The organism is Rhizobium sp. AN68, assembly GCF_030758035.1.
Classification (GTDB): domain Bacteria; phylum Pseudomonadota; class Alphaproteobacteria; order Rhizobiales; family Rhizobiaceae; genus Agrobacterium; species Agrobacterium tumefaciens.
Map to the genome: position 1 here is coordinate 1,412,501 of NZ_JARWMI010000002.1, position 56,907 is coordinate 1,469,407.

Sequence of the window (56,907 nt, forward strand, 5' to 3'; positions counted from 1 at the left end):
CAGGTGGTCAGGTAGAGTATACCAAGGCGCTTGAGAGAACTATGTTGAAGGAACTCGGCAAATTGCACGCGTAACTTCGGAAGAAGCGTGACCCCATTTTACGCAAGTATGATGGGGTGGCACAGACCAGGGGGTAGCGACTGTTTATCAAAAACACAGGGCTCTGCGAAGTAGCAATACGACGTATAGGGTCTGACGCCTGCCCGGTGCTGGAAGGTTAAAGGGAGGGGTGCAAGCTCTGAACTGAAGCCCCAGTAAACGGCGGCCGTAACTATAACGGTCCTAAGGTAGCGAAATTCCTTGTCGGGTAAGTTCCGACCTGCACGAATGGCGTAACGACTTCCCCGCTGTCTCCAACATAGACTCAGTGAAATTGAATTCCCCGTGAAGATGCGGGGTTCCTGCGGTCAGACGGAAAGACCCCGTGCACCTTTACTATAGCTTTACACTGGCATTCGCCAAGGCATGTGTAGGATAGGTGGTAGGCTTTGAAGCAGGGACGCCAGTTCTTGTGGAGCCATCCTTGAAATACCACCCTTATCTTCGTGGATGTCTAACCGCGGTCCGTTATCCGGATCCGGGACAGTGTATGGTGGGTAGTTTGGCTGGGGCGGTCGCCTCCGAAAGAGTAACGGAGGCGCGCGATGGTGGGCTCAGACCGGTCGGAAATCGGTCGTCGAGTGCAATGGCATAAGCCCGCCTGACTGCGAGACTGACAAGTCGAGCAGAGACGAAAGTCGGTCATAGTGATCCGGTGGTCCCGTGTGGAAGGGCCATCGCTCAACGGATAAAAGGTACGCCGGGGATAACAGGCTGATGACCCCCAAGAGTCCATATCGACGGGGTTGTTTGGCACCTCGATGTCGACTCATCGCATCCTGGGGCTGGAGCAGGTCCCAAGGGTATGGCTGTTCGCCATTTAAAGCGGTACGTGAGTTGGGTTCAGAACGTCGTGAGACAGTTCGGTCCCTATCTGCCGTGGGTGTAGGAATATTGACAGGATCTGTCCCTAGTACGAGAGGACCGGGATGGACGTATCTCTGGTGGATCTGTTGTCCTGCCAAGGGCATAGCAGAGTAGCTATATACGGAATGGATAACCGCTGAAGGCATCTAAGCGGGAAACCAACCTGAAAACGAGTGTTCCCTATCAGAGCCGTGGAAGACGACCACGTTGATAGGACGGGTGTGGAAGCATGGCAACATGTGAAGCTTACCGTTACTAATAGCTCGATCGACTTCTTCGTTCCCATTGAATATGTTCATCAAGCAAAGCTTGATGACATCATCTTTATGTCCTCACGGGCCAATGGCCCTGCGGACGGCGCGCCGGACAACCGGCGACGGACTAGCGTCCTGTATGGCTGCCAAGCTCTATCCCGAGCAAGGCAGGCAAACGGACCAGTCAAAGAAAGACGTGTTAAATTAAATGAAGCGCAAGCTTCCCAGCTTCTCGAAACAACACTCATGTGAAAACATGAACTGTGTTGCGTTTTGCCGACCTGGTGGTTATCGCGGGGCGGCTGCACCCGTTCCCATTCCGAACACGGCCGTGAAACGCCCCAGCGCCAATGGTACTCCGTCTCAAGACGCGGGAGAGTAGGTCGCTGCCAGGTCTGCAAAACGCAACAAATATCTTCTCAAGCAAACTCTTCGGCCCAGCCGATACAAAGGGCCGCTCAAAGCGGCCTTTTTGCATTGCGTAACATGAAAACATAAGGAAAACGCAACGTGCGTCCCTTAAAGGAGACAAATCGCCTTCGGCAATTTGCTCCGGAACTATACATCACAGCGTCCCTGTGATGCAGTCGCGATAAATCCAATAGGGATTTACGCTGGTAACGCGGGGTGGAGCAGCCCGGTAGCTCGTCAGGCTCATAACCTGAAGGCCGCAGGTTCAAATCCTGCCCCCGCAACCAATATCTTCAAGACTATCAACAACAAAGCCCTCCCATCCCGGAGGGCACTTTGCGTTTAGGGCCTTGGATACCGCAAATGAATTGCTGACGGTATAGCCACGTGGGGCTCTGATAGCGTGCACCTAGGCCTTTGTAAAACACGAGCCGGAACAAGCACTTCAAGCGCTCAGAGCGGCATTCACTTTGTGATCAGGGTTTCCGCGTCACCGACGTGGCGTTGTTTCGGCAGATTTGGGCAAGGTCGCAGGCAGGCGTTTTCTATCTAGCGCCTCCGTAGCTGCCTCGAGCCGAGCCACGCGCTCTTCCAAGGAGAGGAGATAGTCCCCCTGCAAATCATCGATACCGAGGAATGCTTCTTCCCATAGACGCCATTTTTCTAAGAAGTGCTTCAGCATGTGCTGTTTTCTCTCGATCGATTTCACTGGAATTTTCTATGTCGCCCTATCTTGGGCCGGGCGGTAGCAGACACGCAGGCACTCTCAAGTCTTCAAGGACATGCTCGCTCGAGGGTGCAAAGGAGCAGGCTCACCCCGTGCGCTCCGCAAGAAAGGTCACCTCTGCCGGTTGCCGCAATCCGCTCGCGACAACGGACACTTTCAGTCGACCCGCAAGCGCATCGTCGAACGTCGCGCCGATCACGACATCGGCGTTAGCGTCGACCTCTTCGCGCACGCGCGTGGCTGCTTCGTCCACATCGAACAGCGTCATGTCCGGTCCACCGGAAATCGAGACGAGGAGCCCTTTGGCACCTTTGACCGATGTGTCGTCAAAAAGCGGATTAGCAATCGCTGCTTCGGCGGCAGCTCTTGCACGGCCTTCGCCTGCCGCTTCTCCCGTGCCCATCACAGCTCGGCCCATACCGCGCATCACTGACCTTAGGTCGGCGAAATCGAGATTGATAAGCCCTTCCCTGACAATCAGATCGACGACGGAGCTGACGCCTGCATAAAGAACCCGATCCGCCATTTCGAAAGCCTCAGCAAACGTCGTTGTGGCATCTGCCACCCGGAAAAGGTTCTGATTTGGGATCACGATCACGGCATCCGCGCTTTCGGCTAGACACTCTACCCCGTGTTGGGCCATTCGCATTCGATGTATGCCCTCAAATGCGAATGGCATGGTTACCACGCCGACCGTCAGTATTCCGGCCTTCCGCGCAGCTCGAGCTATAACAGGCGCGGCGCCCGTTCCAGTGCCGCCCCCCATGCCCGCGGTCACGAAACACATATGCATCCCGGTCAGATGGTCCATGATTTCGTCGATCGTTTCTTCGGCCGCCGCTTGTCCGATCTCGGCGAGTGATCCGGCCCCAAGCCCGCCAGTCGCGATCAGGCCGAGTTGAACAACTCGTGGGGCTTTAGACATGGAGAGAGCTTGCGCATCGGTGTTTGCTGCAATGAATTCTACCCCTTGCAGCTTCTGCGCCATCATGTTGTTGACCGCATTACCACCACCGCCGCCGACGCCTATAACGGCAATCCTCGGTTTGAGGTGCAGTATGTCCGGTGTCGTGCCCAAGGTCTGGTTCATTGACGTTCAAGTCCCAAGCGAAAACAGTTTCAGCGTGTGGTGGCGCGACGCTGATCCTCAGCCAGCGCCGTTTGCCTTCGGCCACCGCCGGAACACTGCGCTCGCATTGACACCGCCAAAACCGAAACCATTGGATATTGCGAATTCAGCGTCTAATTGGCGCGCGTGGTTCGCCACAAAATCGATGCCTTCGGCTTCCGGATCCGGAGCATTCAGGTTGAGAGTTGGCGGCGCAATCTGATGCTGGAGTGCTAGAATGGTGAAGATTGCTTCCAATCCTCCAGCCGCGCCAAGTAGGTGTCCTGTTGCTGACTTCGTCCCGCTGACAGCGACAGTCTTCTCGGAACCAAAGATACTTTTGATGGCCCTGATTTCGCCGAGGTCTCCGACCGGGGTCGAGGTGGCGTGGGCATTCAGATGACCTATTTCGCGGGGGAAATGCCTGCCTGCGCAATGGCGATCTCCATGGCTCTTTTGGCACCGTTCCCGTCTTCTGGTCCTGACGTGATGTGATGAGCGTCGGCTGTCGTGCCGTATCCGACGAGTTCGGCAATTGGTGTAGCGCCGCGAGCAAGCGCATGGCTCAGGGATTCAATGACAAGCATGCCCGCTCCTTCGCCCATGACGAAGCCATCGCGTGATGTGTCGAAGGGGCGCGATGCCTTGTCTGGTGTTTCGTTGAAAGCAGTCGACAGAGATCTGGCGGCTGCAAAACCCCCGAGGCTGACGATGTTCATGCAGGCTTCTGTTCCGCCGCATATCGCAATTTCGGCTTCATTTGATCGAATAAGCCTCGCCGCATCGCCAATTGCCTGAACGCCGGCGGCGCACGCGGTTACCGGTGCACCGAGAGGGCCTTTGAAGCCATGACGGATTGAGACATGCCCGGCTGCGAGATTGACCAGGAACGACGGTATGGTGAAGGGCGAAAGGCGACGGACACCGCGTTGATCGACGGTGCGGACCGCTTCGGTTATCGCAGGAAAGCCGCCTATACCGGACGCGATAATCGTCGCGGTCCTCAGCCGTTCCTCATTCGAGGTCGGCTTCCAGTTTGCTTGTGCAAGCGCTTCTTCCGCGGCTGCCAGTGCAAATATGATAAAACGGTCGACCTTGCGTTGGTCCTTCGGAGCCACAATGGTGTCGGGATCGAAGCCGCCCTCGGGATCTTCCATCAATGAGGGGACAATGCCCCCGATTTTCGATGGAAGGTCCGCCACCACGTCGTCACCCAGCCGTCGAATGCCACTTCGACCCGCGAGCAGGCGCGACCAGGAGATACCGACATTCGCTCCAAGGGGACTGACAGCTCCCATTCCTGTGACAACGATACGACGCATGTTTTACACCTGTTCTTCGTTTAAATTGGCATGCCTTCGGCATCCCGACCGACGGTGCGGTCAGGGCCTGTTCTCCGGATATGCAGTGCCTAAATCGCATCCGCCCGAACCCGACGCGGCGACTGCGTTTGGCTTTTGTTTTCCCTAGCTACCGAGCGCGATCCTCAGGCCGCATGATCAGCGCCTGCGATGCGCCTGATTTCCTCCGCCGCTGCGTCGAGGATTCCTTGAGACGTATTCTCGTCTTCCATGATCCGCGACAGGGTAACGGCGCCGACCATGAGAGACAGGATCGCCATCGCTTTGCCGCTGGGATTGGAGCTTCTGGTGTCATCAAGCAGTTCATTGAGCACCTCGAAGTGAGCGCGTATCCCATCCTCGAATGGACGCCTGACTTCTTCACTCTGCCGAGTAGCGTCCGACCCCAGTGCCACCAGGGGGCAGCCTTCTGCCTTTTCTCCACGGTGGTCCTTGGACAGATAGAACGCCATCACTGCTTCGAGAGGATCGGAACTGTCCGCAGCCGCTTCAGACCATCTGCGTGTAGCGCTTTCCATCGCGCGCCTCGAAGCCTGGGCTGCAAGATCGTCCTTCGATGCAAATTGCTTGTAGAACCCGCCTTGGGTGAGTCCTGCACCCTTCATCAAATCTTTCAGGCCAATGCCATCGAATCCGTGCTCGCGAAACAGACGGCTGGCAACGTTGATCACCGTCTCCCGATTTTCCTCGGCTTGTGCCCGGCTCACTCTCATATCGACCTCCGGTTAGATTTCGTTTGACATTTATAGCGCACATAGATTTAGATCGCAATCTAAATCATTTGCACCGCTGGTCAAGAAGAGAACTTACAATGAAACGCAAACATGTCCTGACTGTCGTGGGTCTTGTCGCAGCGGCTGGGGCCGCCGCCTTTTTCCTCGTTTCTGAAAGCCCAAAACGGGAAGCCGAGGTCGCAGACCCAAGGACGGCTTCACCACTGGTAAGGATTGCGGAGGCGAAAAGGACCGGCAGGGCCGATCGGTCATTCACCGGGACGGTCGCATCGCGCGTTCAAAGCAATCTCGGATTTCGCGTTCCCGGTAAAATCGTGGAGCGGCTGGTCGATGTCGGTCAGCAGGTCAAACAGGGCCAACCGCTGATGCGCATTGATGAGACCGATCTTCAGCTTGCACTGACAGCAAAGCGGAATTCGGTCATATCAGCGCGTGCTATTCTGCTTCAGGCGGAAGCCGATGAGAAGCGCTATGCGGCACTGGTCAAGAATGGCCTGGCGGCCACGCCCCAGCGTTATGAACAGGCAAAGGCGGCTCTCGATACAGCGACGGCACAGCTTGCGGCGGCCGAGGCCGAAGCGGAGGTTGCCGAGAATGCGGCAACCTACACCACTCTTGTTGCTGACTCGGATGGAACGGTCGTCGAAACTCTCGGTGATCCGGGACAAGTGGTCGCCGCCGGCCAGACGGTTGTTCAACTCGCAAAGGCGGGCCCTCGCGAGGCGGTCGTCTGGCTGCCTGAGACACTGCGACCTAAGGTGGGATCGGAAGCACAGGCCAGTGTTTATGGAAGCGACGGGCTTAGTGGAAACGCCAGACTGCGACAAATCTCCGATTCGGCTGATCCTCAAACGAGAACCTATGAAGCGCGTTACATTCTTGAGGGTGATGCGGCCTCAGCACCGCTTGGCGCCACTGTAACAATCAGAACACCGGATGCCGAACGCCAGTCGGAAGTCACCGTGCCCGTCGGCGCCATTCTGGACGACGGTAATCGCACAGGCGTGTGGGTCGTCGACGGCGCCACGTCAAAGGTGAAGTTCACCCCGATTAAAGTTCAGCAGATTGGCGAGGAGACGGCATTTGTCACGGGGATCGGGACCGGGGAGCAGGTCGTTGCCCTCGGCGCGCATCTTCTCGACGATGGTGCGACCGTCAGGATTGCCTCGAGCCAAGAGGTGAAAAACTAATGCGCTTCAACCTGTCAGCCATCGCGGTTCGCGAACGTGCTATCACCTTGTTCTTTATCGTGCTGCTGGCCGCAGCCGGCGTCTACGCTTTCGTCAAGCTGGGGCGCGCCGAGGATCCGTCCTTCACCATCAAGACATTGACGGTCACGTCAGTCTGGCCGGGTGCAACGGCGCGAGAAATGCAGGACCTCGTCGCCGAGCCGCTTGAGAAACGTATTCAGGAACTGACCTGGTACGACCGCGTCGAGACCACAACGAGGCCAGGTTACGCTTTCCTGACCGTCACCCTCAAGGATAACACGCCGGCAAGTGCGGTTGCAGAAGAGTTCTATCAGGCGCGCAAGAAGCTTGGCGACGAAGCCCGCAATCTCCCGCCGGGCGTCATGGGCCCATTCGTCAACGACGAATATTCTGACGTGAGTTTCGGCCTCTATGCACTGAAGGCAAAGGGAATGCCGATGCGCGATCTCGTTCGGCAAGCGGAAGTCATCCGCCAGGACCTCCTGCACGTGCCTGGCGTCAAGAAAATCAACATCGTCGGTGAGCGCCCCGAGCAGATTTTCGTCGAGTTCTCCTATGCGAAGCTCGCGACACTCGGCATATCCGCGCAGGATATCGCTTCTGCGTTGCAGCGACAGAACACGGTCACGCCTGCGGGTTCAATCGACACACGAGGCCCACAGGTCTTTATCCGCTTCGACGGAGCTTACAACAGTGTGCAGGCGATTGCCGACACGCCGATCGTTGCTGCTGGACGAACCCTGAAGCTCTCCGATCTTGCAGAGGTGCGACGCGGTTATCAGGATCCCGCCACGTATATCATCCGCCACGAGGGTGAACCGACAATCATGCTGGGTGCGGTGATGCAGGCGGGATGGAACGGTCTTGATCTCGGCAAGGCGCTTGAGGCTCGCTCTGCCGCCATTGCGCAAACGTTGCCGCTGGGGATGACGCTTACCAAAGTCAGCGACCAGGCCGTCAACATCGATGAAGCCGTCGGCGAGTTCATGCTCAAGTTCGCGATGGCGCTTGGCGTGGTTCTGTTTGTCAGTCTGGTGGCACTTGGCTGGCGCGTTGGTATTGTTGTCGCTCTTGCTGTGCCACTCACCCTTGCGGTGGTCTTTCTCATCATGCTGGAGACCGGGCGCTTCTTCGACCGCATCACGCTTGGCGCTTTGATCCTCGCGCTTGGCCTTCTAGTTGACGATGCCATCATTGCCATCGAAGTGATGGTGGTGAAGATGGAGGAGGGCATGGACCGCATCAAGGCGGCCGCCTATGCCTGGAGCCATACGGCAGCGCCGATGCTGTCCGGCACGCTGGTCACGATCATCGGGCTGATGCCCGTGGGTTTTGCCAAGTCGACCGCAGGCGAATATGCCGGTAACATCTTCTGGGTCGTGGGCTTTGCGCTCATCGTATCCTGGATCGTCGCCGTCACCTTCACGCCCTATCTCGGTGTGAAGATGTTGCCCAACATCAAGCCGGTCGAGGGCGGTCATCACGCCATCTATGACACGCCGAATTATCGCCGTCTGCGCTCCGTCATCGAGTTCGCTGTCCGCCATAAGTTCATGGTCTGCGCCGTGGTCGGCATTTCCATGGCCGTTTCGGTCGTTGGAATGGGCGGCGTGAAACAACAGTTTTTCCCGACATCGGATCGGCCTGAGGTGCTGGTTGAGGTGCGCATGCCCGAGGGCACAAGCATCGAGGCGACGGCATCTGCGGTGAAGAAAGTCGAGGACTGGCTGCAAACTCAGCCTGAGACCAATATCGTCACGTCGTACGTAGGGCAGGGCGCACCCCGGTTCTTCTTTGCCATGGCACCGGAACTACCTGACCCTGCCTTCGCCAAGGTCGTCGTGCTCACACCCGATGCCCACGCACGTGAAGAACTGAAGCATCGCCTTCGTGCAGCTATTTCGGAGGGTCTTGTTCCTGAAGCGTCCGTCCGCGTCACCCAGCTTGTGTTTGGTCCTTACACGCCGTTCCCGGTCGAGTTCCGGATCATGGGTCCCGATCAGGATGAACTCTACAGGATTTCTGAGCAGGCTCTGGCGATCATGAAGACTATCCCCGATGTTCGCCAAGCCAACCGTGACTGGGGCAACCGAACACCCGTTCTGCGATTTGTGCCCGACCAGGAGCGGCTCAATCTGATTGGTCTTTCTCCATCGGAGGCAGCCCAGCAATTGCAGATGCTGCTCTCCGGCATCCCCGTTACGCAGGTGCGCGACAATATCCGCAACGTGCCCGTCGTCGCTCGCAGTGCTGGCGAAAACCGCCTCGATCCGTCACGTCTTGCCGATTTCTCTCTGATGAGCAGGGATGGCCGTCAGGTTCCGCTGGATCAACTCGGGCACTCCGAAATCCGGTTTGAAGAACCTATCCTGAAGCGTCGTGACCGCACGCCTGTCATCACGATCAGGTCTGATATCAACGAGGCGACGCAGCCTCCGGAGGTTTCCCAACAGGTTATGAAAGCTCTGCAGCCACTCATCGCGTCGCTTCCCGTTGGATATCGTATCGAGATGGGCGGCAACATCGAGGAGTCTCTCAAGGCGAATACGGCACTCGCTCAGGTTTTCCCGGTGATGATTGCTGCCATGCTGATCGTCATCATTCTGCAGGTTCGCAGTCTCTCGACAATGACAATGGTGATGCTGACAGCGCCGCTTGGTCTTGCCGGGGTGGTTCCGACCCTGCTCCTGTTCAATCAGCCTTTCGGCTTCAACGCCATTCTCGGCTTGATCGGACTGGCGGGTATCCTGATGCGCAACACGCTTATCCTGACAGAGCAAATCAAGGAGAACCAGGCGGCGGGGCTTGATGACTATCATGCCGTTATCGAAGCGACAGTGCAGCGGACACGACCCGTGATCCTGACGGCTCTCGCGGCGATCCTGGCGTTCATACCTCTGACCCACTCAGTATTTTGGGGGTCGATGGCCTATACCCTGATCGGTGGAACGGCAGCAGGCACGGTGATGATCCTGCTCTTCCTTCCGGCTCTCTATGCTGTCTGGTTCCGGATCAAGCCACCCAAGGCGGGTGCCGAAAAAGAGACGGTCGAGCACGTAGGGCAGCCACTGGCGCTCGCGGCAGAGTAGGGGCGTCCATGCGTGCCGGCTCAAACCTGAAGCGTGATGTGACGGCGGCATTTAAGGGCAGCAGGAGCCGAACAATGCGTGGCCTCACACCATCTGGCCGAGCACCGTTGAAAGGCTGGGATTTTCCATCTTATCCACATCCGGACCGATCTTCCGCCCGGACTAGTAGCACGGATACCAGACCCCGGCAGCCTATGCCGGGATCATCACTGCGCCCGGCTCCAATGCTGCGGGAGATCAAAGCTTCGCTTTCCCACCGATTTTGCCACACCGCGCCAAATGGAATGTTGAAATACGCAGAACCTCCAATCGCATTTGGATGAAGGTTCCGTGGGAGGGTCATGCCGGTACGCTTCGTCGTTTTTTGCGGACTAACTGATGCTGTTATCGATCCATGCGTGCGTCTGTTCCAGAATCTCGTCCGATAGTTCCGGATCGTCGATTGCCCGGGCGAGTATGACCGCCCCAACCATGGCCGCCCAGCTTCCTATCGCTGTGCGCCGGCGATCTGCCGGGTCCAGTTGCGGGAGTGCCCTTTCGATCCGGCTGATCTGCGCACGAAGGCCTTCTGTCATGGCGGAGCGCGCCGGCGGCGTCTGGTGGCGAATTGCTGCAGCGAGACCGGCGGTTGGGCAGCCACCGGCAGCGTTGTCGCGATGGCGAGGCGCAAGATAGGATTTGACGAAATCGCTGAAATTGCCTCCTCCGACGCTATCTGAAGCAAGGGCGTGGGCAAGGGTCTCCGCGACCAGATCGTCTTTTGAACTGAAATGTCCATAAAAGCCGCCGTGAGTAAGACCGGCTGCCTTCATCACCTCCGCAACGCTGACGGCATCGAACCCCTTGTCGCGAAACAGCCGGCTGGCGACATCCAGAATCCGGCGACGGTTTTCCGCCATCTGTTCTCGGCTGACCTTCATTTTCACAATTCTCCCAACATGGTCGTTGACATTTACATGATGGCTATCATATTTAAATCCAATCATGACGATTGTCATGAATATAGGTTCCATCACAGAAAAGAGCAATCCTATGAGCACAAATCCTGCAGTCCTCATCACCGGCGCCTCCACCGGTATTGGTGCAACCTATGCCGATCGGTTTGCGCGGCGCGGCCACGATCTCGTGCTGGTCGCCCGTGACGTGGCGCGAATGGAGGCCGTTGCAAGCCGTCTGCGACAGGAAACCGGCGTGGCCATAGACATCGTCCAGGCGGATCTCACGCAACTCGCCGATCTTGCGAAAGTAGAGACGAGACTGCGCGACGATGACAGCATCGGCATCCTCGTCAATAATGCCGGAACGGCCATCGGTGGAACGTTCATCGAGCAGAGCACCGACGACATGGCCCGGCTTGTTGCACTCAACTCGACTGCACTCGTTCGCCTTGCCAGCGCAATTGCTTCTCGACTCGTCAAGAAAGGTGAGGGTGCAATCGTCAACATCGGCTCCGTGGTTGGTCTGGCGCCGGAGTTCGGCATGACGGTCTACGGCGCAACCAAGGCCTTTGTCCTCTTCCTGTCTCAGGGGCTTAGCCTCGAGCTTGGACCGAAGGGCGTCTACGTTCAGGCTGTTCTTCCCGCCACGACTCGAACCGAAATCTGGGACCATGTCGGCGCCGACGTCAATGCACTGAACAACGTCATGGAGGTGGGCGATCTTGTGGATGCGGCTCTGGTCGGCTTCGACCGTCGCGAGCCGGTGACCATCCCGCCGCTTCCCGATGCCGGTCAGTGGGAAGCCTTTGAAGCTGCGCGCAAGACCATGCTGGCCAACTTCGGCAATGCGCTGCCAGCCGAACGGTACCGCACCGTCGCTTGAGCAGACCGCGCAACCCATACCGCTGCGGCGGCAACACATAGGTAAATCATGACTAAAAAGACGCTTTTCGAACCCTATACGCTCGGCTCCTTGACGCTTTCCAACCGGATCGTCATGGCGCCCCTGACGCGCAATCGCGCCGGTTCGGGCTTTGTCGCAGGTGACCTGACGGCTGAATATTACGGCCAGCGTGCTTCTGCCGGGCTCATCATTTCCGAGGCCACGCAAATATCACAGCAGGGGCAGGGATACCAGGACACGCCCGGTATCTATACCCAGGCGCAGATCGAAGGCTGGCGCAAGGTCACCAGTGCGGTGCACGAGAAGGGTGGCCATATATTCCTCCAGCTCTGGCACGTCGGTCGCATCAGCCATGTTGATCTCCAGCCGAACGGCGCAGCGCCGGTTGCCCCTTCAGCCATCCGCGCCGAGACAAAGACGTTCGTCAACAATGCCTTCGTGGACGTTTCGCAACCCCGTGCCCTTGAACTGGAAGAGCTTCCTGGGATCGTCGACGATTTCCGTCAGGCAGCAGCCAACGCCATCGAGGCTGGTTTCGATGGTGTCGAGATCCACGGGGCCAACGGCTATCTGCTTGATCAGTTCGCCAAGGACGGTGCCAATGTTCGCACAGACGCCTATGGCGGCTCTGTCGAAAACCGTGCGCGCCTCATGCTGGAAGTCACGGCCGCGGTTGTCCAGGAAATCGGCGCTGCACGCACCGGCATCCGCATCTCGCCGGTCTCGCCCGCCAATGGCATTTCGAGTACTGATCCGCAGGCGCAGTTCGATTACATCGTCGATCAGCTCGAAGCCCTTGGCATCGTGTACATTCATGTCGTCGAGGGTGCCACAGGTGGGCGGCGCGATGTCGCGCCATTCGACTTCGGATCATTGCGCCGTCGCTTCAGCAAGACCTATATCGCCAACAACGGCTATGACCTCGAACTGGCGACTTCGCATCTTACCGAGGGCCTGGCGGATCTGATCGCCTTCGGCCGGCCGTTCATTGCCAATCCCGATTTGGTTGAACGATTGAAAAGCGATGCGCCGTTGGCAGAGATAAACCCGGCTACGCTCTACGGTGGCGGTGCTGCGGGTTATATCGATTACCCCTCTTTGGCGGCAGCTGCCGGGCGTTGACTACTTTTGGGGTCGCTCGCTGGTGCGGCCCCATCAAATCAGTGTGCTGTGCCTGATCCGTTGCGGATTGGTGCCGGGTCCCGACACTGAAGGGTTACCCTTTCCCTCGCCGTCTGAAAGTCACGCTTGACTTTAATGATGATATATATCATTAAAAATCATCAATGATGACGGAAATCATCATAAAATTAGTGTCGTAAAACCATATGCCTTGGCGGCAATCCATGGTGATACCGAAAAGAGAGAAAGACGCTATGGCGACGTTTGCTACTAAAAGACAGAAGACTGCCTTTGTGACCGGGGCTTCCAGTGGGATTGGCAAGGCGGCCGCCACGGCTCTGGCCCGGGCAGGCTACCGGGTGATTGGCACGAGTCGTAAGGCCGCACCTGGCGAGATACGTGATGGCATTCGGATGATTGCTTGTGACGTGACTTCCGATTTGTCTGTCTCGGATGCCGTGGCGCTGGCGCATCAGGAACTTGGCCGTATCGACCTTCTGGTCAACAATGCCGGTTACGCCCTGTCCGGGGCGGCCGAAGAAAGCTCGGTGGATCAGGTTCGTTCGCTGTTCGAAACCAATTTTCTGGGTGTCGTTCGGGTGACCAATGCCGTGTTGCCGATGATGCGCCAACAGGGCTATGGCAGGATATTGAACATCGGCTCTGTCCTGGGCTTAATACCCGGTCCTTTTGGAGCCTATTACTCGGCCAGCAAGCACGCCATTGAGGGCTATTCGGAATCGCTGGACCATGAGGTTCGCCAGTTCGGCATCCGTGTCGCCGTGATCGAGCCTTGGGCAACGAAAACTTCGATCGAGGCCAACTCTCCGCAAGGCGACCGTCCGGTTGCAGCCTATGGCCAGACACTGGCCAGATACCGCACGGCGTTTGACTTGGCCATGGCGACCGGCGACACGGCGGATGATGTTGCGGCCACCATCCTGATGGCGGCGCAGGACAAGGCGCCGCGGTTGCGCTACCCCTCCGGCAAGGCGGCCCGGCAGACCTCGTTTGCCCGGCGTTTCCTGCCGCGCGCGCTGTTTGATCGAACCTTGCGCAAGCAATTCAACATCGCGTGAGCGAGAATGACGGCCACGGCAGGGCCTTCCAACAACATGCTCAGTTCGCGCTGAAAGCCTTGGCTTTTTTAGCCATCTGAGCCGATAATATTTTTACACTGGAGAACGTCCGTGAAAGCCTTCGTTGTCGACAAATACAAAAAGAAGGGCGCCTTGCGTCTGGCAGACATGCCCGAGCCCCGGATGGGCGCGAATGATGTTCTGGTTCGCATTCAGGCCACGGCGATCAACCTTCTGGATTCCAAGGTAAGGGACGGCGAGTTCAAGCTGTTCCTGCCCTATCGCCCGCCCTTTATTCTGGGTCACGATCTAGCCGGAACGGTTGTAAGCGTGGGCGCGAATGTGCGGCAATTCAAGGCTGGGGACGAGGTTTACGCCCGTCCGAGGGATCACCGGGCTGGTACCTTTGCAGAGTTCATCGCAATTGACGCCGCCGATGTAGCGCTGAAGCCCGCGAGCCTTTCGATGGAGCAGGCTGCATCCATACCGCTGGTTGGACTGACCGCCTGGCAGGCGCTGGTGGAGGTCGGCAAGGTCAAGCCCGGCCAGAAAGTGTTCATTCAGGCTGGTTCCGGAGGGGTTGGGACCTTTGCCATCCAGCTTGCCAAGCATCTCGGCGCCACGGTGGCCACCACGACCAGTGCCGCGAATATTGACCTGGTCAAAAGCCTCGGCGCCGATGTGGTGATCGACTACAGGACGCAGGATTTCGAACAGGTGCTATCCGGTTATGATCTGGTGCTGAACAGTCAGGATGCCAAGACGCTGGCCAAGTCGCTGAATGTTCTGAAACCGGGTGGTCGGTTGATATCGATCTCGGGGCCGCCGGATGTTCCCTTTGCCAGATCTCTGGGGCTGAACCTGTTCCTGCGCTTGGTGGTACGGATGCTGAGCCGGGGCGTGCTGAAGAAGGCGAAAAGCCGGGGCGTCTTGTATTCCTTCCTGTTTATGCGCGCGGAAGGGCAACAACTTGCCCAGATCGCCAAGCTGATCGACGCCGGCGTGATCCGTCCGGTCGTGGACAAGGTATTTCCCTTTGCTCAGACGGCGGAGGCCTTGGCCCATGTAGAGACCGGGCGCGCCAGGGGCAAGGTCGTTGTGAAGGTCGCAGACTGAGTTCGTATTTTGCAGGAGATGGGGCCGCATGGCTGCGGCCCTATTGCTCCCGCCCGCCATTTTCGACAGAGGCCCGGCAATCGGCGCGGCAAATATCGAGAATTTCATCCGCCAGGGCCGATGCGTCCGGGCAGGCCCGCGATAGCACGATGGCCCCGACAGCTTGCGCCATAATGCTGATGGCTTGCGTGCGGGCATTTGAGCCGGCGGGCTGGTTCGCCGCAAGATTGCTCTCCAGTGCGTCAACAAGGCGCTCGATGCCTTCGCCGAAAACAGCTCTGGTTTCGTTTGGCAGCCGCGCTGCTTCCCCGCTCAGTGCAGCGGCCGTGCAGCCTTGGCCACGCGCATCACGATGCGTGCGCGAGATGTAGGCGTCGATCATCTCGCCCAAATCATACCCGGCATAGCGTGCCAACGTTTCGGAAAACCCTTTGGCGGAGGTTTCTGCTATGAGCGCCTCCTTCGAGACGAAGTGGTTGTAAAATCCACCATGGGTCAGGCCCGCACCCTCCATCAGGTCAGCCACGCCAACGCCATCGAACCCTCTTTCGCGAAACATCCCGGATGCAATCGCAACAATCCGGTCATGATTTTCCTGCTTCTTTTCCTTGGTGATCCGCATGTCAGAACCCTTTCGACGGCGCCGTCTCCATGATGTTGGATATTATCATGGATTGAGAGTATTGCTGACGCTTATCATTAATAATGCGCTCAACACAAGGAACACGTCGTATCGGCTACCTAATTTTCCGTCCTTCGCCGCCGACATCTTGTCGCTGGCTGCAACGAAGCTTCTGTTTCTGGGAAGCTGGCCCGGATTGTTTGGTAAAATAAAGCTCGGTTACGTGGATCGGCGTATCCTCACTGGAACGCCCTTATATGCTGGGGTCCCGGATTTCCTGTCGTAGTCTGCGAGGGCAATGACCTGGTTCATTTCGGGGTAATAACCTGCTACCGAGCCGGGCGGAATATTGTAGGCAACGGCGGTAAATCCGGTAGCGGTTTTGGCGCCACTCCCGCAAATTGCTTCGACATCGATGAGGTCTCCGTCTCTTAGTCCCCGCGTTTCAAGGTCCCGCTGGTTCATGAAGATGACGTCGCGGCGGCCGTAGACACCACGGTAGCGGTCGTCGAGGCTGTATATGGTGGTGTTGTACTGGTCATGACTGCGCAAGGTGGTCAGCACAAGGGCTTCGGGGTCGTGCAAGCGTGTGTCCTCATCAAGGCCCGGTGCGACGAGAAATTCGGCCTTGCCGGACGGCGTATTCCACACACGATCAGAAGCCGCGACAGTGAGCCGGAAGCCTCCGGGCGTTTTCACGCGCGTATTGAAATCATGAAAATCGGGAAATACGATTTCGATCTTGTCGCGGATCTGCTCATAGTCGCCGGCCATGCCGTCCCAGTCGATGTCGTGCCGGTTACCTAGCGTCGCCTTGGCCATGCCGGCAACGATCCAGGGTTCCGAGCGCAACTCATCGCTTGGCGGTTTGAGGAAACCGCGCGACGCGTGCACCATCGACATGGAATCCTCTACCGTGACGGATTGGCGCCCTGTCGCCTGAATATCCAGATCCGTTCGGCCCAGAACCGGCAGGAGGATCGATGTCTTTGCCAGCAGCAGATGCGAGCGATTGAGCTTTGTCGCAAGATGAACGGCCATATCGAGTTTCCGCATGCCCGCGAACGTCGCTTCAGGATCGGACATGGCGACAGCAAGATTGCCACCAAGACACACCAACGCTTTCGACCTGCCCTCAATGATGGCCTCGATTGCCTCCACGGCATTATGGCCCTTTTCACCAGACGGGCGGAAACCGAAGGCTTTCTCCATGCCAGCAAGAAGAGCCTCATTGGGAATTTCAGTGATGCCGACGGTTCGGTCGCCCTGAACGTTGGAATGGCCGCGCAGGGGACAGATACCGGCGCCTGGCCGGCCTATATTGCCGCGCAGCATCAGGAAATTGGCGAGTTGCTGCACATTGGCCGTGCCATGGGCATGCTGTGTGATGCCCATGCCATAACAGAGAATGACGTTTTTCGCCTTGAGGTAGACATCCACGGCGCTATCGAGTGCTTCCAGTGAGAGGCCGGATTTCTCGATAATCTCCGGCCATTGCGTCTGATCTACATCGGCTTGCAGGGCTTCGAGGCCAATCGTATGCGCCGCGATGAAATCGCGGTCGATGACGCCGGGTCCGCCAGCTTCGATATCGGCCGCGTCGCGCTCGAAGATGCGCTTCATCATGCCCTTGAGTGCGGCAAGATCGCCGCCGGTACGAACCTGATGATAGGCAGATGCGATCGGCGTGGATGACATCGTCGCCATTTCGATCGGATCCTGGGGGGCTGCAAACCGCTCCAGCGCCCGCTCCTTGAGTGGATTAAAGACGACGATCGGCACACCCCTGCGGGAGGCCTCATGTAATGTCGTCATCATGCGCGGATGGTTGGTGCCGGGATTGTGCCCGAACGAAAAGATCGCGTCGGCATGATCGAAATCCTCCAGCGTTACAGTGCCCTTGCCGACACCGATCGACAGGGGCAGACCGACGCTGGTGGCTTCGTGGCACATGTTGGAACAGTCGGGGAAATTGTTGGTGCCATAGGCGCGAACGAAGAGCTGAAAGAGAAACGCCGCTTCGTTGGAGGCACGACCGGACGTGTAGAACTCGGCCATATGAGGGCTGGGAAGGGCGTTCAACTCCGAGGCAATACGCGCGAATGCGGCATCCCATTCGATCGGCACGTAGCGGTCACTGGCATGATCATAGATCAGCGGATGCGTCAGGCGCCCCTGATCTTCAAGCTTGTGGTCGGTCCATTGCCAGAGATCAGTCACCGAATGAGCGGCAAAGAAATCGGGGCCAACCCGCTTGGCCGTCGATTCCCAGGTGATCGCTTTTGCTCCGTTCTCGCAGAACTCAAACGAACTTGTGTGCTTCGGATCGGGCCAGGCGCAGCCGGGACAATCGAAGCCTTCGGGCTGGTTTGCCTTTAACAATGTCGCCGCGCCCTCGGCGATGATCTGCTGGTGAGCAAGGGTTTTGGCAACGGCTTTTAGTGCGCCCCAGCCACCTGCTGGCGCTGTATAATGCTCTATCCCATCCGGCCGCTTCTCGCTCATCACAGTCTCCCTTCAGCGTGTTTCAATAAATCTAGCATCGAACGCATCAGTACGAACCTAGACCGATGTATAGGTCCAGGTAGACGTCTATCGAATGTGCGGCCAACGAGATTGAGCATATTTTGCCCAGATCAAGATTGGCGGTGGAACAGTATCATGGAAAAGACAGGACAGATGCAAGCCGGGGCGGCAAGCGCCACCCACAATGATGCGATCGGACAAGTGGCGCTTCTGGCCATGGCCGTCGCGGGCGGTATTGCCGTCGCAAACATCTACTACAATCAGCCGATGCTCGGGCTCATCGAGGCGGATTTCAGTCGGCAGCCAGTTACCGGCATGGTGCCCACCGCAACGCAACTCGGTTACGCACTGGGGTTGTTCCTTTTACTGCCGCTCGGCGACCTCGTTAATCGCCGCCGGATGATCATTGGGCAATTCGTGGTGCTTGCCGCCGCGCTCGCGCTGGCTGCACTGGCGCCGACGGCCTGGATGCTGGTTGCAGCATCGGTCATGGTTGGAGCATGCTCGACAGTCGCCCAGCAGATCGTGCCCTTTGCGGCATCGCTGGCCGCGCCCGAAAAGCGCGGCGCCACAATCGGCACCGTCATGGCAGGCGTATTGTCGGGCATATTGTTCAGCCGCACCCTCTCGGGCTTTGTGGGCGAACACGCCGGCTGGCGGGAAATGTTCTGGATCGGCGTACCGCTTGCCCTGCTCGCCGCGGGCCTCATGTTTGCGGTCCTGCCGCATCATCGGCCAACCTCGACTTTGCGATATCATCAGGCGCTCCGGTCGCTCGGCCAGCTATGGAAACGCCACCCGGCCTTGAGGGCAGCGACCATCATCCAGGCGTTTCTGTTCGCGTCGTTCACGGCCTTCTGGACCATCCTCGCTCTCTATCTGGCGGGGCCAGAATTTCAGCTCGGTGCGGATGTCGCGGGTCTGTTTGGGATCGTCGGTGCGGTCGGCATATTTGCAGCGCCTCTGGCAGGAGTTGTTGCCGACAGACGGGGACCGCATTTCGTGGTCTGGATGGGCGCCGGATTGACGATCGCCGCCTGGCTTATCTTCGGCCTCTGGGCATCGATCGCTTCCTTGGTTGTGGGCGTCATCGTGCTTGATTTCGGCATACAGAGCGCGCTGATTTCTAACCAGCACATCATTTATGCCCTGGATGCCGATGCGCGTAGCCGTCTCAACACGGTCTTCATGACTGGAATGTTTCTGGGGGGTGCCACAGGTTCGGCGATGGCGACACTGGCCTGGGGGCAGGGCGACTGGCTCGTCGTCAGCCTTCTCGGCGCGGCGTTTGGCCTCGCAGCCTTCGCGGTTAAAATATTTCATCATCGCCGGCATTCGCTGACGGTTGTCGGAAACTGAGGGCGGAACGATGGAAAAACTACGCATAGGAATCGTCGGCGGTTCGCTTGCCGGCCTCTTCGCTGGCATCATGTTACAACAGGCTGGCCACGATGTCCGCATCTACGAGCGATCGAAGAGCGGTCTTGCAGGTCGGGGAGCGGGCCTCGTCGGTCAGAGGGACCTGCTGCACATTCTCCGGCTGATTGGCTGCGAGCATGTCGCCCGTATCGGCGTGGTGGCTAAGGAACGCATCTATCTCGATCAGGATGGCGTTATCGCCCAGACCGTTAAGGCGCCCCAGACCCAGATCTCCTGGGACTACCTGTTCGAAACTGTCGCTTCTCGCATCGCTTCAGGAAGCTATGTGCTGGGTCGGGATGTCGTCAAAGTGCTGGATGGCGAGAGTGGCGCGGAGCTGATTTTTGGTGACGGCACGCGGGTGAATGTCGATCTGGTTATCGGTGCCGATGGCCTTGGTTCGGTGGTGCGCGCAGCGGTCAATCTCGGAGACACGCAAAACCGCTATTCCGGCTATGTCGCATGGCGTGGATTGATCCCGGAAACGAGGCTTCCAACGGCAGCTAATCTGCTTCTCGACCGGTTTGCCTTTCATGTCAGGCCCGGCGTACATGCGCTCGGTTATCTTGTCCCGGGCTCGAAGGGCGAAATGGACATCGGCAATCGCCGATATAACTGGGGTCTGGTATCGCAAAGTGCCAGCAAGCGAACTTGCCCACACGTTCACCGATCTAGATGGGCGAACGCATGCATTTTCGCTGCCGCGTGGTGGCTTGTCGAGCGACCATCTGGAGGCGTTGCGCGTCGATGCGCTGCAGATGCTTCCGCCGCAATTCGCCCAGGCGGTCGAGGCGGAGCCAAGCCCCTCTATCCAGGGCATTTTCGACTACGAGTCGCCCCGCATGACGGGCCGTTCGGTCGTCCTCATCGGCGACGCCGCCTTTGTCGCGCGTCCGCACACCGCGATGGGCGTGTCGAAGGCAGCGGGCGATGTCATGGCGTTGAGCGACAGCCTGGAGTCCGAGGTTGACCTTCCCAGTGCCTTGCAGCGGTTCGAGGATGAGCGCATCGCGGTTGGCCGAGAAATCGTTGCTTATGGCCGGCAACTCGGTGCGTCGGCTATCTGAGTATCGACCGGCTGTCTGTCACGGTACTCAAGAACGATATTTTTAACCCGCTGGCTTCTGCCAGCGGGTTTTTGATTTTGAGAAAGGTCGGATGCTTCAGTTTGGGGGCTTTATCAGGCTTAGTGCGGCGTGGATTTGCGAGACGACGGCGGCACCTTCCCCCACTGCTGCCGCGACCCGCTTGGTCGATCCGGCACGGACATCCCCGATGGCAAAGACATTCGGCAGGCTGGTTTCGAGGGGCAATGGCTTGCGGGAAAAACGACAATGCTCATCGAAGGATTGCCCAGTGACGATGAAGCCCTTGTCATCGGTTTGCACCCGGCTGCTGATCCAGCCAGCGTTCGGATCCGCGCCGATAAAAAGGAAGAGATGATGAAGCGGCAAGGTGTTCACGCTTCCATCCAGGCGGTTGCGCAGTCTTGCGGAGGAGATGCCAGTGGCGTTATCGCCATTGATCGCGTCCACTTCGCAATGCATGTGCAGTTGGACGTTCGGCAGGGCCTTGATACGGTCGATCAGATATTGCGACATCGTATCTTCGAGTGCGCGCCGCACGACCAGATGAAGTGTCTTGACCTGAGGCGCAAGAAAAACGATGGCCTGGCCTGCCGAATTGCCGCCGCCAACCAGGACGATCTCTTCGCCGGCGCAAAGTTTTGCCTCGATCGGCGAGGCCCAATAGGAAACGCCGTTGCCCTCGAAACCGTCAATGTTGGTGATGTCCGGTCGCCTGTAGCGAGCGCCGGATGCGATGACGACACTGCGGGCCGTCACCGATTTTCCACCGTCGAGTTCGAGCGCCAGCACACCTGCGTCATCTTTCGGAGGGATCAGATTTTTGACAGCGACGGGAAGAACCATTTCCGCCCCGAACTTGAGAGCCTGATTGTAGGCACGTCCCGCCAACGCCTGTCCGGATATGCCCGTCGGGAAGCCGAGATAGTTTTCGATCCGAGACGAAGCGCCGGCCTGCCCCCCAATCGAGTGTTCATCGATGACAAGGACGTCGAGCCCTTCCGAAGCGGCATAGACGGCGGTGGCAAGGCCCGCCGGTCCAGCGCCGACAACAGCTACGTCATAGAGCTTTCCGGGCTTGAGGTCCGGCGTCATGCCGAGACATGCTGCGGCCTCCGCATCTGTCGGTTTCTTGAGCACGGTGCCGTTGGGGCAGACCATTAGCGGAAGGTCGGAGGCGAGAATACCCAGGCGTTCGATCAGCGCCTTACCTTCACCCTCCATGGCAGCATCAAGTACGATGTGGGGAAAGGCATTGCGGGCTAGAAATCCTTGCAGACGCGAGAGCGCGGCATTGCCAGCGGTTCCAATCAGAACAGAACCTGCGCCTGCATCGATCAGACCGACGCGGCGCAGGATGAAGGCGCGCATGATGATTTCGCCGACATCGGCCGATCCGATCACCAAGGCCCGCAAATGGGCGGCATCAAAGGGAATGGCCGTGCAGCCCTCGGACCCGGCGCGGGCCCCGGCAAGTGTCGGTCGACCCGACAGCTGGTTGACTTCGCCAGACAACTGGCCTGCTCCATGCGTCGTGATCGGCGCCTCGCCGGAAAGACCTTCGTGGCGAAACACGTCCATCGATCCCTTCAGCACCAGCCAGGCGGGCGCTGCGTGGTCTCCTACCTTGTAGACGAAGTCACCACGAGCGAAATATTTTGGCTCGCCGCTGGCAAAACGCTTGGCCGTCTCGACCTGATGGGGGTTGAGCACCGGAAACATCTGGTCCAGGCGCGCGCTGAGATCTGCCATCTGTTACCTCCAGCTGGAAATGTCGTCCGCAGGTCACCGCCGATTTTTCGGCGAAGTTTCAGTAATATCGCGGTATCGGCCCGCGTTGCGGTGTCTGATCAGGCAGGTCCACCATGGTTTCGTCCACATAACACCAGCCCCAGCCTTCCGGCGGGTCATAGCCCTCGATGATGGGGTGGCGGGTGGTGTGGAAATGCGCGGTCGCGTGGCGGCCGGGGGACTGATCGCAGCAGCCGACATGACCACATTCGCGGCAGAGCCTCAAATGAAGCCATATCTGGCCAGTTTCGAGACATTCCTCGCAGCCAAGCGTCATGGGCTTGACCGATCGGATCGTCGGCAGGTGCGAGCATTGATCAGACATGGTTCCACTCCTGAACGTGTTGGAAATTTCAGTGCTTCAGTGCTTCTTCAAGACACAGTATAAGCTGGTTGAAATCGACTGGCTTCCCAAGGAATGCGAATGCACCGCCATCCATTGCCGCTGCTCTCGTTCGCTCGTCGCAATAGGATGTCATGAAGATCATCGGCGGCTTTTGATCACCACGCGAGTTTAACACGTCCTGCATCTGGATGCCGCTTAAGCCTGGCATTTTAACGTCGACCAGCATGCAGTCGATCGCGACGCGATCACCGCGGGCCAGAAAGTCTTCCGCAGACGAAAACAGCCGGCTCTCGTAACCGCAGGACAAAACGAGATCGTCAAGGGCTTCGCGGATCGACCGATCGTCGTCAACAATGGCTATGACAGGTGTTTTGGACAATTTGATTGGGCCTTGCCTCTTAAAATCAACTGGCTTCTATATGCGCCATCGAGACACAACATTGCACCATACAAGGGTCTAGGTTTTGGCCTCAAAGGCCTAGCAGTTCCGCCTTGCGCACCAGTTCGGCTACGGAGCGCGCCTCCATTTTGCGCATGACATTGCCGCGATGCAGCTTGACCGTGATCTCGCTGATCCCGAGGTTGAACGCAATCTGCTTGTTCATCAGGCCTTGCACGACAGCCGTCATGACCTCATGCTCGCGGCGGGTCAATGTCTTGGCCAGTTCCACGACGGCGCCATTTGCAGCAGATTGCTGGCGCATTTCCCGATCTTTCTGAAAAGCGACCGAGACGGCGTCGAGGATGTCCTGGTCCCGAAAAGGTTTGGTCAGGAAGTCGATGGCGCCTGCTTTCATGGCACGGACTGTCATTGGTATATCACCGTGACCCGTCATGAAGATGATCGGCATTCGGTTGCCGAGTTTTTCCAGGTGGAGCTGAAAATCAAGGCCGTTCGCACCGGGCAGGCGAACGTCGAGAAGAATGCAGCCAGGTCGGTCCAGATCGGCATTTTCGAGCAGGTCCTGGGCGCTTTCAAAGGATTTTGCTTCTGTTCGAATTGACAGGAACAGATCGACCAAAGCCTCGCGTATCGCAGTATCGTCATCGACGACGTAGACAACCGGCGTATCGCCGTTCGGCGGTTTGCCGGACTTTCTCGCATCATTCATGGGTTGCCTCCATCGGGACGATCATTTCGAACAATGCGCCACCATTGATGTGATTGCTGGCAGACAGCGTGCCGCCGCGGGCTTCGAGCATGCTGCGGCAGATGGCAAGGCCCATGCCAAGCCCGGTTGGTTTGGTCGTGCAGAATGGTTTGAACAGGTTTTTGAGAACGTCCGGACTGAGCCCGGGACCTGTGTCGAGAACCTTGATGATCACGCTTTGACCATCCCCAGGCTCGATCGTTACCGATATCCGCCGCATCGCTTCCGGGGTTTCGGCCATGGCGTGAAGGGAATTGGTGATCAGGTTGATCAAGACTTGCTGCAGCTCTATCCGCACAGCGTTGACGGTGGGCACATCGCTTGCTTCAGCTATTTCAACAATGACCCCATTTCTGACCAGCTCGCTCTCCATCAGCGCGCGTGTCTCCGTGACGAGATCGGCCAGCGAAACCGACTCGATATCGGGCGGGCGGTTACCAAGCATTGATCTTGCGCTCTGAATGATGTCGCTGGCACGCTGGCTGTCACGAGCGATGCGCTCAGCTGAGCGGGAAACGGCTGCCAGATCCGGCGGGTCGCGATCCAGCCAGCGCTGCAGGGTCTGGGCGTTGACCACCAAGGCGCCGAGCGGCTGATTGAGTTCGTGCGCGAGCGAGGCAGATAACGCACCGACGGTTGCCGCGCGCGACGCCAATGCCAATTCCGCCTGGGCCTCGAACAGTGCTTTCTGGGCGAGTTCCCGTTCCGTAATGTCGAACATACCGACAATGACACGGTTGAAATTGGCAGGATCTTCAGGAAAGCCAACGGTCAGCAGCACAAATTTGCTGGTGCCATCGCTGGTGATGATGCTGCCCTTGCCTTCGAAATGCGTCTCGTTGTTGAAAATTGCCGCGATGAGATCGAGAAAGGTGGCGTCGTCCTGGGCAATATAGCGGCGCATGGCGCCGGGATTGTTGTTGCCCACATGACCCAGCAATTCAAGTGCCGCCGCGTTGGCGGCAACGGTAGGGACGCTGACGATGCATTGCTCCAGAAAATCCGGGTTCTCCCGAGCGTGAGCACTAAGGTCTTTGACACCATCTGCTTTCAACGCCATCAGCATGGCGCGGACCTGCGAATAGTCGCGCTCCCAAAGTGCAACGCGGCTTTGTTCGAAAATCGTCCGGTAGCGCTCTTCGCTGCTCTGCAGGGCGGCATTGAATTTCACAAGATTGAGGCGCGCGCGCTGATTGCGGATGATCAAGGCGCAGGTGATCAACATTGCAGCAACCGCGACCGCCAGGCGTAGGGTTGCGGCGAGGTCGGTTTGCAGCCCATGAGCTGCAAGATACGAGACTGCCGCCAGACTGATACAGATACCGGTCACCAGCATCGTTCCTTTTTCTGTCAGGGTTTCTGCCGACAGAAGCAAGGTGATGACATAGAGCGTGGCAAGCGCGCTGTGAATGTCGGTATAGGTATCGAGATAGAAGATCAGCGCTGCGAGCAAAAATGCGCAGACGAGCACGCAAAGTTCAAAGCGCGCCGGCAGCCGTCTTTCCGGGTTTACCAGGACCAGCGAATGCAAGGAGATTTCCCACGTTGAGATCGACCGCATTATCAAGCCATCCCTGCTGCCAAAACGCAAATGGCAATTCCAATATTCCTATGCAAACTCAATCTCATAACCGCGCAAAAAAGAAAGGCCATTCCAGGACTGGGATGGCCTCAGATGGATCGCGACATCCATGTGAAAGGGCGCGCTTGAAAATTCAGGGTGCATTGGCATCCAGCATCTCTTCAGTGGAGGGCCTGAATTTGTAGCCTCGGTTTGGCAGGCGAGCCACTATACTTAGGTGTCAGTCCGACTAACCAAGCATTGGATACCGCGCGACCAGATCCTCGCCTACAACCATCTCGTCAAACAAACGATGTGGGCAGGAGCTGAAGATGCAGATTTCAAAACATGTTCTTTCTCTCAAGGACCGGCCTGCAGCCTTCGAAAGCCCGGCGGGATCGATCATGCGCCTTGGTCGCGATCAACTGCCAATCCTCAAAGGCCTTTCAATACGCAGGCTGGTGCTCACGGCACACGCGATCAGGGAGCCTCACTGGCATGCGAATGCCAATGAACTAGGCTACTGTGTCCGCGGCCAGGCACTGGTGACTGTCGTCGGCAATCATGGCAGCCGCGATGTCTTTCTTATCGGCATTGGCGAAATGTTCTTCGTTCCGTCAGGCATGGTTCACGCAATTGAAAATACCGGTGAGACGGAGGCGGAGTTCATCCTTGCCTTTTCGAACGAGGATCCGGAAGATTTCAGCCTGTCTGGCGCCTTCGACGTGATGTCCGACGCCGTGCTGCTGAGCACATTCGAGTGGCAACCGCAAAAGCCGCCGAGTTTTGGCAGGCTGAACGCAAACACAGAGATATTCGACCTGCAGGCCCAGCCAGCCATTGAAAAGCAGGCGCTTCATCCAAACAGGCTCAAATTCCGTGTCGAGGAGTCAGCGCCGCACGTATCGTCGCCGGCGGGCTCTGCAAGGACCGCGCAGGCTCCGGCTTGGTCTGCTCTCGATGGTCTTTCGATGTTTTCTGTCCGCATCAGCGAGATTGGCCTGCGCGAACCGCACTGGCACCCCGAGACCGCCGAAATGGGCTATGTGCTCGAAGGGACCGGTCAGATGACAGTCCTTGATCCCGATGGAAGCGCTGACACTTATTCGATCCATCCGGGTGACGCCTATTTCGTGCCGCCGGCTTACCCGCATCACATCGAAAACGCCGGCAGTGGCACACTGCATATCCTGATTTTCTTCAGTCACAGCGCGCCACAAGATATCGGTTACCGAGCAGCGGCGGCCGGTTATTCACGCAATGTGATCGCTAGCCAGTTGGGCCTTTCCGAGCAAGCCCTCCTGCCTCTTCCTGTCGATATCGACGATCCGCTGATCGTTGCACAGCTCTGAAACCCTGAAATCCAAATCCAAACCCAAACCCAATGGAGATTACCATGAACCGCACCCTCGCTGAAAAACATCGCAAGTCGCCTCTTGCAACACCGACTGCCCTTGGCACGGACGCAACCGCCGATATTTCCGGCGCGTTGACGGCGCTGCTGGCCGATGTCTTCGCGCTTTATCTCAAGACGAAGAATTTTCACTGGCATATGAGCGGTCCGCATTTCCGTGATTACCACCTGATGCTGGACGAGCAGGGCGAGCAGATCTTCGCCATGACGGATGACATTGCCGAGCGAGCCCGCAAGATCGGCGGCACCACACTTCGTTCGATCAGCCATATTTCCAGGTTGCAGCGGCTTCTCGACAACGACGCCGATTTCGTGACCCCGGCGGATATGCTGGCCGAGCTTCGCGACGATAACCTCACACTCGTCTCGCTGATGAAGGCGACACACAATCTTTGTGAAGACCATGGCGACATCGCAACCGCCAGCCTGATCGAAAACTGGGTGGATGAGGCAGAGCGCCGTGCCTGGTTCCTGTTCGAAAGCACCCGCGGCGCCGAATGAGCGCGCGAAATTTCGGAGAGGCCCATGATCAACGAACTTTCACTGTCCCGTCGGCAGGTCCTGTTGGCCGGCACCACGGTTTCTCTGGCCTTGGCCATGCCGGCGATGGCTTCCGAAAAGAAAATTTCCCGTAACCCAGAAGGAATTGCATCGATGACCACGAATTTCGTCACCACCAAAGACGGCGTAGAGATCTTCTTCAAGGACTGGGGTCCGAAGGATGCACAGCCGATCGTCTTCCACCATGGCTGGCCGCTGTCGTCAGACGACTGGGATGCCCAGATGCTGTTCTTCCTCAGCAAGGGATATCGTGTTGTGGCCCATGACCGCCGCGGCCATGGACGCTCCAGCCAGGTGAGCAATGGTCACGACATGGATCATTACGCTGCCGATGCCTCCGCCGTCGCCGAATATCTTGACCTGCGCAATGCCGTTCATATCGGTCACTCCACAGGCGGCGGCGAAGTCGCTCGGTACGTCGCACGGCATGGTCAGCCACAGGGACGCGTGGCAAAGGCAATCCTCGTCAGCGCCGTTCCGCCGCTGATGCTGAAAACCGCAGGCAATCCTGATGGCACGCCGATGGAAGTCTTCGATGGGTTCCGTAGCGCCCTGGCAGCCAATCGCGCGCAGTTCTTCCTCGATGTTGCGTCGGGCCCATTTTATGGTTTCAACCGGCCGGATGCGAAAGTTTCGCAGGGTGTGATCGACAATTGGTGGCGCCAGGGGATGATGGGTAGCGCCGTGGCGCACTATGAAGGTATCAAGGCGTTTTCGGAGACAGATCAGACCGAAGACTTGAAGGCGATTACCGTTCCCACGCTGGTGACCCAGGGTGATGACGACCAGGTCGTTCCCTACAAGGCCGCCGTGGAGCTTCAGGCCAAACTGATCAAGAACAGCACGATGAAGATCTACAAGGGCTTCCCGCACGGGATGCTGACCACGCATGCCGACGTGATCAATCCAGACCTGTTGGCCTTCATCAAGGCTTGATTGTTTCCCCATCCCAAGACGTATGTGGCGGCTCCCCAAAGGGCCGCCACTACAAATGCGGGGTCAGCGGGTTAGTCAGCAGCTCGTCGCGAAAGCTCGCGGGCCAGATCAAGAAACGCTTTCACTCCAGCCGACAGATTGCGGCGCCCGGGATAATACAGGCAGAGCCCCGGATACGGTGGTGTCCAGTCCTCCAGCACCCGGACAAGGCGCCCCGCTTTGATGTCGGGGAGCACTTCCTCTTCCATGGTATAGCCCAGGCCGGTACATTCCAGCACCGAAGTCCTCACAAGGCCCGCTTCATCAAGTGTGATCGGGCCTCGCACATCGATTTGCACCGGCTCGTCGTCTTTTTCAAACCGCCATCGAAACAGTGAGCCGTCCGGCAAGCGAACGCGAATGCATCTGTGATTGAGAAGATCCGGAGGAACCACGGGTTTAGGATGTTGTGCGAAATAGTCCGGAGAACCAACAACAGCGTGTCGCTGGGGCCGGCCGAGCGAAACGGCAATCATGTCGCTGGGAACGAGACCTGCCACCCTGACGCCCAGATCAAAACCGTCATTGACGATATCAACCATTTTTCCTTCCGTGACCAGATCGACATTCATCTCGGGATAGCGACGCAGGAACTCAAGCACGAGCGGTGAGATGATGGCGCGTGCTGCAAACGGTGCCGCATTGATGCGTATCGTTCCAGACGGTGTCTCGCGTTGTGAGCGAACCGTTTCCAGAGCGGCATGAAGGTCCTGAAGCGAAGGCGCAACCTGCTGTACAAAGAGCCTGCCGGCATCTGTCAGCGAGACGCTGCGCGTGGTGCGATTAAACAATCGTACGCCGAGCCCCGCCTCAAGCCTGCCGATGGTGTGGCTGAGCGCAGTTGTGGACATACCGAGATCGATAGCCGCTGCGCGAAACGTCCCGCGCCTGGCGATCGCGATGACTGCTTCGAGTTCCCTAAGGTCTAACTGTTCCATTATCCCGATCTGTTCAACATCACGTGCATATTTATCCCACTTATCCATGCAATGGTAGAGCACTAACTTAGGGGCACCTCACAAGGAGAAATAAGATGGATATGCCCCAAGTTGTGAATATGTATTTTGACGCCGACACCCGCAACGATGCCGACGGGCTGTTGCAAACGCTTGATGTCGATGCGGTGGTCGAGGACGAGAATGCCCGCTATCAGGGCACTGCCGCCATCCGTCAATGGTGGGTGGCCGCCAAGAGTTCGGCTCAATACGTTGCCGAACCTGTGGAAACCACGGTTGACGGTGACAAGGTACTCGTGCGGGCGAGGGTGAGTGGCAAGTTTCCCGGTAGTCCGGTGATGCTAATCCATGCCTTCACGATCAAGGACGACAGGATCGTCAGGCTGGAGATCCGGTCATGATCGACTTTCTCAATCTGAAAGGCAAACGCGCACTCATTACGGCTGGAACCAAGGGTGCTGGCGCTGCGACCGTCAGCCTGTTTCGCGAACTAGGCGCAAAGGTGCTGACGACAGCGCGTGCCCGTCCGGAAAACATGCCGGAAGAATTGTTCGTCGATGCGGACCTGAGCACCGAAGAGGGATGTGAAATCGTCGCAGAGGCCACGCGGCGGCGCCTTGGCGGCGTCGATGTCATCGTCCATATGCTGGGTGGCTCCTCAGCATCGGGGGGCGGCTTTTCTGCCCTGTCGGAGGATGACTGGCACAAGGAAATGTCGCTTAACCTTTATCCGGCTGTCCGGCTGGATCGGCAACTGGTCCCGGATATGGTCGCCCGGGGAAGCGGCGTCGTCGTGCATGTGACATCCATCCAGAGAGTCCTGCCACTTCCGGAATCGACAACAGCCTATGCCGCAGCAAAAGCGGCACTTTCGACCTATAGCAAGGCGATGTCGAAGGAAGTGTCGCCCAAAGGTGTGCGTGTCGTTCGGGTTTCGCCGGGCTGGATCGAAACGGAAGCCTCCGTCCACCTTGCAGAGCGCCTGGCGAAGCAGGCTGGAACTGACCTTGAGGGTGGCAAGAAGATCATCATGGATGGACTGGGCGGCATTCCGCTCGGCCGCCCGGCAAAACCGGAAGAGGTCGCAAACCTGATCGCCTTCCTCGCTTCCGACCGTGCGGCTTCGATTACTGGTACCGAATACACAATTGATGGGGGGACGGTGCCGACAGCGTAGGTTCCGAGATGCGCCTGCAGATCAGGCGGGCGCGTCCCACCCGCCGATCTGTGAATAGATCGCGTCGCGGAGATGGCGGACGTCGTGGTTCAGATCGGCCAGCTCCTTTGGAGTTTGCATTGAAGCTGCAAGCAAGGTGTCGCTGAGGCAGCCCGCCCTGTGCTGCAATGCGCGGCCTTCCTCGGTCAAAGCGATGACCACCTGCCGCTCATTGCTGAGGTTTCTGGTCCTGCGCAACAAGCCGGCTGTCTCAAGGCGCTTCAAGAGCGGCGTCAGTGTGCTCGATTCCAATGCGAGGGCGTTTGCAATGGCGCCAACGGTTTGCTCATCTCCGCTCCAAAGCACGTTTAGCACGAGATATTGCGGGTACGTCAGCCCCAGCTCATCCAGAAGGGGCTTGTAAGCGCGCTGGATGGCAATGCCGGCAGTATAAATTGCGTAGCACAGCTGGTCGTGCAAAGGCGGTGGATTGTTGTGACGTATGGTCATTCTAGGCTCCTTCACACATACATATAGCCAATCATATGGCAAAAATAAATGTCGCGATAAGAATTATCTTGACGGAAGGGTCAGCATCTGTCAGCTTATGTGTATCGCGATAACAGTTATCGCAAAACAAAAAGGAAGAAGCCATGACACGCAAGTCCGCAACCGCCCTTTCTGCAATTGCCACCGCCGCATTGTCTGCCGCACTGCCGGCAAACGCTGCCGACACCATTTCCCAGAACCAGTCCGTAAAAAACGTCGTGCTTGTCCATGGCGCTTTTGCTGACGGCTCTGGCTGGAAGGGTGTCTACGACAATCTCACAAAGCGTGGTTACCGCGTGACCATCGTCCAGAATCCCCTGACCTCTCTGGCGGACGACGTTGCCGCCACAAAGCGTGCTCTCGAGCGGCAGGACGGTCCGGTCATTCTGGTCGGACATTCCTGGGGCGGCACGGTCATTACAGAAGCGGGCGTTGATGAAAAGGTTGCTGGCCTCGTCTATGTCTCTGCGCTCTCACCAGATGCCGGCGAAACGACAGCCCAGCAATATCAGGGGTTTGCTCCCGCATCGGAATTCGTCATCGAAACCACGAAGGATGGTTTTGGATATGTCAGCCCGGCAAAGTTCAAGGCTGGTTTTGCTCATGACGTTAGCGATGCCGATGTTGCGTTCATGAGGGACGCTCAGGTCCCGATCAACATGTCGGCGTTCGGCACGAAGCTCGAACATGCTGCCTGGCGTACCAAGCCCAGCTGGGCTGTGATCGCTACCGAGGACAAGGCATTCGACCAGGCAATGCTGATCCATATGGCCGAACGCATCAAAGCCAAGATCACCAAGGTCTCAGCAAGCCACGCCCTGTTCATGACGCAGCCGACGGTCGTCGCTGATACCATCGATGCTGCCGCCAAGGCCGTCTCGGCAAAGCAGAAATGATAGATTCCGCGTTATCGGGACAATCCGCACTGTCCCGATAACGACCGGAACGTATTATTTCGAATTTCACAACAAACTATGAATTATTAGTTCAATTGTTGTGCCCGCGACTTGGTAGCAATATCCACGCATCAGACGAGCAACGGCGTCGCCTGAAACACGAAACCATACACTTGCAGGACGTGAAATGACCCAGAACGACTTTTCCATAACGCGCCGTGGCGCACTGCTTTCAGTTGGTGCAGCCGCAGCGGCGATGGCCATTTCACCCGTATTCACCTTCGCAGCAAACGCTGCCCCCACCAACACATCAATCGAAGGAAACAAGACCATGGGTACTATCACCACCAAGGACGGCGTCGAAATATTCTACAAGGATTGGGGCTCCAAGGATGCTCAGCCCATCGTATTTCATCACGGCTGGCCGTTATCGTCTGACGACTGGGATGCCCAGATGCTGTTCTTCCTCGCCAACGGTTACCGGGTCGTTGCCCATGATCGCCGTGGCCACGGACGCTCTGCCCAGGTTTCCGAAGGGCATGATATGGACCACTATGCCGCCGACGCTTTCGCTGTCGTCGAAGCGCTGGATCTGAAAAATGCCGTGCATATCGGTCATTCCACCGGCGGTGGCGAAGTGGCGCGCTATGTGGCGAAGTTTGGTCAGCCGGCCGGTCGTGTCGCCAAGGCCGTTCTGGTATCGGCAGTCCCACCGCTGATGCTGAAGACCGCAGCCAATCCCGAAGGCCTGCCGATCGAAGTGTTCGACGGCTTCCGTTCGGCGCTGGCGGCCAATCGGGCGCAATTCTTCCGCGATGTCCCGGCCGGCCCGTTCTACGGTTTTAACCGCGATGGCGCCAAGGTTCAGGAAGGCGTAATCCAGAATTGGTGGCGCCAGGGCATGATGGGCGGTGCAAAGGCGCACTATGATGGCATCAAGGCCTTCTCCGAAACCGACCAGACGGAAGATCTGAAGGCAATCACGGTGCCGACGCTCGTTCTCCACGGCGAAGACGACCAGATCGTTCCAATCGCGGATTCTGCACTGAAGTCCGCCAAGCTGCTGAAGAACGGTTCGCTGAAGACCTATCCCGGCTTCTCGCATGGCATGCTGACCGTGAATGCCGATGTCCTGAACGCCGATCTTCTGGCATTCATTCGATCCTGACGATAAGAGGTGGCCGTGGCGGAATCTGCCACGGCCACTGATGCAATCCTTGCCGCACTACCGATCGAGACGACGATGCAGTTGACGCCCGAGCTTGTAGCCCTGACCATCAGAGACGTCCGTGACGACGGCCCGGAGCCGGGCTGGACGCCGTTATCTGAAACAGAACTTGACGCTCTGGTTGCCGCTATCGAGCGTGAAGCCGATAGCGATCCGATCTGGGTGTTTGCATACGGTTCCCTCATCTGGAATCCTGAGTTCAAGCCAGCCGGCAGGCGACGCGCCACCGCCCATGGCTGGCATCGTTCGTTTTCCCTGAAAATCGAGCGCTGGCGGGCAACGAGCGCGCAGCCAGGTCTGATGATGGCGCTTGAGCGTGGTGGACAGTGCGACGGTGTCATCCTGCAACTCTCGTCCGAGCGGCGGCGTGACGACCTTCGAGCTCTCGTCGCCCGCGAAATCAGGTATCGGGAAGTCATCGACATGGTGCGCTGGGTAAAGGTCAAAACGCCTGACGGCATCCAGAAGGCTCTGACATTCTGGGCGAGCACAAAGCGCGCGGGTCTGACGGCGCCGCTACCGGTGGAAACGACCGCAAAACTGATCGCCAGCGCCTGCGGAGAGGGCGGTTCCTGCGCCCAGTATCTGCACAACACGATCGTCGATCTTCAGGCAGAGGGCATTCGCGATCGAAACCTCTGGCAGTTACAGGCGCGGGTCGCGGCCGAGATCTCCGCACAGCAAGGACGCTGTGGCGGGACAGTCCGGGATATCAATCAAGCATGACCATCTGCGCCGCAACCTGCTCCTCGAAGAATTTGGAGAAGGATGCAATGCGGGGAGGCAGAGCCTGATAGGGCGGGTAGTAGAGGGTCAACCACAGATCGGGTGGAGCCCAGCCCTTGAAGACGTGCACGAGGCGCCCACTCTTGAGGTGTTCCGAGACATGAAAGTTCGGCAGCATGGCAACGCCTGCTCCATCTGCGGCCATGTCGGCCAGAACCTCACCATTATTGGCGCTGAAGGCGCGCCCTGCCGATATCGTCATGCTCGAGCCGCCGTCCGAGAGCACCCAGTTCTCTCGCCGGCTTTCGCCGCTATAGGCGAGGCAATCGTCTGGCGTCAGCTCGTTCGGATGCTGCATCTCGACAAACCGGCTTCCCGGTGCCGCAACCAGAATGCGCGGCACGACGCGGATTTTCCTCCATATCGTGAACTTGTCCGATGGCTGAGACGAGATGCGGATCGCCAGATCGTAGTCATCATCAACGATATTCACCAGTCCGTCGGACAGTGATATCTCGAAGCCCATCTTCGGGTACCGCTCTTTGAAGCCGGAGAGGATCGGTGGGAGCACCGCCTTGCCAAACCACGTCGGCGCACTGATCCTGAGACGCCCTTCGTCGGCTTTGTGAGCGTTCATCACGTCGCGGCGCGCTTCTTCAAGCGTCTTCACCGCCGGCTGAATCTGGGCGGCGAAGATCGCACCGTCTGTTGTCAGCGACACTTGCCGGGTCGTACGGACAAACAGCTGAACGCCGAGTTCGGCTTCAAGTGCCGCAATAGCCCTTGTGACTGCAGCCGGCGTCATGTCGAGTTCGCGGGCAACCTGGGCGAAATTTCGCTTTTCGGCCGCAAGGAGGAAGGTTCGCAGAGCTTTGTAATCGTTCATTGGGATTGTTTCAAAAAGAGCAACGCAGTCGAAATTAATATTGCAATTCTCTGGTGTGATCAATCGGTCTAGATATTCGTCAACAGCCAAACACTAACGGCGACATTGAAAGGCAAGGACATGATCAAGGATATCAAGGGACTGCATCACGTAACCTCAATGGCTTCGGATGCGCGTCAGAACAATCGCTTCTTCACCGACACACTGGGCCTGCGTCGCGTCAAGCAGACCGTTAACTTCGACGACCCGAACGTCTACCACCTTTATTATGGTGACGAGAACGGCTCTGCCGGCACTGTCATGACCTACTTCCCTTTCCCGAACATGATGCTGGGTCGTCCCGGTGTTGGTGAGGTCGGGGAAACCCAGTTCTCCGTGCCAAAGGGCGCATTGAAATTCTGGCAGGATCGGTTTACCGCACACGGTGTCGATGGCTTGAAAACTGACACCGTCTTTGGCGCCAACAGACTTCAATTCATGGGTCCGGACGGCGACAGTCTGGCGCTGATTGAATCTGCCGATGACAACCGCGCGCCGTGGCTGGCGGACGGCATTCCGGGCGATGCAGCTATCCGCGGTTTTGCCGGCGCCCGGTTCAGCCTGCACGATACTGCCGCGACAGAAGAGCTTCTGGGTTTCATGGGGTATCAACGCGCCGAGAAGGAAGGTGACGTGACCCGCTTTATCATTCCCAATGGAAACGGCGCCGATACGATTGATGTCGCAGCACTGCCGAAAACGTCGTTTGCCCGTCAGGGCGCCGGCTCGGTTCACCATATCGCCTTTGCCGTCGAAAACCGCGAAAAGCAACTCGAAGTTCGCAAGGCACTGATGGACACCGGTTATCAGGTTACGCCCGTCATTGACCGCGATTATTTCTGGGCAATCTACTTCCGCACACCAGGCGGCGTGTTGTTCGAGATTGCCACGAACGAGCCGGGGTTTGACCGGGACGAGGACACGGCACATCTGGGCGAGGCGCTTAAGTTGCCGAGCCGGTATGAAGCGTTCCGTGACCAGATCCAGGCAAATCTCGAGCCGCTGACTGCCTAACAACCCCCGCTCACTGGTGTCTGTGGCAACTGATCGGGCTTCTATGGAGAAATGCCAATGGATCAATTGGGAGCAATCAGAGCCTTTGTTCGCGTCGTCGAGGCCGGATCCTTTGCAAAGGCTGCCAGCACGATGGGTGCGCCACGGTCCACCGTGAGCAAGCTTGTTCAGGATCTTGAGGCCAGCTTGAGCCTCAAATTGTTGGAACGAACGACACGTTCACTCACGGTGACACCCGAGGGCGTTGCTTATTACGAGCGCGCCCTCCGGCTGATCGCCGATTTCGATGAAATGAACAACGAGGCGACCCGCGGGCGCCTTGCCACCAGGGGAAAACTTCGTGTTGACGTAGGAGGGACCTTCGCCAATACGATTCTGATCCCTCGGTTGCCAGAGTTTTACGCGCTCTATCCAGAGATCGAGTTGCACCTTGGTGTGACAGAACGTCAGGCCGACATCGTTGAAGAGGGAATAGATTGCGTCATTCGTGCCGGAGATCTGCCCAGCGCATCTCTTGTTGCGAAGAAACTATGCAGCGTCGAGATAGTAACCTGCGCCACCCCGGCGTACCTCGAAAAATACGGCGTGCCAGCTTCGCCATCGGATCTGCAGCGTGATCATGTTTTCGTTCAGTACTTTTTCGCGCGCAGCCTGAAGGCCGCACCAGTGCGATTGATGAATGGTGACGAGAAAATAGAAATCTACAGCCCGATCAAGCTCTCCACCAGTGATGCGACTGCGCATTTGCATGGAATATTGGCGGGGCTGGGTATTGGACAGACATTTGAATTCTTGGCACGCGCCCATATCGCTCGCGGCGCACTGGTCCCCATCCTGCAAGATTGGGCGCCACCACGTTATCCTGTTCACATAGTTAGGCCAGCGGGCCGGTTTCCGAGCGTGAAGTATCGGGTATTTGCAGACTGGGTTGCGGGCGTGTTTTCTGCCTACGATGAGGGCATCGCCACGTCCTGATAGCTTTATCCATATCCATGGATAGTTACTCCACAACGGCGGGCTTCTCCACGTTCTCCTTTGACGATATCCCACGGCTGATGTGAGCCCGTGGCTCTATCCCGAATGGGAGTATGCTTTGACAGGCTTGGCTCCTTGGTCGCACGAACCCACCTGCAATTTGGAATAACGGTTGTTCAGATCAAGTATAAGGCGACGTGATCGCGATATGGGGCGTCAATGCCAACGGTGACCCGCCATCTTGTCGCGTCAATACTCAACGGCAGACTGCCAAGGATTACGCGGCTCACACACCGCGCAACCGTTGTTCACTGGCAGTGCCGCGCAGAGCAAATTCAGCCAAATCGCTTTCCACCGAGCAGCGAAACCAAGGACGCTGCAGAGGTCTTCAAGGCCGACTCTGCGCATCAAATTTCCTTCAGAAGTTTTCGGAACGCGTGGCCGCGTATCGCTGCCCCGTGCGAAGTCCGCAGCTCAGCCGAATCGAGAGATTATTATTGCGATAAAAGCAATTCATTCCCAATTAATATTGCAATTCTACGGGGTCGCAAGTCGCGCTACCTTTTCTTTCAGCAGCCGAGGCAGCAAGCGAAAGAAAGCATCGGTTTCAACCTCCCGACGGTCTTGGAAGCTGTGTCCCAGGGCACGGCATCCGTCCGAAAGGTCCTGCTCATTTCATCACCGGCCGCATTCGCGGTCCAAAACAACCGAAGAGGAATTGACATGTCCAAGCTTGAAGTTCTTACCCCCGCCAACAGCCAGCTCATTTTCATCGATCAGCAGCCGCAGATGGCATTCGGCGTTCAGTCTATCGACCGCCAGACCCTGAAGAACAACGTCGTTGGCTTGGCCAAGGCTGCTAAGATTTTCAACGTGCCAACCACGATTACCACGGTTGAGACCGAGAGCTTCTCCGGCAACACCTTCCCCGAACTTTTGGCCGTCTATCCGCAGAATGACATCCTTGAACGCACCTCGATGAACTCCTGGGATGATCAGAACGTACGCGATGCGCTGGCAAAGAATGCTGCAAACGGCCGCAAGAAGATTGTCGTCTCCGGTCTGTGGACCGAAGTCTGCAACACGACCTTTGCACTCTCTGCTTTGCATGACGTTCCGGAGTACGAAATCTACATGGTCGCCGACGCTTCCGGCGGCACCTCTTCCGATGCGCACAAATATGCAATGGACCGCATGGTGCAGGCTGGCGTCATACCTGTCACCTGGCAGCAGGTCTTGCTCGAATGGCAGCGCGACTGGGCTCGCAAGGAAACCTACGATGCGGTCACCACACTGGTGAAGGAGCATTCCGGCGCTTACGGCATGGGCATCGATTACGCGGTCACTCACGTCCACGGCGGTGCCGAACGCGTCAGCCATGGCAAGCGCATCGGCCCGAACCCCGCGAAGTAAGCCAGATCAACCGCTCCGGTGATGCATCGGAGCGGTTGTCCGTTTTAACGAGGATGACTCTCATGAAAATCTATCTTCTGTCTCTTGGCGCGGGTCTGCTGGTCGGCATCGTCTACAGCCTGCTCAACGTGCGTTCGCCTGCTCCGCCGGTTATCGCGCTTGTCGGCCTGCTCGGCATTCTCGTCGGTGAGCAGATCATCCCGCTCGCCAAATCGCTCTGGAGCAAGGAGCCGGCAGCGGTTTCCTGGCTCCAGCAGGTGAAGCCGCACATGTTCGGTCACATGCCGAAGGGCGGAAATTCTCCGGAGATTGCCCATCGTTCGCAAACCAATTTGGAGGAGCGGAGCTGATGACGACGCGCCGAACCTTCCTTGGAGCGGCCTCGAGCCTGGCGTTTTCGAACCTCTTCTCAAAGGCCAATGCCGCCGATCCCAACCAGACCGGAATAGATACCATGCACCCAGACTTGATCCTCCATAACGGTCGTTTCACGACCCTTGACCGCACCAATCCAAACGCGACCGCGGTCGCCATCAAGGATGGACTGTTTCTTGAAGTCGGTTCAGACAGCGAGGTCATGTCCCTTGCTGGTTCCAACACCAGGATCGTCGATCTCAAGGGCAAGCGCGTTCTGCCCGGCCTCATCGATAACCACACCCACGTTGTGCGTGGCGGGTTAAACTACAATATGGAATTGCGCTGGGACGGCGTGCGCTCGCTGGCAGATGCAATGGACATGCTCAAGCGCCAGGTGGCGATAACGCCAGCCCCGCAATGGGTGCGTGTTGTCGGCGGGTTCACCGAACACCAGTTTGCGGAGAAGCGTCTGCCGACGATCGAGGAGATCAACGCGGTCGCGCCAGATACCCCAGTATTTCTGCTGCACCTCTATGACCGCGCGCTCTTGAACGGTGCTGCACTGCGCGCCGTCGGTTACACCCGCGATACGCCCAATCCACCCGGTGGCGAAATCACCCGTGATGCCAACGGCAATCCGACTGGTCTGTTGCTGGCCAAGCCTAATGCCGGCATTCTCTATTCCACCCTTGCCAAGGGACCCAAACTGCCTCTCGACTATCAGGTCAACTCCACCCGCCATTTCATGCGTGAGCTCAATCGTCTTGGCGTAACGGGTGTAATTGATGCAGGCGGTGGCTTCCAGAACTACCCTGATGACTACGAGGTCATTCAAAAACTCTCTGACGAGAACCAGATGACGGTGCGTCTGGCCTATAATCTCTTTACCCAGAAGCCCAAGGAAGAAAAGCAAGACTTTCTCAACTGGACGTCTTCGGTCAAATACAAGCAGGGCAACGACTATTTCCGTCACAACGGTGCCGGCGAAATGCTGGTCTTCTCCGCGGCGGACTTCGAGGACTTTCGCCAGCCACGTCCGGAAATGGCGCCGGAAATGGAAGGCGAACTCGAAGAAGTGGTGCGCGTTCTGGCCGAGAACCGTTGGCCATGGCGCATGCACGCCACGTATGACGAGACAATCTCCCGTTCGCTTGATGTCTTCGAGAAGGTCAACAAGGACATTCCGCTTGAAGGTTTGAACTGGTTCTTCGACCATGCCGAAACCATCTCGGACCGGTCCATCGACCGCATTGCGGCCCTTGGTGGCGGCATCGCAACCCAGCATCGCATGGCCTATCAGGGCGAATATTTTGTCGAGCGATATGGCCAAGGCGTTGCCGAAGCGACCCCACCGATCCGAAAGATGCTCGACAAGGGCGTCAACGTTTCTGCCGGCACGGATGCGACCCGCGTCGCCTCCTACAATCCCTGGGTCTCGCTGTCCTGGATGGTGACCGGCAAGACGGTTGGTGGCATGCAACTCTATCCGCGAGCCAACTGCCTTGATCGCGAGACGGCTCTGCGGATGTGGACTGAAAAAGTCACATGGTTTTCGAATGAAGAAGGAAAGAAAGGCCGTATCGAGAAAGGCCAGTTCGCCGACCTTGTCGTTCCCGACAAGGACTTCTTCTCCTGCGCCGAAGACGAGATCTCGTTCCTGGTATCGGAGCTGACCATGGTTGGCGGCAAAATCGTCTATGGAGCGGGTGACTTCAAAACGCTCGACGAGAACGACGTGCCGCCTGCAATGCCCGACTGGTCTCCAGTCCGCAAGTTCGGCGGATATGCGGCATGGGGCGAGCCGGAAGGTGCTGGCGCGCGGTCTCTAAGGCGCACGGCTATCTCGACCTGTGGCTGCGCCAGCGATTGCGGCGTGCATGGTCACGACCATGCGGGAGCCTGGACCTCGAAACTTCCGATCGCCGACCTCAAGGGTTTCTTCGGCGCTCTTGGCTGCTCTTGCTGGGCAGTCTGATCGTGCCCTCGCTTGGGCGACTTCTGTTCGCCCAAGCGATCCGACCCTATAATTGCAATATTGGCAATTAAATCGAAATTATTGCTGCAATTGTTGGCAGAGCGATCACCGGCCAATATCGCTCCATCAAACGCGGCCGCTCGATCACGTCAGCGACCAAAAAGGAGCAGGATATGACCTACCAATCCCCTATATCGAATTCGGCCTTGAGCGGACTTGCACGCGTCGTCGGCTCTCCCATTACGAGAACTGTATCGCTGCTTGCTCTCTGCGCTGCCTACATCCAGGGTCCACTCACCAAGATTTTCGATTTCAATGGCGCGCTTGCTGAGATGAATCATTTCGGTCTGCGCCCTGCTGCTCTCTTTGCCGTCGTCGTCATCGTGTTCGAGCTTACGGCCTCCGCGATGGTGGTCTCGGGCTTCCTGCGCTGGGCAGGCGCGCTCGCACTTGCAGGCTTTACGCTTCTCGCAACGTTCATTGCTCTTCGCTTCTGGGAAATGGCGCCCGGCATGGACCGCATGATGGCAACGAACGCCTTCTTCGAACACGTCGGTCTGGCCGGTGCATTCATCTTCGTTGCAGCGGCCGACCTTGCAAAGGGAGCGGGTAAATGAGCGCCGCGAAAACATCCGGGGGCACTTTTGCTCCTCTCGCACAGTCCGTCTTCGCGGTCCTGTGGATTGCAACGGTTCTCGGCAATACCGGAAGCTTCATGCGCGATGTCGCAAGCTCATGGCTGATGACGGACCTCTCGGCATCGCCTGCTGCAGTCGCCATGGTTCAGGCGGCCGGAACATTGCCGATCTTCCTGCTTGCCATTCCGGCAGGCGTTCTCACCGACATTCTGGATCGCCGCAAGTTCCTGATTGCGGTCCAGCTCCTGCTGGCCTCCGTAAGTATCTCGCTGATGGTCCTCTCGCAGACAGGCATGCTTTCCGTGAGCGCACTGATCGGCCTGACCTTCCTCGGCGGCGTTGGTGCCGCATTGATGGGCCCGACCTGGCAGGCGATTGTTCCTGAACTGGTGAAACGCGAGGACGTGAAGAGCGCTGTCGCTCTCAACTCCCTCGGCATCAATATCGCTCGTTCCATCGGCCCAGCTGCTGGCGGTTTGCTTCTGGCAGCGTTCGGGGCGGGGATCACCTATGGCGCAGACGTTGCAAGCTACATCTTCGTTATCGCGGCTCTGGTGTGGTGGCCACGTGCCAAAAACGCCAACGACGCTCTACAAGAGAACTTCTTCGGCGCGTTCAGGGCTGGCCTACGTTACACTCGCTCAAGCCGCCCCCTGCATGTCGTCCTTCTTCGTGCCGCCATCTTCTTCGCATTCGCCAGTGCCGTCTGGGCACTTCTTCCGCTGGTTGCCCGTCAACTGCTGGGTGGTGATGCCAGCTTCTACGGTATCCTGCTTGGTGCGGTCGGCGCCGGTGCGATCGGTGGAGCATTGGTCATGCCGAGGCTACGCGAACGCCTGAGCTCGGATGGTCTGCTTCTTGGCGCAGCGGTGATCACCGCAGTTGTCATGGGTGTCCTTTCGCTCGCCCCGCCGAAGATCGTCGCCATTATCGCTCTTCTGTTCCTCGGTGGTGCTTGGATCACCGCCCTTACGACCCTGAACGGCGCAGCCCAGGCTGTTCTGCCCAATTGGGTGCGTGGGCGTGGCCTCGCTGTCTATCTGACCGTATTCAACGGAGCCATGACGGCGGGCAGCCTCGGCTGGGGTGCTGTGGGCGAAGCCGTTGGAATTCAGACGACATTGCTTATCGGTGCAGCTGGCTTGCTCGTTGCAGGGTTCATCATGCACCGCGTAAAGCTCCCGGCTGGTGACGCCGACATGGTGCCGTCCAACCACTGGCCGGAACCGCTGGTCGCCGAGCCTGTTGCTCATGACCGTGGTCCTGTCCTGATCCTCATCGAGTACAAGGTCGAGAAACAGCATCGTTCAGCCTTCCTGCGTGCTCTCGACCACCTGTCTCAAGAACGCCGCCGCGATGGTGCCTATGGGTGGGGTGTGACGGAAGATTCCGCCGATCCGGAAAAGATCGTCGAGTGGTTCATGGTGGAATCCTGGGCTGAGCACCTCCGCCAGCACAAGCGGGTTTCCAACGCCGATGCAGACGTGCAGGGAAAGGTTCTGACCTACCATGTTGGTCCGGACAAACCCGTCGTTCGTCACTTCCTGACGATCAATCGGCCAGGGGCGGCGTAAATATTCCATAAAAAGGGCGGCTCTGGCCGCCCTTTTTTATGCCATTTGACGCAGGAAACTTGGAGCCGACTAAACTTTTCTCATTCATCCGTTGTCGTGATAAGGTACCAGATGGATGTCGGCCATCATGCAAGCGGCATCTCAAAACACGAGCGCTATCGCGCCAATCGATTTGGTTTTCTCGCCCATCCTCCCCGCCAGAAAAGCCTGACCAAACGGCGCATATACGGATCGATTAACCGGCTCCTGCTGCATTCGAAGCGAAAAAGCCGCAATCCAGCTTTACAACTGTCTGAAAGACGTGGAGGAGCGTGGCACCGTGAAACATCCTATCCCAGCGCTGTTTGTATGTATGGCGTCGCTCGTCGCCTCAACCGCCCCCGTTTTCGCAAATTGCTTTTCTCTGGTTGGGCGGCCTGAATGGCCGCTCATTGCAGGGGCAGTTTCCTCAGCACAGGTTTGTGAGCAGCTCCCAGCCGGGCCCAACCAAACTCGCAGTTTCCGCGTGCAATCCGCAGAACTTTGCCGTGGCGTGGATCAAAACTCCACTCTCAGAGCTACGGCCATAGTTACTTGCGAAAGCCCTCCCGACGCGCTTTTCGAGATGCCACCGATGCAGTCGGAGATTGCGGTGATCGTTTCAGTCAACGAAAGAGCATGCAAAATCACCGATGCTCAAATTCAGATCGGCGGTGAGCTGGGAAGCCTGCTGCCCGGCACGGTGGATGCCAGCGAACTCGCGAGGCGCTGGACGGGGTCGCAATTGTCGCAACTCTGCCAGATGCGTTAGTTTTATGAGCGCGTGGTCTACTCCATCTCTCGAAAGACGGCCTGGGTGACAGTGGGCGGCTGACGGTGGCTGCCCCATGGATCGCGTATGCCGATTTATGAGCCTCGCTAATAAGTGTTAGCGAAAAGGCGCATCTAATCATCTTCTTTTGCTTCCCTATGTTGAGATATGGCGTTTCTCCGAGTGCGCCAGGCCATCAACAACGAATGGAGCTGGAGATGAGAGATCACTCACATTTGGAACTTTCGCGGCGGGACTTACTTGTTTCCTCGGCGGCGGCAATTGCTGTCACGGGAGTTGCGGCAAAAGGAGCCGCAGCACAGTCCTCGGGGGAAGAAATGAATTTCAAGACAAGTGTTTCCTTCAAAGTGAACGGCGAGATGCATGATCTCGAACTCGACAATCGCACGAGCTTGCTCGACGCCTTGCGCGAGCACCTTCATCTAACCGGCACAAAGAAAGGCTGCGATCACGGACAGTGCGGCGCTTGTACCGTGATGGTGGATGGACGCCGGATCAATTCGTGCCTGACGTTGGCTGTGATGCACGACGGTGACGAGGTCACCACCATCGAGGGCCTCGGACAGCCTGGAAACCTGCATCCCATGCAAGCCGCGTTCATCAAACACGACGGTTTTCAGTGTGGTTACTGTACTCCCGGACAAATCTGTTCCTCCGTGGCGGTCTTGGAGGAAATTAAGTCGAATATCCCAAGCCACGCCACTGCAGACATTTCCGCAAAGGTGGAAGTCACCGCGGCAGAAGTTCGGGAACGAATGAGCGGAAACATCTGTCGATGCGGCGCCTACTCGAACATTCTCGATGCAATTGCCGAAGTCGGGGGGATCGAAGCATGAGAGCCTTCACATACGAGCGAGCCACAACGGCTCACGCGGCAGCGAAAGCGGCAGCAGCCAATCCGGAAGCCAAATTCATCGCCGGCGGGACAAATATCCTGGACTTGATGAAGCTGGAGATCGAGCACCCGGCGCATCTCATCGACATCAACGGAGTTGGTCTCGACAAGATCGAAACCACCTCTGATGGCGGTCTGCGCATAGGGGCTCTGGTCCGCAATACCGATCTGGCAAGCGACGAGACTGTCCGTCGCGACTATGGTTTGCTTACCCGCGCCCTGGTCGCCGGGGCGTCTGGTCAACTGCGAAACAAGGCCACCACCGCGGGCAATCTCCTACAGCGCACGCGCTGTCCGTATTTCTATGACACCAACCAACCGTGCAACAAGCGGCAGCCGGGAAGCGGATGTTCGGCCCTTGGCGGTTTTTCGCGACAGCATGCAGTCGTTGGAAGCAGCGAATCCTGTATCGCCACTCATCCCAGCGACATGGCTGTTGCGATGAGGGCGCTCGACGCAACCGTCGAAACGGTCAATGGCGACGGCCGTAGCCGCGCAATCCCGATCGCAGACTTTCACAGGCTTCCCGGCGATACCCCACACATCGAGACGGTCCTGGAGCCGGGCGAGTTCATAACTGCGGTCACGCTGCCGAAGCCAATTGGGGGCAAGCATATCTATCGCAAGGTGCGCGATCGGGCCTCCTACGCGTTTGCGCTCGTATCCGTCGCTGCGGTGATCCAGCCGGATGGCACCGGCCGCGTGGCTGTCGGTGGCGTCGCTCACAAACCCTGGCGAACAGGCTCAGGTGACCGGGAGCTGAAGAGCGGTGCAAAAGCCGCAAGCGCGGCACTTCTCGGCGACGCTCGCCCGACGGAGCAAAATCGCTTCAAGATAACCCTCGTGGAACGAACGATCGGTGCGGTGATCGCAGAGGCAAGGGGATAACGACCATGAAATTCGACACACCTGCAATCAACAATCCCATCGACCGGATGAAAGTCGTCGGTCAGCCTATCCCACGCATTGACGGCCAAGAGAAAACGACGGGCCGAGCAATGTATGCCTACGAATGGCACGATCCGAATATTCCTTACGCCTACGGGTATCCGGTCGGTGCCGCGATTGCGAAGGGCCGTATCCGGTCGATATCGACCGACGCCGCAAAGCGGTCCCCCGGCGTTTTGACGGTTGTCACCACCTTGGACGTGGGCAAGCGCGAGAAGGGTAAATTCAACACAGCCAATCTTTTTGGTGGCGATGAAGTCCAGCACTATCACCAGGCGGTGGCAGTGGTCGTCGCAGAAACCTTCGAGCAGGCGCGCGCCGCAGCTTCGCTTGTGACAGTAGAATATGAAACTGCGCCCGGGAGCTTCGATCTCAAGAAGGCCAAGGACAGTGCGGTCAAGCCCGACGAGAAGCAGCAGCCCGACACGGCAGTCGGTGACTTCGAGGGAGCCTTCAAGAGCGCACCGGTCACTCTCGACGAAAGTTATACCACTCCAGATCAGTCACATTCCATGATGGAGCCCCATGCGTCCATCGCTGCGTGGCATGGCGATAAACTGACCGTTTGGACGTCCAGCCAGATGATTGATTGGTGGCGATCCGATCTGGCGACTACACTTGGTATCGACAAGGACAATATCCATTTGATGTCGCCATTCATAGGCGGGGGTTTCGGGGGTAAGCTTTTCTTGCGGGCCGACGCGGTGCTCGCTGCCTTTGCAGCAAAGGCTACTGGACGTCCGGTCAAGGTTGCGCTTCCCCGTCCGTTCATAGCCAACAACACGACGCATCGGCCGGCGACGATCCAGCGTATTCGCATTGGAGCGACACAGGACGGCAAAATCACCGCGATTGCTCACGAAAGCTGGTCGGGTGACCAGCCTGGGGGCCAGCTGGAAACGGCTGTCAATCAGACACGACTGCTCTACGCGGGTGAGAACCGGATGACTGCCATGAGACTGGCCACGCTTCACTTGCCCGAAGGCAATGCGATGCGGGCGCCCGGCGAAGCGCCGGGGTTGATGGCCCTCGAGATCGCCATAGACGAGATAGCCGAAAAGGTGGGCGTCGATCCGGTCGAGTTTCGGATACTCAACGACACTCAGGTCGATCCTGAGAAGCCCGAGCGCGCTTTTACCCAAAGGAACCTGGTCGGCTGTCTCAAGCTCGGGGCGGAACGGTTTGGCTGGAACCAGCGCGGCAAGCCGGGTTCCCGACGAGAAGGAAACTGGCTTATCGGATCGGGTGTTGCAGCCGCTTTGCGAAACAATCTTCTCCTCCCATCCGCAGCAAGGGTTCGGCTCGGCGTGGACGGTATTGCAACGGTTGAAACCGATATGACCGATATCGGGACCGGCAGCTATACCATCATCGCACAAACAGCAGCTGAGATGTTGGGCCTGCCGGTCGATCGAGTAGCCGTTCAGCTGGGCGATTCCCGCTTTCCGGTTTCGGCGGGGTCGGGCGGGCAGTTCGGCGCGAACTGTTCTACCTCCGGCGTCTACGCAGCCTGCGTGAAGCTTCGTGAGGCGGTGGCGCAGAAACTCGGCTTTAACACTGATGACGTCGTGTTCGAGAACGGACAGGTTCGATCTGGAAACCGTTCGGTAGCGCTTACGGAGGCGGCTGCGCCAAACGGCCTTGTTGGCGAGGATGGAATGGAATGGGGCGATCTTTCCGAAGCCCATCAACAGTCAACGTTCGGTGCCCACTTCGTGGAAGTCGGCGTTGACGTGGCCACGGGTGAAACGCGCATTCGACGCATGCTGGCCGTCTGTGCGGCCGGACGGATCCTGAACCCGATAACAGCGCGCAGCCAGGTGATTGGTGCCATGACAATGGGTGTGGGTGGAGCGCTGTCAGAGGAGTTGGCGGTCGATACGAAGCAAGGCTTCTTCGTCAACCACGATCTGGCTGGCTACGAAGTTCCGGTGCATGCCGACATTCCCCATCAGGAAGTGATTTTCATGGACGAAGCAGACCCCATGTCGTCGCCGATGAAGGCCAAGGGCGTTGGCGAGCTTGGTCTCTGCGGGGTTTCTGCAGCTGTCGCCAACGCAATCTACAATGCCACCGGGGTGAGGGTGCGTCACTATCCTGTGACGCTCGACAAGATCATAGGCGGGCTGCCGGATGTTGCATGACGAAATCGCCGCCCTCACGGATATCTGTCCTCAGGAGGATATCCAAGCTGCGACAAAGCCGACGCCGGTCAGGTCGTTGCTCACCGATGATACGGAAGAAATATTTGGCTTTGCGATAAGGGAGCTTGCAAAGGGCAGGGTGGCACTTGCCACCCTTGTCGAAATTCGCGGGGGAGCGGCGCGCGCGCTTGGCTCCCATGTCGCCGTTGCGGCCGATGGTCGTTTTTGTGGTTATGTGTCTGGGGGCTGCATTGAGGCGGCTGTCGCTTCCGAGGCGCTCGACGCAATGGGCGAGAACAGAGATAGGGAGGTGAAGTTCGGATTAGGCTCCCCCTTTTTCGACATTTCCCTGCCGTGCGGTGGTGGGATTACAGTGTCGATCCACGTGCTGCAAAATACCGAGATGTTGAGCGGCGTTCTTGAACAGCTTCATCAGCGCCGGACCACGGGCCTGTGCTACACGAGGCAGACCCAACAGCTCGAGATCGTCGAACCGCCATCGCGGGCCGGTTGCGCCGACGACCGCTTTTTCACGGTCTATCGGCCGCGCACGCGTGTCGTGATTTCCGGTCAAAGTATAGAGGCCGAGAGGGTCGCTGATATAGCCCAATCCTCCGGCTACGAGGTGGTGGCCTGCACAGCGAACGAAAAAGTTGTGCCCGATATCGATCAGTACACCGCTGTTGTTCTTCTCCATCACGACCTTGATGCGGAGCAGGCCGTTCTGCAAGCCGCGTTACGGTCACCCGCATTCTACATCGGCGCCTTGGGGAGCACCCGTACACACCGTAGACGGGTCGATTTCCTTGTCAGCTCCGGTTTCTCCCGGGCAGATTCTGATCGGATAAGGGCACCGATCGGACTTTTCGGGCCAACCCGCGATGCGAACTCCCTTGCCCTGTCCATCCTTGCCGACATCGCGGCGAGCCGCTTGTCCCTTTATGCGTGAGGTTCGGTGTGGAAGCGGCAGGAGATAGACGAGTGTCAGTTGCCGTGGTTGTCCTGGCCGCTGGACGATCGAGCAGGATGGCGGGTGCCGGGCACAAGCTTCTTGCGCGTTTTCGGGAAACCAGCCTCGTTCGTCGGGCCGCATTGGCAGCTATTGGGGCCGGCAGTCGTTCTGTGGTTGTTGTGACCGGATACCGAAGCTCGGACGTCGAGGCCGAAATTGCAGGGCTCGACGTGATCATCGCGAGAAATTCCAACTTCAGTGACGGAATGGCAAGCTCGATCGTGCTCGGCGTCCAGCGCGCCGCGTTGCAAGCTCCCGACGGGATTATGATCATGCTTGCGGATATGCCGTTGCTTGAACCTGCGGATATTGACGCACTCATCGGCGCTTTTGCGGAGAGAAACGGAAAGGCGATTATTCGCGCGGTGTGCGAAGGAAATCCGGGAAACCCGGTTGTCTTTCCTCGCGCCGCATTCCCGCAGCTCATGGCGCTTATAGGCGACAGCGGCGCGCGCAAGATAATCACCCAATCTGGTCTCGACGTCATCGACATAGAGATTGGCGAAAGCGCCAAGGTGGACATAGACAACACAGAGCAGCTCGTTGCTTTAGGTGGCCATCCAGAAATCGACTGATCATCGAAACCTCATGTGTGCAGAGGCGTGGATCGCATTTTTACATCGACACCCCTTTTTATTGTCCATCACCGAACATTTGTCGTGCTTAACGCGTTCCTTCAGTTGCGGCACAATGATGTGCCCATGGAGGTGGTCATGACCAAATTCGCGCTTTACGTTCCGCTCGAGGCAATGCCCGGCAAAGAACAGGAGGTCGCCGAGTTTCTGCGATCAGCCTTACCGCTGGTCAATGCAGAGCCCGGCACGATTTCCTGGTATGCGATACAGGGAGGCCCAACTTCGTTTGCAATCTTCGATACGTTCGACGATGAGGACGGTAGGGATGCGCACTTAAATGGCCAAGTCGCTGCAGCCTTGATGGCGAAGGCAGAGGCAGGGGACCTGTTCGCCAAGCCGCCGCAGATACACATGCTGTCTATCCTCGCCGAAAAGCGTTCATAGCCCAGACTATTCGGACCTCATAATGTCGAACAGATGGGCTCAGATCGGCAACAAAATGAGATAATATCTCGTTCACCAATGGCTGGCGGCTGGGATTGCGGTAGCAATCATAAAAGCATCCATTAGTGGTCGGCAGTTCGAACAAAGTCAGCGCGTGCAGAGTTCTTCCGTCGCTTCGAGCTAATACCTTTGACTTTGACGGACCTTCAGCATTGTGCAACCGTCGCCACATAGACCGGCGTCGGCGCGTAGATCCTCGTCGAGAGCTTTGAGTCCTTTGTGCAGGGAAAGATACTCTCATGCGGATCGTGATCTTCGTTCCAAAGGACGTGCATTCTCTGGAGCTTGCAGGGCTAATGGACGTGTTTGCCGAAGCAAATGCCCGTGTTGAAAAGTTATTCTACGAAGTTGCTGTCTTGGCAGGGCACGAGGGGACGATCCGCTGTGCATCGGGGCTAAAAATCCTGACCGACTGCGCTTTCGATGCGTACCTTGGTAGCCCCGATACATTGCTTGTAGCCGGCAGCGTCGGAGTTCCGCAAAGTCCGGGCGGGCGTGTTGTCGACTGGATTGTTAAAATCGCGGCTCAGGCGCGGCGCTATGGCTCCGTCTGCACAGGGGCATTCGTGCTTGGCGAGGCAGGTCTACTGAAAGACCGGCGTGTTACGACGCACTGGCAGTTCGCGTCACTGTTGGCCGAGCGCTTCCCCGAGACGCGGGTGGAAAGCGACCGGGTTTTTGTCCGTGATGGCGCGATGATCACGTCGGCCGGTTCCAGCGCGGCTATAGATCTCGGCCTTTCCCTCGTCGAGGAGGACTTGGGCCGGGAGATTGCGCTCTACGTTGCTCGCCGACTCGTCGTGTTTCTGAAGCGACCAGGCGATCAGTCGCAGTTCAGCGTGCATCTGGCGGCACAGGCTATCGACCGCAGCCGTCTACACAACGTCCAGCAATATGTTCTGAACCATCCGGCGGCTGACCTCTCTGTCAGCGCCTTGGCGAAGATCGCGGCCATGAGTGTGCGGAACTTTACGCGTGTTTTTTCGCAGGAGGTCGGTATATCGCCATCAGACTATGTCGACCGGACCCGTATCGACGTTGCGCGCTTCCTTTTGGAGGGGAGCCGCCTGCCAATCGCTTTGGTGGCAGCGAGAAGTGGTTTTGGATCGACACGCGCGATGCGCCGTGCCTTTGTTTCGCACGCTGGAGTGACGCCGTCCGACTACCGTGATCGCTTTCGGACGTCCGGCGATGGCGCGAGAATCAGTTTGTCCGAAAACGGCTGACGCTTGTCTTGGAACCGCCTCGGCTGCGGGTTGCCCCGCCCGTGTTCGCCGTCCATGGTTCTTGTCATGGAAGAATTCGAAAAACGCATGCAGTCGCACCTCATGCAGCCCGCGCCGGTCATTTCGGACAATGCGCTTCTCAGCTCCGACGCTATCAGGCCAATTCTTGCGACGCTGGTCGAAGAACTAACCGATGGGATCGCGATCGCACAGCGTTTGGGCGCCAATTCGCCTTTGCTCTATGTCAATCAGGCCTTCGAGCATCTGACTGGCTACGCTCGGAACGAGGTCGTCGGGAAAGATTGCCGCTATTTGCAGGGCAACGAGCGCGACCAACAAGAGGTCGTCCACATTCGCGCTGCGATCGATGCGGCGGAGCCTCTGGACTCAACGCTGCGTAACTATCGAAAGGACGGGTCGGCGTTCTGGAACAGTCTCAGTCTCCGGCCTGCCTGGGTGGGCGAAGAACTATTCTACGTCGGCATACTGCGCGACGTCTCGGCGATTCGCCAGGCGCACACCGCGCTGGATCGTGTCGCGAACCTCGACGCGACCACGGGTTGCCTGAACCGTCAAGCATTTATCCTGGCTACCGAGGAGCGTTTCGCAACCAATGCCAAAGCGACGCCCTTGGTCGTGAAGCTGGATGTGATCGGTTTTCACGATTTCAACACGGGATACGGTTTCGAAGTCGGGGATGCCCTGCTTTATGAAACAGGGCGGCGGCTGCGGGACGTGGGCGCTGCCCAGGTGGGACGCATGGGCGCCAATGAGTTCGCTTTGGCTTTTGAGCTCACGGATGGATCAAGTGCGGATACTATCGTGGCAGCGGTATTCGCTTCGCTTGCCGCTGACTTCGTCGTGCCAGGTGCAAGTGTCTCACTGCGTTTCGCCATCGGCTATGCGGTGGGCCAGCCTCGGGCGAGACCCATTTCGCTGATCCGCAATGCCGGCATCGCCCTGTGGGCCGCCAAGTCCGCCCCTCTGGGTGGTCCGCGACGGTTTCGAGACTCGGATCACGAACAGGCAAGCCGACGCGTGCGAATGACTCGCGAATTGAAGGTCGCGGTCGCGAATGACGAATTTGTGTATCACTTCCAACCCCAGGTAGACCTTGCAACCGGCGAGTGGGTGGGTGCGGAAGCTCTGATACGCTGGAATCATCCTCTGTTTGGCAGCCAGCTCCCCGGAAGTTTCGTCGAGACTGCCGAGCGATCAGGTCTGCTGCTTGATCTGACCGAACGAAGTCTGACGACCGTCGCAGCTTATGCACGGCGCATTAACGCGCATCGCGGCAAGGCTTTGCGCTTTGCGGTGAATGTATCCGCCGGGGAGTTCCTGCAGCATGACATGGCCGAAATGCTGGATCGGGTCCTGTGCCTGACCAAGGCCGACCCGGCATGGTTGACGCTTGAGATCACCGAAAGCATGTTTCTCAGCGATACACCCGGCGTGATGGACGCATTTCAGCGGCTGCGACAGAGCGGCGTCGGCCTTTCCGTCGATGACTTCGGCACGGGCTATTCAAACCTGCGATCGCTCGAAACCTTTCCGGTTACCGAGATCAAGATAGACCGCACCTTTATCAGCGAACTCGCAACGAGGCCGTCCAGAAGGGTGATTGTCCAGGCCGTTATCGATCTTGGACGCGCCCTTGGGTTAACTGTGGTTGCAGAAGGCGTGGAGACCGAGGCCCAGCGCAAAATGCTTCGCGAAATGGGCTGTCCGGTCGGCCAAGGCTACCTTTTCAGCCGTCCCATCGACGCCGAAGTTTTTGCATCCGGCTTGGCACGGATCGGGAGCGACGGGATGGAAACAGCCTAAGGTCAGCGGGAGTCAGGACCGATTTGGCCCCGCGAGTAATCGCGGAGCCAAGAGACGCTGATCAGATGAGGCTGACGTTCTCGGCCTTGGACTTTCCAGTCTTGCGGTCCTGTCCCACATCGTAGCTGACCTTCTGGCCATCCTGAAGAGAACCACCAAACCCTACGGCGGAGATGTGGACGAAGACGTCCGGGCCGCCGTTGTCCGGAGTGATGAAGCCGAAGCCTTTGTCCTGTGCGAAAAATTTGACGGTACCTGTTGCCATGTTATCCTCGTTAATTGAATACGACGCGGTAATACTATTGTTCGATGGCGGTGGCCACAAGGCTTTATGGCCTTCTCGAGCCAAGTCGCCGTGGATGAGTGGTTTTCAAAAACGCCTGTTTTGCGGTCTCAGTCACGATCAGCACGCGATCTGTTGAATTTCAGCACGAATTAATTCGTATTTCCATTCTGCTCCCGCGCACAAAAATTGAAGCAACGAGTTGCTTATGAACAAATTTGTCTCGTTGAGCGGGCCTGATCTTGATCGGCAAAGCAGCGCAGTTTGAAGGCGTAGAGAGTTGCGGCCGCCGAGATCGCTTGCTCTATGTGCATACAGCGCCTCTATAGCGGTCAAAATGCTTAAAGTTTAGTCATTTGCAGGGTTGCGGATATTTTCATCGATCTATCTTGCGGATACGCTATTTGCGTGCTTGTATAGACAACCTAGGCAGTCATCACAGTTGCCGAGCCTGAAGGCGCAGACAGAGCGCAGGAGAGATTTGCATGATCGTCTTCGACAACGTCACCAAGCAATATGCGGGCGCGGCTACTGCCGTAAACGGTTTGTCCCTGACGGCGCCAAACGGCAAGCTGACCGTGTTCGTCGGCCCTTCGGGTTGCGGCAAAACCACATCCTTGCGGATGATCAACAGGTTGATCGTACAATCGTCCGGTTCGATCCTTCTTGACGGCGAACCGACAGATGGCATGGACGTGGCACTGCTGCGTCGTCGTATCGGTTATGTCATCCAGCATGCCGGGCTTTTCCCCCATCGCACCGTTGTTCAGAACATTGCGACCACTGCGCGGCTAAACGGATCGCCGAAGGAAAAAGCACTGCGCACGGCGCATGAGTTGCTTGAGCGTGTAGGGCTAACCGCCGCCTTTGCCGATCGCTATCCGTGGCAGCTTTCGGGTGGCCAGCAGCAACGCGTCGGTGTTGCGCGTGCACTCGCTTCCGATCCCAAATTCATGCTGATGGACGAACCCTTCAGTGCTGTCGATCCCGTCGTTCGCACACAGTTGCAGGACGAATTTCTTCGCTTGCAGCGTGAGATTGGCAAGACCATCATCATGGTGACCCATGATATAGACGAGGCGTTGAAGCTTGGCGATCAGGTTGCTGTTTTGCGTGCCGGCGGAACGCTTGCGCAGATCGCCACTCCAGAGGAATTGCTGGCGCGCCCGGCAGATGCCTTCGTGGCGGACTTTATCGGCCGGGACAGAGGGTATCGCTTCCTGAGTTTTGCAGAATTTGACGGAGCAGTCCCTCTCGGTGCGGAGCCGACAGCCTTGCTCGGCGCAACACCGGACAGCCTTCGTGGCGTTGCAACGGATCGCTGGGTTCTGGTGACTGACGCCGAACATCGTCCCATTGGATGGGCCGATGCGCAAGGTCTCAGGCAGCCACTGCGTGAGGGAGATCTCAATCTCAGTGGCACGCTGGCGCCGGAAGGCAGCAGTTTGCGCCATGTGCTCGATGCAGCGTTGAGTTCGCCCTCCGGCCGCGGGGTCATCGTAGGGTCAACGGGCCAGCTTGTCGGCACCGTCACACTCTCTGATGTCGCCAAAGCCATCGAAGCCGCGCGGGTCGGTCGCTTCGGAGGTCAGCCATGAGGTTTGATTGGCTCTACCGGGAATCCGGGCGGATTTTCGAGCTTTTCATCTGGCATCTAGGCCTTTCGGTCATCCCGGTGGTGATCGGCCTGCTTCTTGCCCTGCCGCTCGGTTGGATTGCGCAGCGGGCCGGTTTATTCCGGTCGACCCTGCTGGGGGTTGCCGGACTTCTTTACACAATTCCGTCGCTTGCGCTGTTCGTCCTGCTGCCGCTGGTGCTCGGCACCCGTATACTCGATCCGCTAAACGTCGTCGTCGCGCTGACGATCTACGCGTTGGCGCTTCTGGTGCGAACAGTGAACGATGGTTTGGAATCGGTTTCGCCAGACGTCCTCCAGGCGGCCAATGCCATGGGCTACAGACAGGTTGCGCGTCTGGTGGTGGTGGAGCTACCGCTCGCGGTCCCTGTGATTGCCGCCGGATTGCGTGTGGCCGTGGTTTCCAATGTCAGCATCGTTTCCGTAGCGGCACTGGTTGGAACGCCGCAACTTGGTCTGCTCTTCACGCAGGGGCTTCAGCTGCGGTTCCTGACGCCGATTATAGCAGGCATCGTACTCTGCGTGCTTCTCGCAGCCTTGCTGGACGGGCTTGTTCTGCTCATTTCACGCCGCCTGACGCCGTGGCAGCCTGGGAGTGCGGCGCGATGATAGAATGGTTTAGCGATCCAGCTCACTGGACAGGGAGTGATGGTGTCATCGTTCTCGTCGGTCAGCATCTGGCTTATAGCTTTGCGGCCCTTTTCCTCGCCTGTATGATTGGCTTGCCGGTTGGGCTTTATGTGGGACACACGGGACGCGGTGTCGTCTTCATCGCGGGTCTTGCAAATGCGCTGCGCTCCCTTCCAAGCCTCGGCCTGATCGCACTTCTTGTGATTGTTTTTGGCCCCGTTTTCGCATCCGATATGGCTTTTATCGTACCCAGCCTTATCGTGCTCGTGCTTCTGGCCGTGCCGCCGATCATGACTGGCAGTTACGCCGGTATCGCGGCGGTGGATCCCGCTGCGGTGGATGCTGCAAGAGGCATGGGGAAACGTCCGCTCGATATTCTGTTCGATGTGGAACTGCCCTGCGCTCTGCCATTGATCTTTTCCGGTCTGCGCAGCGCCACGCTTCAGATCATCTCGACCGCAACTATCGCCGCTTATGTTTCTCTTGGTGGTCTCGGTCGCCTGATCATCGATGGGCGGGCGCAGAACGATTATTATCAGATGGCCGCAGGTGCCGTTCTCGTCGGTGCGTTGGCCCTGACCGTGGATCTGATCATCGGCGTCATATCGAGGGTCACCGTATCACCAGGCCTGACGCGTCGAGCGAAGCGTTAGAGGTTCTAAAATAACCGGGTTTTCTATTCCACGACTGTTTCAACATAAAGGAGAAGCTCGCATGGCATTCAGGATCATCACTGCCGCCAGCGCATTTGCGCTCATGGCACTTTCCGCTGCTTCGGCATTGGCGCAAAGCAATCCGCTGGCCGCGCCAGCCACTCCGCGAACCGATACGACGACAATCATCGTCGGTTCCGCCGACTTCCCCGAAAGCCAGCTTCTGGCGACGATCTACGCCAAGGCCCTTGCCGCCAAGGGTGTTGCCGTCGAAACGAAGTTGAGCATCGGTAGCCGCGAAGTCTATATCCCTGCGTTGCTGGACGGATCAATCGATCTGTTGCCGGAGTATGCTGGTGCGACGCTGAGCTATCTCGACAAGAACGCCACGGCCCATTCGCCAAGCGATGTGGCCGCAGCGCTCAAGGCGGCTCTGCCGAAAGGCGTCTCGATGCTGACACCCTCCGCAGCACAGGATTCCGATAGCGTGGCTGTGACGCGCGCGACCGCTGACAAATACAAGCTGAAGACGATTGCCGATCTCGCACCCGTAGCCTCGCAGCTCGTACTTGGCGGTCCACCGGAATGGAAAACGCGCAAGGAAGGCATTATCGGTCTGAAGGAACTTTATGGCCTCGAGTTCCAGTCGTTCAAATCGCTTGACGTCGGTGGCCCGCTGACCCTTTCGGCACTCATCAACGGTCAGGTCCATGCTGCAAACCTGTTCTCGACCGATCCGGCCATCGCTGCAAACGATCTCATCGTGCTTGAAGACGTCAAGAACCTCTTTCCCGCCCAGAACATCGTACCAGTGATTGCCACACCGAAAGTTAGCGACGTTGTGACAAGCACTCTCGATGCTGTTTCTGCCGCCCTGACGACGAAAGATCTCGTCGTTATGAACGGTCGTCTG

Annotated in this window: 51 protein-coding genes, 1 tRNA gene, 2 rRNA genes and 3 pseudogenes (2 of these 57 only partly in view); 41 read left to right on the forward strand and 16 right to left on the reverse strand. The window is 57.9% G+C overall.

The genetic code is table 11. From position 1 onward, the window contains the following. The 3 genes from RBH71_RS09905 to RBH71_RS09915 all read left to right on the forward strand — a co-directional run. Positions 1 to 1,246 (forward strand): 23S ribosomal RNA (locus RBH71_RS09905); it begins 1,561 nt to the left of the window's first position. Positions 1,247 to 1,500: 254 nt separating this feature from the next. Then, positions 1,501 to 1,615, forward strand: a 5S ribosomal RNA gene (gene rrf, locus RBH71_RS09910). A gap of 226 nt (positions 1,616 to 1,841) precedes the next feature. Continuing rightward, positions 1,842 to 1,918: transfer RNA gene (locus RBH71_RS09915), tRNA-Met, on the forward strand. Positions 1,919 to 2,121: 203 nt separating this feature from the next. On the opposite strand, the gene RBH71_RS09920 is transcribed toward RBH71_RS09915, so the two are convergent. The 4 genes and pseudogenes from RBH71_RS09920 to RBH71_RS09935 form a co-directional block, all read right to left on the reverse strand. After that, the gene (locus RBH71_RS09920) at positions 2,122 to 2,340 is read right to left on the reverse strand and encodes a hypothetical protein (RefSeq protein ID WP_236735685.1); all 219 of its coding nucleotides are present in this window, start codon (positions 2,338 to 2,340) and stop codon (positions 2,122 to 2,124) included. 103 nt (positions 2,341 to 2,443) lie between these two features. After that, positions 2,444 to 3,448: a cell division protein FtsZ gene (ftsZ, locus tag RBH71_RS09925; protein ID WP_013762144.1), complete on the reverse strand. Its 1,005-nt coding sequence runs from the start codon at positions 3,446 to 3,448 to the stop codon at positions 2,444 to 2,446. Between the two features lie 57 nt (positions 3,449 to 3,505). Beyond that, positions 3,506 to 4,788: pseudogene (fabF, locus tag RBH71_RS09930) on the reverse strand (beta-ketoacyl-ACP synthase II). Positions 4,789 to 4,952: 164 nt separating this feature from the next. Beyond that, positions 4,953 to 5,540 carry a TetR/AcrR family transcriptional regulator gene (locus RBH71_RS09935; RefSeq protein WP_003519277.1) on the reverse strand — a complete coding sequence of 196 codons (588 nt, stop codon included), beginning with the start codon at positions 5,538 to 5,540 and terminating at the stop codon, positions 4,953 to 4,955. 98 nt (positions 5,541 to 5,638) lie between these two features. Between RBH71_RS09935 and RBH71_RS09940 the strand changes: the two genes are divergently transcribed. The 3 genes and pseudogenes from RBH71_RS09940 to RBH71_RS09950 form a co-directional block, all read left to right on the forward strand. Next, positions 5,639 to 6,751 (forward strand): efflux RND transporter periplasmic adaptor subunit, encoded by a 1,113-nt coding sequence (locus RBH71_RS09940; RefSeq protein WP_111801725.1) that lies wholly within the window; start codon positions 5,639 to 5,641, stop codon positions 6,749 to 6,751. Further along, the gene (locus RBH71_RS09945) at positions 6,751 to 9,861 is read left to right on the forward strand and encodes an efflux RND transporter permease subunit (protein WP_111801726.1); all 3,111 of its coding nucleotides are present in this window, start codon (positions 6,751 to 6,753) and stop codon (positions 9,859 to 9,861) included. Before RBH71_RS09940 ends, RBH71_RS09945 begins: the two co-directional genes overlap by 1 nt. A gap of 172 nt (positions 9,862 to 10,033) precedes the next feature. After that, a pseudogene (locus RBH71_RS09950) lies at positions 10,034 to 10,184 on the forward strand (IS3 family transposase); the annotation flags it as partial. 48 nt (positions 10,185 to 10,232) lie between these two features. Here the strand turns inward: RBH71_RS09950 and RBH71_RS09955 are convergent. Further along, entirely contained in the window at positions 10,233 to 10,781 is a 549-nt protein-coding gene (locus RBH71_RS09955) for a TetR/AcrR family transcriptional regulator (protein WP_003519274.1), read from the reverse strand. 112 nt (positions 10,782 to 10,893) lie between these two features. Between RBH71_RS09955 and RBH71_RS09960 the strand changes: the two genes are divergently transcribed. The 4 genes from RBH71_RS09960 to RBH71_RS09975 all read left to right on the forward strand — a co-directional run bounded on the left by RBH71_RS09960 (position 10,894) and on the right by RBH71_RS09975 (position 15,020). Next, complete coding sequence (locus RBH71_RS09960) at positions 10,894 to 11,682, forward strand: SDR family NAD(P)-dependent oxidoreductase (protein WP_111801731.1); 789 nt, start codon at positions 10,894 to 10,896, stop codon at positions 11,680 to 11,682. Between the two features lie 48 nt (positions 11,683 to 11,730). Continuing rightward, on the forward strand, positions 11,731 to 12,825 hold the full coding sequence (locus RBH71_RS09965) for an alkene reductase (protein ID WP_003519272.1): 1,095 nt from the start codon (positions 11,731 to 11,733) through the stop codon (positions 12,823 to 12,825). Positions 12,826 to 13,079: 254 nt separating this feature from the next. Then, positions 13,080 to 13,904 carry an oxidoreductase gene (locus RBH71_RS09970; protein WP_003519271.1) on the forward strand — a complete coding sequence of 275 codons (825 nt, stop codon included), beginning with the start codon at positions 13,080 to 13,082 and terminating at the stop codon, positions 13,902 to 13,904. Positions 13,905 to 14,015: 111 nt separating this feature from the next. Then, on the forward strand, positions 14,016 to 15,020 hold the full coding sequence (locus RBH71_RS09975) for an NADP-dependent oxidoreductase (protein WP_003519270.1): 1,005 nt from the start codon (positions 14,016 to 14,018) through the stop codon (positions 15,018 to 15,020). A gap of 40 nt (positions 15,021 to 15,060) precedes the next feature. Here the strand turns inward: RBH71_RS09975 and RBH71_RS09980 are convergent, their stop codons facing one another. Both RBH71_RS09980 and RBH71_RS09985 read right to left on the reverse strand, forming a co-directional pair. Then, a complete protein-coding gene (locus RBH71_RS09980; RefSeq protein ID WP_003519268.1) occupies positions 15,061 to 15,642 on the reverse strand; it encodes a TetR/AcrR family transcriptional regulator in 582 nt (193 codons plus the stop codon). Between the two features lie 219 nt (positions 15,643 to 15,861). After that, a complete protein-coding gene (locus tag RBH71_RS09985; protein WP_019566810.1) occupies positions 15,862 to 18,147 on the reverse strand; it encodes an FdhF/YdeP family oxidoreductase in 2,286 nt (761 codons plus the stop codon). 156 nt (positions 18,148 to 18,303) lie between these two features. On the opposite strand from RBH71_RS09985, the gene RBH71_RS09990 reads away from it, so the two are divergent. Beyond that, complete coding sequence (locus tag RBH71_RS09990) at positions 18,304 to 19,527, forward strand: MFS transporter (RefSeq protein WP_038494749.1); 1,224 nt, start codon at positions 18,304 to 18,306, stop codon at positions 19,525 to 19,527. Positions 19,528 to 19,537: 10 nt separating this feature from the next. Beyond that, positions 19,538 to 20,654, forward strand: a pseudogene (locus tag RBH71_RS09995) (FAD-dependent monooxygenase). A 96-nt stretch (positions 20,655 to 20,750) separates the two neighbouring features. Here RBH71_RS09995 and RBH71_RS10000 read toward each other — a convergent pair. The 5 genes from RBH71_RS10000 to RBH71_RS10020 form a co-directional block, all read right to left on the reverse strand. Next, the gene (locus tag RBH71_RS10000; protein ID WP_003519261.1) at positions 20,751 to 22,424 is read right to left on the reverse strand and encodes an FAD-dependent oxidoreductase; all 1,674 of its coding nucleotides are present in this window, start codon (positions 22,422 to 22,424) and stop codon (positions 20,751 to 20,753) included. A gap of 58 nt (positions 22,425 to 22,482) precedes the next feature. After that, the gene (locus RBH71_RS10005) at positions 22,483 to 22,788 is read right to left on the reverse strand and encodes a UBP-type zinc finger domain-containing protein (protein WP_003519260.1); all 306 of its coding nucleotides are present in this window, start codon (positions 22,786 to 22,788) and stop codon (positions 22,483 to 22,485) included. Between the two features lie 28 nt (positions 22,789 to 22,816). Continuing rightward, entirely contained in the window at positions 22,817 to 23,188 is a 372-nt protein-coding gene (locus RBH71_RS10010) for a response regulator transcription factor (protein ID WP_003519258.1), read from the reverse strand. 91 nt (positions 23,189 to 23,279) lie between these two features. Further along, positions 23,280 to 23,921: a response regulator transcription factor gene (locus RBH71_RS10015; RefSeq protein WP_003519256.1), complete on the reverse strand. Its 642-nt coding sequence runs from the start codon at positions 23,919 to 23,921 to the stop codon at positions 23,280 to 23,282. Continuing rightward, on the reverse strand, positions 23,914 to 25,521 hold the full coding sequence (locus RBH71_RS10020; RefSeq protein ID WP_236768967.1) for an ATP-binding protein: 1,608 nt from the start codon (positions 25,519 to 25,521) through the stop codon (positions 23,914 to 23,916). Before RBH71_RS10020 ends, RBH71_RS10015 begins: the two co-directional genes overlap by 8 nt. 332 nt (positions 25,522 to 25,853) lie before the next feature. Between RBH71_RS10020 and RBH71_RS10025 the strand changes: the two genes are divergently transcribed. The 3 genes from RBH71_RS10025 to RBH71_RS10035 are packed head-to-tail and all read left to right on the forward strand — an operon-like array spanning position 25,854 to position 28,432. Next, positions 25,854 to 26,873: a cupin domain-containing protein gene (locus RBH71_RS10025; protein WP_003519252.1), complete on the forward strand. Its 1,020-nt coding sequence runs from the start codon at positions 25,854 to 25,856 to the stop codon at positions 26,871 to 26,873. Positions 26,874 to 26,917: 44 nt separating this feature from the next. After that, positions 26,918 to 27,436, forward strand: coding sequence for a Dps family protein (locus tag RBH71_RS10030; RefSeq protein WP_111801727.1), 519 nt, complete (start codon positions 26,918 to 26,920; stop codon positions 27,434 to 27,436). Between the two features lie 24 nt (positions 27,437 to 27,460). Then, the gene (locus tag RBH71_RS10035; RefSeq protein WP_003519249.1) at positions 27,461 to 28,432 is read left to right on the forward strand and encodes an alpha/beta fold hydrolase; all 972 of its coding nucleotides are present in this window, start codon (positions 27,461 to 27,463) and stop codon (positions 28,430 to 28,432) included. A gap of 71 nt (positions 28,433 to 28,503) precedes the next feature. Here RBH71_RS10035 and RBH71_RS10040 read toward each other — a convergent pair whose 3' ends face one another. Then, entirely contained in the window at positions 28,504 to 29,457 is a 954-nt protein-coding gene (locus RBH71_RS10040; protein ID WP_323687267.1) for a LysR family transcriptional regulator, read from the reverse strand. 47 nt (positions 29,458 to 29,504) lie between these two features. Here RBH71_RS10040 and RBH71_RS10045 point away from each other — a divergent pair, with 47 nt between their 5' ends. Both RBH71_RS10045 and RBH71_RS10050 read left to right on the forward strand, forming a co-directional pair. Then, a complete protein-coding gene (locus RBH71_RS10045) occupies positions 29,505 to 29,828 on the forward strand; it encodes a nuclear transport factor 2 family protein (protein WP_003519246.1) in 324 nt (107 codons plus the stop codon). Next, positions 29,825 to 30,604 (forward strand): SDR family oxidoreductase, encoded by a 780-nt coding sequence (locus tag RBH71_RS10050; RefSeq protein ID WP_013762165.1) that lies wholly within the window; start codon positions 29,825 to 29,827, stop codon positions 30,602 to 30,604. Before RBH71_RS10045 ends, RBH71_RS10050 begins: the two co-directional genes overlap by 4 nt. Before the next feature lie 21 nt (positions 30,605 to 30,625). Here the strand turns inward: RBH71_RS10050 and RBH71_RS10055 are convergent, their stop codons facing one another. Next, a complete protein-coding gene (locus RBH71_RS10055; protein ID WP_003519242.1) occupies positions 30,626 to 31,093 on the reverse strand; it encodes a MarR family winged helix-turn-helix transcriptional regulator in 468 nt (155 codons plus the stop codon). A 143-nt stretch (positions 31,094 to 31,236) separates the two neighbouring features. On the opposite strand from RBH71_RS10055, the gene RBH71_RS10060 reads away from it, so the two are divergent. From RBH71_RS10060 to RBH71_RS10070, 3 genes are all read left to right on the forward strand, one after another. After that, positions 31,237 to 32,028, forward strand: coding sequence for an alpha/beta fold hydrolase (locus RBH71_RS10060; RefSeq protein WP_003519240.1), 792 nt, complete (start codon positions 31,237 to 31,239; stop codon positions 32,026 to 32,028). 187 nt (positions 32,029 to 32,215) lie between these two features. Beyond that, entirely contained in the window at positions 32,216 to 33,196 is a 981-nt protein-coding gene (locus RBH71_RS10065) for an alpha/beta fold hydrolase (RefSeq protein ID WP_019566822.1), read from the forward strand. A 75-nt stretch (positions 33,197 to 33,271) separates the two neighbouring features. Beyond that, positions 33,272 to 33,982 carry a gamma-glutamylcyclotransferase gene (locus RBH71_RS10070; protein ID WP_025595163.1) on the forward strand — a complete coding sequence of 237 codons (711 nt, stop codon included), beginning with the start codon at positions 33,272 to 33,274 and terminating at the stop codon, positions 33,980 to 33,982. Here RBH71_RS10070 and RBH71_RS10075 read toward each other — a convergent pair. Further along, a complete protein-coding gene (locus RBH71_RS10075) occupies positions 33,969 to 34,868 on the reverse strand; it encodes a LysR family transcriptional regulator (protein ID WP_003519235.1) in 900 nt (299 codons plus the stop codon). The two genes, RBH71_RS10070 and RBH71_RS10075, sit on opposite strands and share 14 nt — an antisense overlap. Positions 34,869 to 34,988: 120 nt before the next feature. On the opposite strand from RBH71_RS10075, the gene RBH71_RS10080 reads away from it, so the two are divergent. From RBH71_RS10080 to RBH71_RS10160, 17 genes are all read left to right on the forward strand, one after another. Next, positions 34,989 to 35,921, forward strand: a complete 933-nt coding sequence (locus RBH71_RS10080) for a VOC family protein (RefSeq protein ID WP_003519234.1) — start codon at positions 34,989 to 34,991, stop codon at positions 35,919 to 35,921. 57 nt (positions 35,922 to 35,978) lie between these two features. Next, a complete protein-coding gene (locus RBH71_RS10085; RefSeq protein WP_003519232.1) occupies positions 35,979 to 36,896 on the forward strand; it encodes a LysR family transcriptional regulator in 918 nt (305 codons plus the stop codon). A 723-nt stretch (positions 36,897 to 37,619) separates the two neighbouring features. After that, positions 37,620 to 38,309: a hydrolase gene (locus tag RBH71_RS10090; RefSeq protein ID WP_013762171.1), complete on the forward strand. Its 690-nt coding sequence runs from the start codon at positions 37,620 to 37,622 to the stop codon at positions 38,307 to 38,309. Between the two features lie 62 nt (positions 38,310 to 38,371). Then, positions 38,372 to 38,659, forward strand: a complete 288-nt coding sequence (locus RBH71_RS10095) for a XapX domain-containing protein (RefSeq protein ID WP_003519470.1) — start codon at positions 38,372 to 38,374, stop codon at positions 38,657 to 38,659. Beyond that, the gene (locus tag RBH71_RS10100) at positions 38,659 to 40,641 is read left to right on the forward strand and encodes an amidohydrolase (RefSeq protein WP_013762172.1); all 1,983 of its coding nucleotides are present in this window, start codon (positions 38,659 to 38,661) and stop codon (positions 40,639 to 40,641) included. The genes RBH71_RS10095 and RBH71_RS10100 overlap by 1 nt, the downstream gene beginning before the upstream one ends. Positions 40,642 to 40,814: 173 nt before the next feature. Then, positions 40,815 to 41,258: a DoxX family protein gene (locus tag RBH71_RS10105; protein WP_003519413.1), complete on the forward strand. Its 444-nt coding sequence runs from the start codon at positions 40,815 to 40,817 to the stop codon at positions 41,256 to 41,258. Next, positions 41,255 to 42,853 carry an MFS transporter gene (locus RBH71_RS10110; protein ID WP_111800925.1) on the forward strand — a complete coding sequence of 533 codons (1,599 nt, stop codon included), beginning with the start codon at positions 41,255 to 41,257 and terminating at the stop codon, positions 42,851 to 42,853. The genes RBH71_RS10105 and RBH71_RS10110 overlap by 4 nt, the downstream gene beginning before the upstream one ends. A 111-nt stretch (positions 42,854 to 42,964) precedes the next feature. Beyond that, positions 42,965 to 43,273 carry a hypothetical protein gene (locus RBH71_RS10115; RefSeq protein WP_141566664.1) on the forward strand — a complete coding sequence of 103 codons (309 nt, stop codon included), beginning with the start codon at positions 42,965 to 42,967 and terminating at the stop codon, positions 43,271 to 43,273. A gap of 193 nt (positions 43,274 to 43,466) precedes the next feature. Further along, positions 43,467 to 43,643 carry a hypothetical protein gene (locus RBH71_RS10120; protein ID WP_003518350.1) on the forward strand — a complete coding sequence of 59 codons (177 nt, stop codon included), beginning with the start codon at positions 43,467 to 43,469 and terminating at the stop codon, positions 43,641 to 43,643. A 218-nt stretch (positions 43,644 to 43,861) separates the two neighbouring features. Beyond that, positions 43,862 to 44,500 (forward strand): aldehyde dehydrogenase iron-sulfur subunit PaoA, encoded by a 639-nt coding sequence (gene paoA, locus RBH71_RS10125; RefSeq protein ID WP_003518348.1) that lies wholly within the window; start codon positions 43,862 to 43,864, stop codon positions 44,498 to 44,500. After that, complete coding sequence (locus RBH71_RS10130) at positions 44,497 to 45,447, forward strand: FAD binding domain-containing protein (RefSeq protein WP_111800924.1); 951 nt, start codon at positions 44,497 to 44,499, stop codon at positions 45,445 to 45,447. The genes paoA and RBH71_RS10130 overlap by 4 nt, the downstream gene beginning before the upstream one ends. 5 nt (positions 45,448 to 45,452) lie before the next feature. Continuing rightward, positions 45,453 to 47,651 carry an aldehyde oxidoreductase molybdenum-binding subunit PaoC gene (gene paoC / locus RBH71_RS10135; RefSeq protein ID WP_003518345.1) on the forward strand — a complete coding sequence of 733 codons (2,199 nt, stop codon included), beginning with the start codon at positions 45,453 to 45,455 and terminating at the stop codon, positions 47,649 to 47,651. Next, positions 47,641 to 48,600, forward strand: a complete 960-nt coding sequence (locus tag RBH71_RS10140) for an XdhC family protein (RefSeq protein WP_323687268.1) — start codon at positions 47,641 to 47,643, stop codon at positions 48,598 to 48,600. Before paoC ends, RBH71_RS10140 begins: the two co-directional genes overlap by 11 nt. A gap of 32 nt (positions 48,601 to 48,632) precedes the next feature. Next, positions 48,633 to 49,238, forward strand: a complete 606-nt coding sequence (locus tag RBH71_RS10145) for a nucleotidyltransferase family protein (protein ID WP_233284964.1) — start codon at positions 48,633 to 48,635, stop codon at positions 49,236 to 49,238. Positions 49,239 to 49,376: 138 nt separating this feature from the next. Then, positions 49,377 to 49,682 carry a putative quinol monooxygenase gene (locus RBH71_RS10150; protein WP_035252727.1) on the forward strand — a complete coding sequence of 102 codons (306 nt, stop codon included), beginning with the start codon at positions 49,377 to 49,379 and terminating at the stop codon, positions 49,680 to 49,682. 299 nt (positions 49,683 to 49,981) lie between these two features. Continuing rightward, the gene (locus tag RBH71_RS10155) at positions 49,982 to 50,968 is read left to right on the forward strand and encodes a GlxA family transcriptional regulator (protein ID WP_003518336.1); all 987 of its coding nucleotides are present in this window, start codon (positions 49,982 to 49,984) and stop codon (positions 50,966 to 50,968) included. A gap of 66 nt (positions 50,969 to 51,034) precedes the next feature. Further along, the gene (locus RBH71_RS10160; protein ID WP_236761583.1) at positions 51,035 to 52,792 is read left to right on the forward strand and encodes a putative bifunctional diguanylate cyclase/phosphodiesterase; all 1,758 of its coding nucleotides are present in this window, start codon (positions 51,035 to 51,037) and stop codon (positions 52,790 to 52,792) included. Between the two features lie 61 nt (positions 52,793 to 52,853). Here the strand turns inward: RBH71_RS10160 and RBH71_RS10165 are convergent, their stop codons facing one another. Beyond that, on the reverse strand, positions 52,854 to 53,057 hold the full coding sequence (locus RBH71_RS10165) for a cold-shock protein (RefSeq protein WP_003518333.1): 204 nt from the start codon (positions 53,055 to 53,057) through the stop codon (positions 52,854 to 52,856). A 503-nt stretch (positions 53,058 to 53,560) separates the two neighbouring features. Between RBH71_RS10165 and RBH71_RS10170 the strand changes: the two genes are divergently transcribed. The 4 genes from RBH71_RS10170 to RBH71_RS10185 all read left to right on the forward strand — a co-directional run. Next, a complete protein-coding gene (locus RBH71_RS10170) occupies positions 53,561 to 54,673 on the forward strand; it encodes an ABC transporter ATP-binding protein (protein ID WP_111800920.1) in 1,113 nt (370 codons plus the stop codon). Further along, on the forward strand, positions 54,670 to 55,320 hold the full coding sequence (locus RBH71_RS10175; RefSeq protein ID WP_003518331.1) for an ABC transporter permease: 651 nt from the start codon (positions 54,670 to 54,672) through the stop codon (positions 55,318 to 55,320). Before RBH71_RS10170 ends, RBH71_RS10175 begins: the two co-directional genes overlap by 4 nt. Beyond that, positions 55,317 to 55,994 (forward strand): ABC transporter permease, encoded by a 678-nt coding sequence (locus RBH71_RS10180; protein ID WP_323687269.1) that lies wholly within the window; start codon positions 55,317 to 55,319, stop codon positions 55,992 to 55,994. The genes RBH71_RS10175 and RBH71_RS10180 overlap by 4 nt, the downstream gene beginning before the upstream one ends. A 61-nt stretch (positions 55,995 to 56,055) precedes the next feature. Further along, positions 56,056 to 56,907, forward strand: partial view of an ABC transporter substrate-binding protein gene (locus RBH71_RS10185; protein ID WP_003518329.1) — the 5' portion only. The gene runs 63 nt beyond the window's last position; the window shows 852 of its 915 coding nt (coding positions 1–852); it begins with the start codon at positions 56,056 to 56,058; the stop codon falls past the right edge of the window.

Bases quoted from the DNA above. Each gene is read 5' to 3' on its own strand.
- ftsZ (WP_013762144.1), bottom strand. From the start codon at position 3,448: ATGAACCAGACCTTGGGCACGACACCGGACATACTGCACCTCAAACCG.
- RBH71_RS09935 (WP_003519277.1), bottom strand. From the start codon at position 5,540: ATGAGAGTGAGCCGGGCACAAGCCGAGGAAAATCGGGAGACGGTGATC.
- RBH71_RS09940 (WP_111801725.1), top strand. From the start codon at position 5,639: ATGAAACGCAAACATGTCCTGACTGTCGTGGGTCTTGTCGCAGCGGCT.
- RBH71_RS09945 (WP_111801726.1), top strand. From the start codon at position 6,751: ATGCGCTTCAACCTGTCAGCCATCGCGGTTCGCGAACGTGCTATCACC.
- RBH71_RS09955 (WP_003519274.1), bottom strand. From the start codon at position 10,781: ATGAAGGTCAGCCGAGAACAGATGGCGGAAAACCGTCGCCGGATTCTG.
- RBH71_RS09960 (WP_111801731.1), top strand. From the start codon at position 10,894: ATGAGCACAAATCCTGCAGTCCTCATCACCGGCGCCTCCACCGGTATT.
- RBH71_RS09965 (WP_003519272.1), top strand. From the start codon at position 11,731: ATGACTAAAAAGACGCTTTTCGAACCCTATACGCTCGGCTCCTTGACG.
- RBH71_RS09970 (WP_003519271.1), top strand. From the start codon at position 13,080: ATGGCGACGTTTGCTACTAAAAGACAGAAGACTGCCTTTGTGACCGGG.
- RBH71_RS09980 (WP_003519268.1), bottom strand. From the start codon at position 15,642: ATGCGGATCACCAAGGAAAAGAAGCAGGAAAATCATGACCGGATTGTT.
- RBH71_RS09985 (WP_019566810.1), bottom strand. From the start codon at position 18,147: ATGAGCGAGAAGCGGCCGGATGGGATAGAGCATTATACAGCGCCAGCA.
- RBH71_RS09990 (WP_038494749.1), top strand. From the start codon at position 18,304: ATGGAAAAGACAGGACAGATGCAAGCCGGGGCGGCAAGCGCCACCCAC.
- RBH71_RS10000 (WP_003519261.1), bottom strand. From the start codon at position 22,424: ATGGCAGATCTCAGCGCGCGCCTGGACCAGATGTTTCCGGTGCTCAAC.
- RBH71_RS10005 (WP_003519260.1), bottom strand. From the start codon at position 22,788: ATGTCTGATCAATGCTCGCACCTGCCGACGATCCGATCGGTCAAGCCC.
- RBH71_RS10015 (WP_003519256.1), bottom strand. From the start codon at position 23,921: ATGAATGATGCGAGAAAGTCCGGCAAACCGCCGAACGGCGATACGCCG.
- RBH71_RS10020 (WP_236768967.1), bottom strand. From the start codon at position 25,521: ATGCGGTCGATCTCAACGTGGGAAATCTCCTTGCATTCGCTGGTCCTG.
- RBH71_RS10025 (WP_003519252.1), top strand. From the start codon at position 25,854: ATGCAGATTTCAAAACATGTTCTTTCTCTCAAGGACCGGCCTGCAGCC.
- RBH71_RS10030 (WP_111801727.1), top strand. From the start codon at position 26,918: ATGAACCGCACCCTCGCTGAAAAACATCGCAAGTCGCCTCTTGCAACA.
- RBH71_RS10035 (WP_003519249.1), top strand. From the start codon at position 27,461: ATGATCAACGAACTTTCACTGTCCCGTCGGCAGGTCCTGTTGGCCGGC.
- RBH71_RS10040 (WP_323687267.1), bottom strand. From the start codon at position 29,457: ATGGATAAGTGGGATAAATATGCACGTGATGTTGAACAGATCGGGATA.
- RBH71_RS10045 (WP_003519246.1), top strand. From the start codon at position 29,505: ATGGATATGCCCCAAGTTGTGAATATGTATTTTGACGCCGACACCCGC.
- RBH71_RS10050 (WP_013762165.1), top strand. From the start codon at position 29,825: ATGATCGACTTTCTCAATCTGAAAGGCAAACGCGCACTCATTACGGCT.
- RBH71_RS10055 (WP_003519242.1), bottom strand. From the start codon at position 31,093: ATGACCATACGTCACAACAATCCACCGCCTTTGCACGACCAGCTGTGC.
- RBH71_RS10060 (WP_003519240.1), top strand. From the start codon at position 31,237: ATGACACGCAAGTCCGCAACCGCCCTTTCTGCAATTGCCACCGCCGCA.
- RBH71_RS10065 (WP_019566822.1), top strand. From the start codon at position 32,216: ATGACCCAGAACGACTTTTCCATAACGCGCCGTGGCGCACTGCTTTCA.
- RBH71_RS10070 (WP_025595163.1), top strand. From the start codon at position 33,272: ATGCAGTTGACGCCCGAGCTTGTAGCCCTGACCATCAGAGACGTCCGT.
- RBH71_RS10075 (WP_003519235.1), bottom strand. From the start codon at position 34,868: ATGAACGATTACAAAGCTCTGCGAACCTTCCTCCTTGCGGCCGAAAAG.
- RBH71_RS10080 (WP_003519234.1), top strand. From the start codon at position 34,989: ATGATCAAGGATATCAAGGGACTGCATCACGTAACCTCAATGGCTTCG.
- RBH71_RS10085 (WP_003519232.1), top strand. From the start codon at position 35,979: ATGGATCAATTGGGAGCAATCAGAGCCTTTGTTCGCGTCGTCGAGGCC.
- RBH71_RS10090 (WP_013762171.1), top strand. From the start codon at position 37,620: ATGTCCAAGCTTGAAGTTCTTACCCCCGCCAACAGCCAGCTCATTTTC.
- RBH71_RS10095 (WP_003519470.1), top strand. From the start codon at position 38,372: ATGAAAATCTATCTTCTGTCTCTTGGCGCGGGTCTGCTGGTCGGCATC.
- RBH71_RS10100 (WP_013762172.1), top strand. From the start codon at position 38,659: ATGACGACGCGCCGAACCTTCCTTGGAGCGGCCTCGAGCCTGGCGTTT.
- RBH71_RS10105 (WP_003519413.1), top strand. From the start codon at position 40,815: ATGACCTACCAATCCCCTATATCGAATTCGGCCTTGAGCGGACTTGCA.
- RBH71_RS10110 (WP_111800925.1), top strand. From the start codon at position 41,255: ATGAGCGCCGCGAAAACATCCGGGGGCACTTTTGCTCCTCTCGCACAG.
- RBH71_RS10115 (WP_141566664.1), top strand. From the start codon at position 42,965: ATGGATGTCGGCCATCATGCAAGCGGCATCTCAAAACACGAGCGCTAT.
- RBH71_RS10120 (WP_003518350.1), top strand. From the start codon at position 43,467: ATGCAGTCGGAGATTGCGGTGATCGTTTCAGTCAACGAAAGAGCATGC.
- paoA (WP_003518348.1), top strand. From the start codon at position 43,862: ATGAGAGATCACTCACATTTGGAACTTTCGCGGCGGGACTTACTTGTT.
- RBH71_RS10130 (WP_111800924.1), top strand. From the start codon at position 44,497: ATGAGAGCCTTCACATACGAGCGAGCCACAACGGCTCACGCGGCAGCG.
- paoC (WP_003518345.1), top strand. From the start codon at position 45,453: ATGAAATTCGACACACCTGCAATCAACAATCCCATCGACCGGATGAAA.
- RBH71_RS10140 (WP_323687268.1), top strand. From the start codon at position 47,641: ATGTTGCATGACGAAATCGCCGCCCTCACGGATATCTGTCCTCAGGAG.
- RBH71_RS10150 (WP_035252727.1), top strand. From the start codon at position 49,377: ATGACCAAATTCGCGCTTTACGTTCCGCTCGAGGCAATGCCCGGCAAA.
- RBH71_RS10155 (WP_003518336.1), top strand. From the start codon at position 49,982: ATGCGGATCGTGATCTTCGTTCCAAAGGACGTGCATTCTCTGGAGCTT.
- RBH71_RS10160 (WP_236761583.1), top strand. From the start codon at position 51,035: ATGGAAGAATTCGAAAAACGCATGCAGTCGCACCTCATGCAGCCCGCG.
- RBH71_RS10165 (WP_003518333.1), bottom strand. From the start codon at position 53,057: ATGGCAACAGGTACCGTCAAATTTTTCGCACAGGACAAAGGCTTCGGC.
- RBH71_RS10170 (WP_111800920.1), top strand. From the start codon at position 53,561: ATGATCGTCTTCGACAACGTCACCAAGCAATATGCGGGCGCGGCTACT.
- RBH71_RS10175 (WP_003518331.1), top strand. From the start codon at position 54,670: ATGAGGTTTGATTGGCTCTACCGGGAATCCGGGCGGATTTTCGAGCTT.
- RBH71_RS10180 (WP_323687269.1), top strand. From the start codon at position 55,317: ATGATAGAATGGTTTAGCGATCCAGCTCACTGGACAGGGAGTGATGGT.